Below are 55,533 nucleotides of genomic sequence, written 5' to 3' on the forward strand. Positions count from 1 at the left end.
GGTCGCACTCTGCGCGGTGACGCTGGCCGAGCCTCTGGTGGTCTTGCAGCCGGGCTTCTGGCTGTCGTTCGGTGCGGTCGGGCTGCTGATCCTGGCCTTCGCCGGCCGCCTGGGCGCCTGGCGCTGGTGGTGGACCTGGTGGCGCGCCCAGTGGGTCATGGGCCTGGGGCTGGCGCCATTGCTGCTGGCCCTGGCCTTGCCGATCAGCCTCAGCGGGCCCCTGGCCAATCTGCTGGCGGTGCCCTGGGTCAGCCTGGTGGTGCTGCCGCTCGGCCTGCTGGGTACCTTGTCGCTGCCTGTTCCCATGCTCGGCGAAACCCTGCTCTGGCTGGGCGGAGGTGCCCTGGAGCTGCTGTTCCAGGTGCTGGCCTGGGCGGCGGCACGCCTGCCGGCCTGGATACCGGCCGAGGTGCCCTTTTGGGCCTGGTTGCTGGGTGCCCTGGGAACCCTGCTGCTGGTCGCGCCGGCCGGCTTGCCGTTGCGCACCCTGGGCCTGGCGCTGCTGCTGCCGATGCTGTTCCCACCCCTGCAGCGTCCCGCACCCGGCCAGGCGGAAATCCGCGTGCTGGATGTGGGGCAGGGCCTGTCCATCCTGGTGCGCACCCGCGAGCACGCGCTGCTCTACGATGCCGGGCCGCGCCAGGGCGACTTCGATATCGGCGAACGGGTGGTGGTGCCGGTCCTGCGTGGCCTGGGGGTGACACGACTGGACCTGATGCTGATCAGCCATGCCCATGCCGATCATGCCGGTGGCGCCCTGGCGGTCAGCCGGGGGCTGGAGGTCGAACGGGTACTCGGCGGCGAGCCCGACAGTCTGGCGGGAGCGCTGGGCGCGGCGCCGTGCACGGCCGGAGAGGCCTGGACCTGGGACGGGGTGAAGTTTCTCGTCTGGCACCGGCCCTGGCCCGGCGACAGCAATGAGAGCTCCTGCGCGCTGGCCGTCGAGGCCAATGGCGAACGTATCCTGCTCAGTGGGGACCTGGGCGCCCGTGGCGAAGCGGCCTGGATCGCCAGTGGCCAGCCGCTGGCGGCACGCTGGCTGGTGGCGGGGCACCATGGCAGTCGCACCTCCACCACCGGCTTCTTCCTCCGTGCCGTGGCGCCGCAGCAGGTGCTGATATCGCGTGGCCACCAGAATGCCTTCGGGCATCCGCATCCGTTGGTCGTTTCGCGCATCCGCGCCGTGCCGGCGGAGATTCACGATACGGCCCGGGAGGGGGCCCTGCTGGTGCGTCTCGGTGCCCATGGCGAGGTTGAAAAAGAACGGGAAAAGTCCGTGTTCTGGAGGGAAAAATGAGAACGGCGCCGGTCGGCGCGGGTCTGACCCTGTGCTAGAGTGGCGCCACTTTTTTGAAGGGGATTTCCTACCGTGTGGGAGTTGGTCAAAGCCGGTGGCTGGATGATGCTGCCGATCATTCTGTGTTCCATCGCCGCCACTGCGATCATTGCCGAGCGCCTCTGGACCTTGCGTATCAGCCGGGTCTCGCCGCCCCACCTGCTGGGTCAGGTCTGGCGCCAGATCAAGGACAAGCAGCTGAGCGGCCAGAAGCTCAAGGAGCTGCGTGCTTCGTCGCCCCTGGGAGAGGTGCTTGCCGCTGGCCTGGCCAACTCCAAGCATGGCCGCGACATCATGAAGGAATGCATCGAGGAAGCCGCCAGCCGGGTCATCCATGAGCTGGAGCGTTATCTCAACGCCCTCGGCACCATCGCCGCCATGGCGCCGTTGCTGGGCCTGCTGGGCACCGTGTTCGGCATGATCGACATCTTCGGCGGCTTCATGGAAAACGGCATGGCCAATGCGCCGATACTCGCCGGCGGTATCGCCAAGGCGCTGGTGACCACTGCGGCCGGCCTGATCGTGGCCATTCCGGCGGTGTTCTTCCATCGCTATCTGCTGCGTCGCGTCGACGAGCTGGTGGTGGCCATGGAGCAGGAGGCGATCAAGCTGGTGGAAGTGGTCCAGGGTGATCGCGAAGTCGACTTCGTAGAGGAAGGCAAAGCGTGAAGTTCCGCCGCCGGGCGGGCAATGTCGCCCGCGAAGAGGTGTTCCTCAACCTCACATCGTTGATCGACGTGATCTTCGTGTTGCTGCTGTTCTTCGTGGTGACCACCACCTTCAGCAAGCCCAGCCAGCTGAAGATCGAGCTGCCCGAGGCCGTGAGCGGTACCCCGCCCGAGGAAACCCAGCTCAAGAGCCTGGAGCTCGCCATCGCCGCCGACGGCCAGTACTCGCTCAATGGCCAGAGCCTGGTGAAGAGCGACCTGGCGACCCTGATCGCCGCCCTGGGCCGCGAGTCGGAAGGCGACAACAGCCTGCCGCTGGTCATCACCGCCGACGCCCGTACCACCCACCAGTCGGTGGTCACCGCCATGGATGCCGCCGGCAAGCTGGGCTTCAGCCATCTGCGCATGACGACCGTCGAGGCCGACGCGGCCAAGCAACCCTGATGGCCTTCTCCGACCGCCTGCTGGATGCCTGGTACCGGGGCCACCCGGCCCTCGGCCTGCTGGGGCCGCTGGAATGGCTCTACCGGCGGGTGGCCGAGCGCAAGCGCGCCGCCTTCCTGGCGGGGCAGGGCGACAGCTTCCGCCCGCCGGTTCCCTTGATCGTGGTCGGCAATATCACCGTCGGCGGCACCGGCAAGACACCCATGATTCTCTGGCTGATCGAGCATTGCCGCGCGCGCGGATTGCGCGTGGGGGTGGTCAGCCGCGGCTACGGCGCCAAGCCGCCGCAGCTACCCTGGCGGGTGCGTGCCGAACAGCCCGCCGAACAGGCCGGCGACGAGCCACTGCTGATCGTCCAGCGCAGCGGCGTGCCGCTGATGATCGACCCGGACCGTTCCCGCGCGGTGCAGGCCCTGCTGGCGCAGGAGGAGCTGGACCTGATCCTCAGCGACGACGGCCTGCAGCATTACCGCCTGGGGCGTGACCTGGAGCTGGTGCTGATCGACGCCGCCCGCGGCCTGGGCAATCGCCGCTGCCTGCCGGCCGGCCCGCTGCGCGAGCCGCCGGAGCGCCTGGACTCGGTGGATGCGGTCCTGCGCAACGGCGCTGAAAGCGATTCCGACGAAGGCTTCGCCTTCACCCTGCGACCGAGCGCGCTGGTCAACCTGCAGAGCGGCGAGCGCGCCGGCTTGCAGCGTTTCCCGGCGGGGCAGGAGATCCACGCGGTGGCCGGCATCGGCAACCCGCAACGTTTCTTCAGAACCCTGGAGGCGCTAAACTGGCGGCCGATTCCGCACCCCTTCGCCGATCACGCGGTATACGACCGGGAGGCTCTCAGCTTCACGCCGCAGCTGCCGGTGGTCATGACCGAGAAGGACGCGGTGAAGTGCCGGGCCTTCGCGGCTGCTGACTGGTGGTACCTGGCGGTGGATGCCGTGCCGTCGTCGGCCTTCGTCGCCTGGTTCGACGGGCAGCTGGCCCGCCTGCTGCCTGACCGCTTCTAACCTACGTGGCCCCCGGGCCGACGTCCCAAGGATTTCCCATGGACCCGAAACTCCTCGATATTCTCGCCTGTCCCCTGTGCAAGGGCCCGCTGAAGCTGGCCGATGACAAGAGCGAACTCATCTGCCGGGCCGATGCCCTGGCCTTCCCGGTGCGCGACGGCATCCCGGTGATGCTGGAAGGCGAGGCCCGTACCCTGAACGTCGACGAGCGCCTGGACAAATGACCCAGGCCTTCACCGTCGTCATTCCTGCCCGATACGCCTCCACCCGCCTGCCGGGCAAGCCCCTGCAGGACATCGCCGGCAAGCCGATGGTCCAGCACGTCTGGGAGCAGGCGCGCCGCAGCGCCGCCCAGCGTGTGGTGGTGGCCACCGACGATGCGCGCATAGTCGAGGCCTGCCAGGCGTTCGGCGCCGAGGTGCTGCTGACCCGCGCGGATCACAACTCCGGTACCGACCGCCTGGCCGAGGTGGCCAGCCAGCTGGGCCTGGCCAGTGACGCCATAGTGGTCAACGTGCAGGGCGACGAGCCGCTGATCCCGCCGGCCATCATCGACCAGGTGGCGGTGAACCTCGCGACCCATCCGGAAGCCGGCATCGCCACCCTGGCCGAGCCGATCCGGGAGGTCCAGGCGCTGTTCAACCCCAACGTGGTGAAAGTGGCCGCCGATCGGAATGGCCTGGCCCTGACCTTCAGCCGCGCACCCTTGCCCTGGGCCCGCGATGCGTTTGCGGTCAGCCGCGAACAGCTCCCGGCGGACGTGCCCTATCGCCGCCATATCGGCATCTATGCCTACCGCGCCGGCTTCCTCCACGACTTCGTCGCCTGGGGCCCATGCTGGCTGGAGAATACCGAGTGCCTGGAGCAGCTGCGCGCGCTCTGGCATGGCGTGCGCATCCATGTGGCCGACGCCCTGGAAGCGCCGCCTGCCGGTGTCGATACCCCGGAAGATCTCGAGCGCGTCCGGCGCCTGCTGGGGGCCTGATGCGAGTCCTTTTCGTTTGCCTCGGCAACATCTGCCGTTCGCCCACCGCCGAAGGCGTGCTGCGGCACAAGCTGCGTGACGCGGGCCTGGAAGGGGCGGTGCTGGTGGATTCCGCCGGCACCGGCGACTGGCACGTGGGCAAGGCCCCGGACGCCCGTACCCGGGTGGCTGCCCAGCGCCGTGGCTACGACCTTTCGCAGCTGCGGGCGCGCCAGGTGGCCGTCGACGACTTCGGCCGTTTCGACCTGATCCTGGCGATGGACGAAAGCAACCTGGCCCACCTGCGCCGGCTGCGCCCTGCCGTGGCCGCCGCCGAGCTGGACCTGTTCCTGCGCCGCTACCAACTGGCCCTGGATGAGGTGCCCGATCCCTACTACGGTGGTGAACAGGGCTTCGAGGCGGTGCTCGACCTGGTGGAGCAGGCCTGTGATGCGCTGATCCTGGAAATCAAGGGGCGGTTGTGAGTCTGGTCCTGCAGGAAAACCTGTCCCTCAAGCCCTACAACACCTTCGGCGTGGACGTGAAGGCGCGGCTGTTCGCCGAAGCCCGGGATGACGTCGAGGTGCGCGAGGCACTTGTCCTGGCCGCCGATCGTAGCCTGCCGCTGCTGGTGATAGGCGGTGGCAGCAACCTGCTGCTGACCCGTGATGTGGACGCCCTGGTGCTGCGCATGGCCAGCCGCGGCATTCGTCTGCTGGCCGACGATGGCGTGAAGGTCGTGCTGGAGGCCGAAGCGGGCGAACCCTGGCATCCCCTGGTGCTCTGGACCCTGGAGCAGGGGCTGGGCGGCCTGGAGAACCTCAGCCTGATCCCCGGCACCGTGGGTGCCGCGCCCATGCAGAACATCGGCGCCTATGGCGTCGAGCTCAAGGACGTGTTCGCGGGCCTCACCGCCCTCGACCGGGAAACCGGCGAGCTGCGCGAGTTCGGCCTGGAGGACTGCCGGTTCGCCTACCGCGACAGCCTGTTCAAGCGCGATGCCGGTCGCTGGCTGATCCTGCGGGTGCGCTTCAATCTCAGCCGCGCCGCACAGCTGCATCTGGACTATGGCCCGGTGCGTCAGCGTCTGCGCGACGAAGGTATCGAGGCGCCTACGCCGAAGGACGTCAGCCGCGCCGTCTGCTCCATCCGCAGCGAGAAACTGCCGGACCCGATGGAGCTGGGCAACGCCGGCAGCTTCTTCAAGAACCCCCTGGTCAGCGTCGCGCTGGCGGAGCGGCTCAAGTCCCAATATCCCGATCTGGTGGCCTATCCCCAGGGCGATGGCCTGGTGAAGCTGGCCGCCGGCTGGCTGATCGAGCGCGCAGGCTGGAAGGGCTTCCGTGACGGCGATGCCGGCGTGCATCGGCTGCAGGCCCTGGTGCTGGTGAACTACGGCGCCGCCACCGGCAGCCAGCTCCATGAGCTGGCCCAGCGCATCCGTGCGGATATCGTGGCGAAGTTCGGGGTTGAGCTGGAGATGGAGCCGAATCTGATTTGATCGGGATTCGTCAGAGGAAGCGAGAACCGGCCTGATGGCCGGTTTTTGGTGATGGCCGGTTGGGGGCGAGGCCTTCGTTGTAGGGGCGAATTCATTCGCCAAGGGCGGCGAAGCTGCCCCCTGCAATCTCCCGATGGCAGACCTTCGGCCTGCTTGGCGAATGAATTGGCTATGTCTGCGTTAAGTGTTGCTAGAACCGCCCGGGCCAAGCTGATTATCGAGCGGTCGGTGAGTCTCTGTTTCGCCTCCCGGCGAGTTTCTTTTGGCAGTCGCCCCAAAAGAAACCAAAAGGGCTTGCCCCGGCATCCGGGTCCGGCTTCGCCGGACTCCCCTCGCTCCATCGTTGCGCCGGGGGCCCGGCGTGAGGGGCCATCCCTGGCCCCGCACGCCTCTCGCGGCATCCATGCCGCTCGTCCCCCTCTGCAACGATTCCGCTCGGCCTCCTGACGGGGCGGAGTCGTGGCCCCACCGCTGCGGCACAGGTTCAGGCAATGATCAGGCATCAGGATTGCTGCGTCCTGTCAGGCGCGAGTCACCCCTCTCCACTTCAGGGGTGAAGAGGCACGCTTTCGGAAGCACCGCTTCCGGTGCCGATGAACGCCTGAGCGCGAAGCGATCAGGCAGGGGCGCAGGGCGGGGGCCGGGGGAGAGGGAGGCGTCAGGCGGATACGAAGACCTGAAAGCCCCGTACTAGAGGCTTCTGTTAAGTCCTGCAACAGCTAATGCAGACATAGCCAATGAATTCGCCCCTACAGAAAAGCAGTTCGCCCCTTTCCCACAAAAAAGCCCCGCATCGCGGGGCTTCTCCAGAGCTGCCGAACCTCAGCGGTATTCGCAGAGGTAAGCGGTGTCCTGAGCCACCTTCAGCTGGAACTTGCTGTTGGCCGGAACGGTGAACTTGCTACCGGCGGCAAAGGTTTCCCAGCTGTCGCTGCCCGGCAGTTTCACGGTCAGGGCGCCGGCGATGACGTGCATCACTTCCAGCTGGCTGGTGCCGAATTCGTATTCGCCAGCGGCCATGACACCGATGGTGGCCGGGCCTTCGGTCATGCCGAAGGCGATGGATTTGACGGTGCCGTCGAAGTATTCGTTGACCTTGAACATGCTGGGCTCCTGGATGGGGTTGGAAAGGGGCCGACAGTATGCCCAAGGCGGGTTGCAGCGTCACTAGCTCCCGCTCAATCAGGCTGGCAGCACCAGGGGCAGCAGGCGCGCAGTGTTGCGAGCGTCCTCCAGGGCGCGGTGCTGCTGGCCCTGGAAGTTCAGGCCGGCCAGCTGCAGGGCGGTGTGCAGGCCCACGGCGCGCTTGAGTTGGCGCACCTCGGCGAAGCGTTGCTTGAGATTGAGGTGGGGGACGGCGGCCAGCAGGCTGTCCAGGCCGTGGAGCTGCCATTCCTGTTCCAGCTGGCGGCGGTCGTAGTCGCCCCAACTGGCCCAGCCCGCCAGGCGCGGGCGGTGGTGGCCGAGCCAGCGTTCGAAGGCCGGCCAGACCTGGGGCAGGCCGGCGGCTGCGTCCACGTCGGACTGGCTGATGTGGGTGAGCTGGCGGCAGAAACCGGTCAGGCAGGGGCGTCGCGCCGGGCGCACGAAACGCTGGAAGTGGTCCACCTCATGGCCGTCGGCGCGGACCAGGCTGGCGCCGATTTCGATGATTTCCATTTCTTCCAGCGGCCAGCCACCCTCTTCGGTAGTGGCTTCCAGGTCGATGACCAGCCAGTGCGGCATTTTGTTCTCCTTGGCAGGGGGAGCCGGTCGGGCCAGCCTGGAGCGAGTATGGAGGTGCTTTCGCAGGGCGGCAAACTGCGTGTTAGGCTTTTCCGCAGGTCGACGAAGGAGAACAACAATGGCTGAAGTAGCGTTCATCGGTTTGGGGGTGATGGGCTTCAACATGGCCGGGCACCTGGCCTGCGAAGGACATTCGGTGCGGGTCTACAACCGTTCGCCGGCAAGGGCCGAGCTCTGGTGCGACGAGTTCGGTGGCGACGCGTTTCCCACGCCGCGGCAAGCGGCGGAAGGGGCGGAGTTCGTGATGGTCTGCGTCGGCAACGACGACGACCTGCGTGCCGTGCTGCTGGGGCCGGACGGCGCCTTCGCCGGCATGGCACCCGGCTCGGTCCTGGTGGACCACACCACGGCCTCGGCGGACGTGGCGCGGGAGATGGCGACCCTCGCCGCCGAGCGCGAGCTGGGCTTTCTCGACGCGCCGGTTTCCGGCGGCCAGGCCGGTGCCGAGGCGGGCATGCTGTCGGTGATGGTGGGGGGCGAACAGGCGTTCTACGACCGGGCTGCGCCGGTGATCGACAGCTACGCCAAGATGATTCGCCGCATGGGGCCGGTGGGCAGCGGCCAATTGACCAAGATGGTCAACCAGATCTGCGTCGGCGGCCTGTTGCAGGGCCTGGCCGAGGCGCTGCACTTCGCCCAGTGCGCCGGGCTGGATGCCCAGGGCGCCATGGAGGTGATCAGCAAGGGCGCCGCCCAGTCCTGGCAGCTGGAACACCGCCACCAGACCATGCTTGAGGGTTCCTTCGATTTCGGCTTCGCCGTGGACTGGATGCGCAAGGACCTGTCCATCGTGCTGGACGAGGCGGCGCGCAATGGCGCGCAGCTGCCGGTGACGGCGCTGGTGGATCAGTTCTACGCCGAGGTCCAGGCCATGGGCGGCGGCCGTTGGGACACTTCGAGCCTGATCGCTCGGCTGAAAAAGCCTGCGGAAAAGGAAGGCTAGGCCGCCGAGCAAAGGCCAGGCTAGGAAGAAATCGGCGAAGACGCGGAGTTAACGACTGTTAATGAGCACTACTCGCTTCGCTCGCCCTTCGGGCCGCGCTGAAGCGCGTTAGCCGCAAGCGGCTTTCTGAGCCGATTTCTGACGACGCATGGTCGAAGCGCAGGCGAGCCTAGCTGCGGAAGATGAAGTAGACGGCGCCCAGCAGGCACAGCCCCGCCCACAGGTAGTCCAGCTTCAGCGGCTGCTGCATGTACAGCACGCTGAAGGGGACGAAGATGGCCAGGGTGATCACTTCCTGCATGATCTTCAGCTGGCTGACCGAGAGTTCGGTGTAGCCGATGCGGTTGGCCGGCACCATGATCATGTACTCGAACAGGGCGATGCCCCAGCTGATCAGCGCCGCAATCATCCAGGGCTTGGTATTGAGCGTCTTGAGATGGCCATACCAGGCGAAGGTCATGAACACGTTGGACAGGGACAGCAAGGCTAGGGTTTGCAGCCAGACGGGCATGATCGGGAAGGCTCTGGGTTTTGCGGAGCGCGAAGCCTAATGGGTGCCGCTACGCGAGGGAAGGGGGGAACCATGGCGTTCTGGCGGGTACTGGGATTTCTGCTGCTGGTGCTGCTCGGGGTGGCCATCGCGACGTTGCGTGGCGTCGAGCACTGGCGCAAGCAGCCGGTGGGCGCGCAGCTGCGCCTGCCGCCCGCATTCGCGGTAGCGCGGGATTTCGACTTCGGCCGCTATCGCCTGGCCTGGCGTGGCCAGGGATTCGTGGTGCATCCGCAGGGGCGGCCGGAGAAGGTGCTCTGGGGGGCCGAGGGCGGTTTTCTGGCCGCGGGCAGGGGGCGTGCCGAAGGCGAGCGGCGCCAGCGAAGCGGGGTGCTTCGCGACAGGCGCGAGCTGCTCTGCCGGGAGCAGAGCCTGGAGGCCTTCGAGCGCCTGGGCGCCCGACTGCTGCTGAAGGGGCGTCTGCGTTGTGCCGACGGTAGCCTGAGTGGCTATGTGCTGGCGCTGGAGGACGATGGCGAACGGGGCCTGGTGCTGTCCCTGGCCCTGGAGTCGCCGCAACTCAACCGCCTTTACCTGGCCTGGCGTCGGGAGCCGGATGAGCGGATCTTCGGTTTCGGCGAGGTTTCCGGTGGTGTCCACGACATGTCCGGTCGCCTGCTGGCGGTACCGCCGGCTGGCAGTCGCGCGGCGGAGGAAGGCGGCGTCCCGGAGCCCCAGCCGTTCTACGTCACCTCCCGTATGCGCGCGTTCCACAGCCGGTCCGGTGCCTACCAGCTATTCGACCTGCGCGACCCGCGGCGGGTGGGGCTGGAGGTCCACGAGGGCCGGCTCAGCGCGAATATCTACAAGGGCGACAGCCTGGAGGAGCTGCGTGCGCGCCAGGCTTCGGTGGTCGGGGTCGTGCCAAGGGTGCCTCCCGCCAAGTAAAATGCGCATTCCTGCCGTCGTCCCTGTCCTTCGAGGTCCTTCGCCATGCTTTGCCGTCCGGGCTGTGGCGCCTGCTGCATAGCGCCGTCCATCAGTTCTCCCTTGCCAGGCATGCCTGGAGGCAAGCCTGCGGGGGTGCGTTGCCTGCATCTTTCCGTGGAGAACCTCTGCCAGCTGTTCGGCGACCCGCGGCGGCCAGCGGTGTGTGGCGACTTCGAAGCCGATCCCGAGGTTTGTGGCGAAACCCGGGAAGACGCCATTCGCCTGATCGGTTGGCTGGAGCAGGCGACATCGGCGGCCTGAACCCTGTGCCGGCGCCGGCCGGCACTGTCTGAACAAGGAGAGATCATGAGAATCAAGGTGGTGGCGCTCTGCGCGCTGGGTCTGCTGGCGACGTCCGCCGTCCATGCCGAGGAGTGGAAGCTGGCCAAGGACGAGGACGGCATCAAGGTGTTCCTGAGCGACGTGCCGGGCTCCAGGTACAAGGCCTACCGCGGCGTCACTACCATGAAGACCGATATCGCCACCTTGCGCGCCTTGCAGGAGGATGTCGCCGGTTCCTGTGCCTGGATCCACGAGTGCAAGGAGCAGAAGCTGGTGAAGCTCGACGGGCCGCAAAGCTGGACCTACACCCGTTTCAATACGCCCTGGCCGGTGACGCCGCGGGATTCGGTGATCCATGTCACTTCCCAGGTGGGGGCGGACGGCAGCGTGACGCGCGTTCTCGAAGGGGTGGCGAACTATCTGCCCGAAGCCGATGGCTATGTACGGGTGACCCAGGTGGACGGTTTCTGGAAGCTGGTGCCGAGGGGGAGCGGGGAGGTCGAGGTCACCTATCAGGTGCATACCGAGCCGGGTGGCAGCGTGCCGTCCTGGCTGGCGAACAGTTTCGTCGTCGATGCCCCCTTCAACACCCTGAAAGCGATGCGCCAGCGGGCGGAAAAACACTGAAGCGCTAGACCGAGTCGAAATAAAAAAGGCTGCCGATCGGCAGCCTTTTCATTGGGCGGTCAGCCTTACTCGCGGCCTTCCAGCGGGACGAAGTCACGCTTTTCGTGGCCGGTGTACAGCTGGCGCGGACGGCCGATCTTGTACGGGCCGGAGAGCATTTCCTTCCAGTGGGAGATCCAGCCCACGGTCCGCGCCAGGGCGAAGATCACGGTGAACATGCTGGTCGGGATGCCGATGGCCTTGAGGATGATGCCCGAATAGAAGTCCACGTTCGGGTAGAGGTTGCGCTCCTTGAAGTAAGGATCGTTGCGCGCGATCTCTTCCAGCTTCATGGCCAGCTCGAGTTGCGGGTCGTTGATGCCCAGTTCGGCCAGAACCTCGTCGCAGGTCTGTTTCATGACCTTGGCGCGCGGGTCGAAGTTCTTGTAGACGCGGTGGCCGAAGCCCATCAGCTTGAACGAATCGTTCTTGTCCTTGGCCTTGGCCACGAACTTGTCGATGTTCGACACGTCGCCGATCTCGTCCAGCATGGTCAGCACGGCTTCGTTGGCGCCGCCGTGGGCCGGGCCCCAGAGGGCCGCGATGCCGGCAGCGATACAGGCGAAGGGGTTGGCGCCGGAGGAGCCGGCCAGGCGCACGGTGGAGGTGGAGGCGTTCTGCTCGTGGTCCGCATGCAGGATGAAGATGCGATCCATGGCCTTGGCCAGCACCGGGCTGATCGGTTTGATCTCGGCCGGGGTGTTGAACATCATGTGCAGGAAGTTTTCCGCGTAGTTCAGGTCGTTACGCGGGTACATCATGGGCTGGCCCATGGAGTACTTGTAGGCCATGGCCGCGATGGTCGGCATCTTGGCGACCAGGCGCATCGCCGAGACTTCGCGGTGCTGCGGGTTATTGATGTCCAGGGAGTCGTGGTAGAAGGCGGAGAGAGCGCCCACCACGCCGCACATGATGGCCATCGGGTGCGCATCGCGGCGGAAGCCGTTGAAGAAGCTCTTCAGCTGCTCGTGAACCATGGTGTGGTTCTTGATGGTGCCAACGAACTTGGCCTTCTCTTCAGCGTTCGGCAGCTCGCCGTTCAACAGCAGGTAGCAGGTTTCCAGGTAGTCGGATTTCTCTGCCAGCTGCTCGATCGGATAGCCACGGTGCAGCAGTACGCCCTTGTCGCCGTCGATGTAGGTGATCTTCGACTCACAAGAGGCGGTCGACATAAAGCCAGGATCAAAGGTGAAGCAGCCCGTGGAGGTCAGGCCCCGCACATCGACTACATCGGGTCCCATGGTTCCGGACAGAACGGGCAGCTCTACGGGGGCTGCGCCCTCGATGATCAACTGCGCTTTTTTGTCAGCCATAGCGGCCTCCTAGTTATGCTTGAAATCATCAGACAGCCCCCCACGCAGGGCCCGGGACACTATAGAGCTATAAATTCGAAAGTCAATTTGAAGAAACCCATGCGCCAGTGGGGTTTGCGTGGGGTTTTCGACGAAAAAAAGCGGGCTGTTTACGCCTTTTATATAGGCAGCGCAATCCACCGTTAGGGGCAGGGGTTCGCATTGTCATTAGTCAGCTAACTGTCTATACTCAGCGCCCGATCGCCAAGGGCCCCAGGCCCGCATTTCTGGTGGTCGGCACTCCCTTTGGTGAGGGGTACCTGATCAGTGCACTTCCCGACAACTTGCCCTGTTTGTTAGGGGCCTCAGTGTGAAAAAAAAGCCGTGAATAGCCAACGACCTGTAAACCTAGATCTCAGGACCATCAAACTCCCCATCACTGCTTACACGTCCATCCTGCATCGTATCTCCGGCGTCATCCTCTTCTTCGGCATTGCCGTGCTGCTGTTCGCGCTCGACAAGTCGCTGAGCTCCGAGGAAGGCTTCGAGCAGGTCAAGGCGTACCTGACCAGTCCGCTGGCCAAGCTGGTGATTTGGGGCCTCCTGTCCGCACTGCTTTACCACCTGGTTGCCGGCGTGCGCCACCTGGTAATGGATGCGGGCGTCGGCGAGACGCTCGAGGGCGGCAAGCTGGGCTCGAAAATTGTCATCGCAGTTTCTGCGGTGCTGATCGTGCTTCTGGGGGTGTGGGTATGGTAACCAACGTCACGAACTTCTCGCGTTCGGGCCTCTACGACTGGATGGCCCAGCGTGTTTCTGCGGTCGTTCTCGCGGCTTATTTCCTCTTCCTGCTGGGCTACCTGCTGTTCAACCCGGGTCTGACCTATGCCGAGTGGCACGGTCTGTTCTCCCACACCGCGATGCGCATCTTCAGCCTGCTGGCCCTGGTCGCCCTGAGCGTCCATGCCTGGGTCGGCATGTGGACCATCTCCACCGACTACCTGACGCCCATGGCGCTGGGCAAGTCGGCGACTGTGGTGCGTTTCCTGTTCCAGGCGGTATGCGGCATTGCGATGTTCGCGTTCTTCGTCTGGGGCGTGCAGATTCTCTGGGGTGTGTGATCCATGTCTAGCATTCGTACTCTTTCTTTCGACGCCATCATCGTAGGTGGCGGCGGCGCCGGCATGCGCGCCGCGCTGCAACTGGCCCAGGGTGGCCACAAGACCGCCGTGGTGACCAAGGTCTTCCCGACCCGTTCCCACACCGTTTCCGCCCAGGGCGGCATCACCTGCGCCATCGCTTCGGCCGACCCGAACGACGATTGGCGCTGGCACATGTACGACACCGTCAAGGGCTCCGACTACATCGGTGACCAGGACGCCATCGAATACATGTGCTCCGTAGGTCCGGAAGCCGTGTTCGAGCTGGAACACATGGGCCTGCCGTTCTCCCGTACCGAGCAGGGCCGCATCTACCAGCGTCCGTTCGGTGGCCAGTCCAAGGACTTCGGCAAGGGTGGCCAGGCTGCCCGTACCTGTGCCGCCGCCGACCGTACCGGTCACGCCCTGCTGCACACCCTGTACCAGGCGAACCTGAAGAGCGGTACCTCGTTCCTCAACGAGTGGTACGCGGTCGACCTGGTGAAGAACCAGGACGGCGCGGTGGTCGGCATCATCGCCATCTGCATCGAGACCGGCGAGACCGTCTACATCCGCTCCAAGGCCGTGGTCCTGGCCACTGGCGGTGCCGGCCGTATCTACGCCTCCACCACCAACGCCCTGATCAACACCGGTGACGGCGTGGGCATGGCCCTGCGCGCCGGCGTACCGGTGCAGGACATCGAAATGTGGCAGTTCCACCCGACCGGCATCGCCGGCGCCGGTGTGCTGGTCACCGAAGGCTGCCGTGGTGAGGGTGGTTACCTGATCAACGCCCATGGTGAGCGCTTCATGGAGCGTTACGCTCCGAACGCCAAGGACCTGGCCGGCCGCGACGTGGTCGCCCGTTCCATGGTCAAGGAAGTGATCGCCGGCAACGGCGTGGGCCCGAACAAGGACCACGTACTGCTGAAGCTCGACCACCTGGGCGAGGAAGTCCTGCACAGCCGCCTGCCCGGCATCTGCGAACTGTCCAAGACCTTCGCGCACGTCGACCCGGTCGTCGCGCCGATCCCGGTCATCCCGACCTGCCACTACATGATGGGCGGCGTTGCCACCAACATCCATGGCCAGGCCATCACCCAGGACGCCAACGGCAACGACACCATCGTCGAAGGCCTGTTCGCCGTGGGCGAAGTGGCTTGCGTGTCGGTTCACGGCGCCAACCGCCTGGGCGGCAACTCGCTGCTCGACCTGGTGGTGTTCGGCCGTGCCGCCGGTCTGCACCTGGAGAAGGCGCTCAAGGAAGGCATCGAGGCGCGTGGCGCCAGCGAGACCGACATCGAGCAGTCCCTCAAGCGTCTGGCCGGTGTCAACGAGCGCAGCAGCGGCGAAGAAGTCGCCCCGCTGAAGCGCGAACTGCAAAGCTGCATGCAGAACTACTTCGGTGTGTTCCGTACCGGCGAATACATGCAGAAGGGTATCGCCCAGCTGGCCGAGCTGCGCGAGCGCATCGCCAACGTCAAGATCAACGACAAGTCCCAGGCCTTCAACACCGCGCGCATCGAAGCGCTGGAGCTGCAGAACCTGCTGGAAGTCGCCGAAGCCACCGCAATCGCCGCGGAAGTCCGTAAAGAGTCCCGTGGCGCCCACGCCCGCGAAGACTTCGAAGACCGCGACGACGAGAACTGGCTGTGCCACACCCTGTACTTCCCGGGTGAGAAGCGCGTAACCAAGCGCGCTGTCAATTTCGCGCCGAAGACCGTTCCGGCGTTCGAACCCAAAGTACGTACTTATTAAGGGTGGCCGACATGTCCAACACTCTCACTGTCAGCGTCTATCGCTACAACCCGGAGCGCGACAGCGCTCCGACCATGCAGGATTTCCAGATCGACACCGGCGGCAAGGACGTGATGGTCCTCGACGTGCTGGCGCTGATCAAGGAGCAGGACGAGGGCTTCTCCTACCGTCGCTCCTGCCGTGAAGGCGTCTGCGGTTCCGACGGCATGAACATCAACGGCAAGAACGGCCTGGCGTGCATCACTCCGCTGTCGGCTGCCGGTCTGAAGGGCGGCAAGCTGGTGATCCGCCCGCTGCCGGGCCTGCCGGTCATCCGTGACCTGGTGGTCGATATGAGCATCTTCTACAAGCAGTACGAGAAGGTGAAACCCTTCCTGCAGAACGATACTCCGGCCCCGGCCATCGAGCGTCTGCAGTCCCCGGAAGAGCGCGAGAAGCTCGACGGTCTGTACGAGTGCATCCTGTGCGCCTGCTGCTCGACCTCCTGCCCGTCCTTCTGGTGGAACCCGGACAAGTTCCTCGGTCCCGCTGCACTGCTGCAGGCCTACCGCTTCCTGGCCGACAGCCGTGACACCAAGACCGAAGAGCGACTGGCAGCGCTGGATGACCCGTTCAGCGTGTTCCGTTGCCGCGGCATCATGAACTGCGTGAACGTCTGCCCGAAGGGTCTGAACCCGACCAAGGCTATCGGTCACGTACGCAACATGCTGCTGCAGAGCGGTACCTGATTCGATTGCTGTACCCGTGACACCTGCGGCGCCGGCTTTGCCGGTGCCGCAGTACAACCAGGAACGCAGCTCACAAAGTCGTGTTCCTTATTTGAAAAATATATAGATGACCAGCAGGGGCAACCGGGCTGGTGCCCGGACTATCTGCGGGATCCTTGGTGGCTTTGCCGAAGTCGCTGTGCCAGGACTTCTTAGCCCTAGTGGTTTCCATGCCGATGGTGTCCCCTTATCGAGGGTGACAAAGCATGCAAGAAAGCGAAATGCAGCGCATGTGGAACAGTGCCCACCTATCCGGTGGTAACGCTGCCTATGTGGAGGAGCTCTATGAGCTCTACCTGCACGATCCCAACGCTGTGCCCGAAGAGTGGCGCACCTACTTCCAGAAGCTGCCGACCGACGGCAATCTTGCCACCGACGTTTCGCACTCCACCGTCCGCGATCATTTTGTCCTGCTCGCCAAGAACCAGCGCCGCGCCCAGCCTGTATCCGCTGGCGCCGTAAGCAGTGAACACGAGAAAAAGCAGGTTGAAGTCCTGCGCCTGGTCCAGGCTTTCCGCATGCGCGGCCACCAGGCCTCCAAGCTCGACCCGCTTGGTCTGTGGCAGCGTCCGGTTCCTGCCGATCTGTCGATCCGCCATTACGGCCTGACCGACGCCGACCTCGACACCACCTTCCGCACCGGTGAGCTGTATATCGGCAAGGAGGAGGCGACCCTACGCGAGATCCAGCAGACTCTCAACGAGACGTATTGCCGCACCATCGGTGCCGAGTTCACCCACATCGTCGATTCCGAGCAACGCAAGTGGTTCCAGCAGCGCCTGGAAAGCGTGCGCGGCCGTCCCGCATTCTCGCCGGAAGTGCAGAGCCACCTGCTCGAGCGCCTGACCGCTGCCGAGGGCCTGGAAAAGTACCTGGGCACCAAGTACCCGGGCACCAAGCGTTTCGGCCTGGAAGGCGGCGAGAGCCTGATCCCGCTGCTGGACGAGATCATCCAGCGCTCCGGCTCCTACGGCCTCAAGGAAATCGTCATCGGCATGGCCCACCGTGGCCGCCTGAACGTCCTGGTCAACACCTTCGGCAAGAACCCGCGCGACCTGTTCGACGAGTTCGAAGGCAAGAAGACCGAGGGCCTGTCCTCCGGTGACGTGAAGTACCACCAGGGCTTCTCCTCCAACGTCATGACCCCCGGTGGCGAAGTGCACCTGGCACTGGCGTTCAACCCGTCCCACCTGGAAATCGTGTCCCCGGTGGTCGAGGGTTCCGTGCGTGCCCGCCAGGACCGCCGCCAGGACAAGACCGGCGACAAGGTACTGCCGATCTCCATCCACGGCGACGCGGCCTTCGCCGGCCAGGGCGTGGTCATGGAAACTTTCCAGATGTCGCAGACCCGTGGCTACAAGACGGGCGGCACCATCCACATCGTGATCAACAACCAGGTGGGCTTCACCACCAGCCGTCCGGAAGACTCGCGCTCCACCGAGTACTGCACCGACGTCGCCAAGATGATCCAGGCGCCGATCCTGCACGTGAACGGCGACGATCCGGAAGCCGTGCTGTTCGTCACCCAGCTGGCCGTCGACTACCGCATGCAGTTCAAGCGTGACGTGGTCATCGACCTGGTCTGCTACCGCCGCCGCGGCCACAACGAGGCCGACGAGCCGAGCGGCACCCAGCCGCTGATGTACCAGCAGATCACCAAGCAGCGCACCACCCGTGAGCTGTATGCCGATGCCCTGAGCTCGTCCAGCGTCCTCGACACCGCCGGCATCCAGGCCAAGGTGGACGACTACCGCGCCGCCCTGGACAACGGCCAGCACGTGGTCAAGAGCCTGGTCAAGGAGCCCAACAAGGAGCTCTTCGTGGACTGGCGCCCCTACCTGGGCCACGCCTGGACCGCTCGCCACGACACCCGTTTCGAGCTGAAGACCCTGCAGGAGCTTTCCACCAAGCTGCAGGAGATCCCGGAAGGCTTCGTGGTCCAGCGCCAGGTCGCCAAGATCCTCGAAGACCGCCAGAAGATGGGCGCCGGCGCCATGCCGATCAACTGGGGCTACGCCGAGACCATGGCCTACGCCACCCTGCTGTTCGAAGGCCATCCGGTACGCATCACCGGCCAGGACGTCGGCCGCGGCACCTTCTCGCACCGCCACGCGGCGCTGCACAGCCAGAAGGACGCCAGCGTCTATCTGCCGCTGCAGCACCTGTTCGCCGACCAGCCGAAGTTCGAGCTGTACGACTCCTACCTGTCGGAAGAGGCGGTACTGGCCTTCGAATACGGTTATTCCACCACCACGCCGAACGCGCTGGTGATCTGGGAGGCCCAGTTCGGTGACTTCGCCAACGGCGCCCAGGTGGTGATCGACCAGTTCATCACCAGCGGCGAGCACAAGTGGGGCCGTCTCTGCGGCCTGACCATGCTGCTGCCGCACGGCTACGAAGGCCAGGGTCCGGAGCACTCCTCCGCGCGTCTGGAGCGCTACCTGCAGCTGTGCGCCGAGCACAACATCCAGGTCTGCGTGCCGACCACCCCGGCGCAGGTCTACCACATGCTGCGCCGCCAGGTGATCCGCCCGCTGCGCAAGCCGCTGGTGGCCCTGACGCCGAAGTCCCTGCTGCGTCACAAGCTGGCCATCTCGACCCTGGAAGATCTGGCCGAAGGCTCCTTCCAGACCGTCATCGGCGAGATCGATGCGATCGATCCGAAGAAGGTGGACCGCATGGTCCTGTGCAGCGGCAAGGTCTACTACGACCTGCTGGAGAAGCGTCGCGCCGAAGGCCGCGAAGACATCGCCATCGTGCGTATCGAGCAGCTGTATCCGTTCCCCGAGGACGACCTGGCCGAGGTCCTGGCTCCGTACAAGAACCTCAAGCACATCGTCTGGTGCCAGGAAGAGCCGATGAACCAGGGCGCCTGGTACTGCAGCCAGCACCACATGCGTCGCGTCGCGGCAGCCCACAAGAAGGGCCTGTTCCTCGAGTACGCCGGTCGTGAAGGTTCGGCGGCGCCGGCTTGCGGCTACGCCTCCATGCACGCCGAGCAGCAGGAAAAACTGCTGCAAGACGCCTTCACTGTTTAACGCCTTCGCGCAGAAGAAACCGAATTAGATAGGAACCCTGAACAATGGCTATCGAGATCAAAGCCCCCACTTTCCCGGAATCGGTTGCCGACGGCACCGTGGCCACCTGGCACAAGAAGCCGGGCGATGCGGTCAAGCGCGACGAACTGATCGTCGACATCGAAACCGACAAAGTGGTCATGGAAGTCCTGGCGGAAGCCGACGGCGTCCTGGCTGAAATCGTCAAGAACGAAGGCGACACCGTGCTCAGCGGCGAACTGCTGGGCAAGCTGAACGCCGGTGCTGCGGCTGCTGCCGCTCCTGCCGCGGCTGCCCCGGCTGCTGCTCAGGTCGCTGCCCCGGCCGCTGCCGCTGCTGCCGACGAAGCCATCCTCTCTCCGGCCGCCCGCAAGCTGGCCGAAGAGAACGGCATCGACCCGAACAGCATCGCCGGCACCGGCAAGGGCGGTCGTGTGACCAAGGAAGACGTGGTTGCCGCCGTTGAAGCCAAGAAATCGGCCCCGGCTGCCGCTCCTGCCGCCGCCAAGCCGGCCGCTCCGGCTGGCGAAGCGCCGATCTTCGGTGCCGGCGACCGCATCGAGAAGCGCGTGCCGATGACCCGCCTGCGTGCCAAGGTTGCCGAGCGCCTGGTCGAAGCCCAGTCCACCATGGCCATGCTGACTACCTACAACGAAGTCAACATGAAGCCGGTCATGGACCTGCGCGCCAAGTACAAGGACCTGTTCGAGAAGCGCCACAACGGCGTTCGCCTGGGCTTCATGTCCTTCTTCGTCAAGGCCGCCACCGAGGCGCTGAAGCGCTTCCCGGGCGTCAACGCTTCCATCGATGGCAACGACATCGTCTACCACGGTTACCAGGACATCGGCGTGGCCGTATCCAGCGACCGTGGCCTGGTGGTACCGGTGCTGCGCAACGCCGAGTTCATGAGCCTGGCGGAAATCGAAGGCGGCATCGCTGACTTCGGCAAGAAGGCCAAGGCCGGCAAGCTGACCATCGAAGAGATGACTGGCGGCACCTTCACCATCTCCAACGGTGGCGTGTTCGGCTCGCTGCTCTCCAGCCCCATCGTCAACCCGCCGCAGACCGCCATCCTCGGTATGCACAAGATCCAGGAGCGCCCGATGGCCGTGAACGGCCAGGTGGTGATCCTGCCGATGATGTACCTGGCGCTGTCCTACGACCACCGCCTGATCGATGGCAAGGAGGCTGTAAGCTTCCTGGTCACCATCAAGGACCTGCTGGAAGACCCGGCTCGTCTGCTGCTCGACATCTGATCGGCAGTCTCTCTTAACGGCGGCCCCCCTTACAGGGGCCGTCCGGTTTCATACGAGAAGGAATGAGTTATGACCCAGAAATTCGACGTGGTAGTGATTGGTGCGGGCCCCGGCGGCTACGTTGCCGCCATCAAGGCCGCTCAGCTCGGCCTGAAGACCGCCTGCATCGAGAAGTACCAGGACAAGGAAGGCAAGACCGCTCTGGGCGGCACCTGCCTGAACGTCGGTTGCATTCCGTCGAAGGCGCTGCTGGACAGCTCCTACAAGTACCATGAGGCCCACGAGGCCTTCAAAATCCATGGTATCGAAGCCAAGGGCGTCAGCATCGACGTGCCGACCATGGTGGGTCGCAAGAACACCATCGTGAAGAACCTGACCGGCGGCGTCGCCACCCTGTTCAAGGCCAACGGCGTGACCCTGCTGGAAGGCCACGGCAAGCTGCTGGCCAACAAGCAGGTGGAAGTCACCGGCTCCGATGGCAAGGTACAGATCGTAGAAGCCGAGAACGTGATCCTGGCCTCCGGCTCCAAGCCGGTGGACATCCCGCCGGCCCCGGTGGACCAGGACGTGATCGTCGACTCCACCGGCGCCCTGGACTTCCAGGCCGTGCCGAAGAAGCTGGGCGTGATCGGCGCCGGCGTCATCGGCCTCGAACTGGGTTCCGTCTGGGCCCGCCTGGGTGCTGAAGTGACCGTGCTGGAAGCCCTGGAGAAATTCCTCCCGGCCGCCGACGAGCAGGTTTCCAAGGAAGCGATGAAGATCCTCACCAAGCAGGGTCTGAACATTCGCCTGGGCGCCCGTGTGACCGGCTCCGAAGTGAAGAAGAAGCAGGTCACCGTGAGCTTCACCGACGCCCAAGGCGAGCAGAAGCTGGTGTTCGACAAGCTGATCGTGGCTGTCGGCCGTCGCCCTGTGACCACCGACCTGCTGGCTGCCGACAGCGGCGTGACCCTGGACGAGCGCGGTTTCATCTTCGTCGACGACTACTGCGCGACCAGCGTTCCGGGCGTCTACGCCATCGGTGACGTGGTACGTGGCGCCATGCTGGCCCACAAGGCGTCGGAAGAGGGCATCATGGTCGCCGAGCGCATCGCCGGCCACAAAGCCCAGATGAACTACGACCTGATCCCGTCGGTCATCTACACCCACCCGGAAATCGCCTGGGTCGGCAAGACCGAGCAGGCCCTGAAGGCCGAAGGCGTCGAAGTCAACGTCGGCACCTTCCCCTTCGCCGCCAGCGGCCGTGCCATGGCTGCCAACGATACCGCCGGTTTCGTCAAGGTGGTCGCCGACGCCAAGACCGACCGCGTGCTGGGCGTCCATGTGATCGGCCCGAGCGCCGCCGAACTGGTGCAGCAGGGTGCCATCGGCATGGAATTCGGCACCAGCGCCGAAGACCTGGGCATGATGGTCTTCTCGCACCCGACCCTGTCCGAAGCGCTGCATGAAGCGGCCCTCGCGGTGAATGGCCACGCCATCCACATCGCCAACCGCAAGAAGCGCTGAGTGACACCCCCTGCACAGGTCGCGCGCGTGGCCTGTGCAGGATGCAGAACCACGGCGGGCGGCCCGTCGTGAGCACCGGCGAACAGGTCGGGACTCACCGCGGAAAACCCGCCGGACTGCCTTCAACAGCAGTCACAGGTGGCGCGGCACCACGAATGCAGCGCCGAATGCGCAATACCTAAACGAAGACGGTAGACAAGCATGAATCTCCACGAGTATCAGGGTAAGCAGCTGTTCGCTGAATACGGCCTGCCCGTATCCAAGGGCTTTGCCGTAGACACCCCGGAAGAAGCCGCAGAAGCCTGCGAAAAAATCGGTGGCAGCGAATGGGTTGTGAAAGCCCAGGTCCACGCCGGCGGCCGCGGTAAAGCGGGCGGCGTGAAGCTGGTCAAGAGCAAGGAAGATGCCAAGGCCTTCGCCGCCAACTGGCTGGGCAAGCGCCTGGTGACCTATCAGACTGACGCCAATGGTCAGCCGGTCAGCAAAATCCTGGTCGAATCCTGCACCGACATCGCCAAGGAACTGTACCTGGGCGCCGTGGTAGATCGTTCCAGCCGCCGTATCGTGTTCATGGCCTCCACCGAAGGTGGCGTGGACATCGAGAAGGTCGCCCACGACACTCCCGAGAAAATCCTCAAGGCCACCATCGACCCGCTGGTCGGCGCGCAGCCCTACCAGGGCCGTGAGCTGGCGTTCCAGCTGGGCCTGGAAGGCGACCAGATCAAGCAGTTCACCCACATCTTCGTTGGCCTGGCCAAGCTGTTCCAGGACTACGACCTGGCCCTGCTGGAAGTGAACCCGCTGGTGATCAAGGCCGATGGCAACCTGCACTGCCTGGACGCCAAGATCAACATCGACAGCAACGCCCTGTACCGTCAGCCCAAGCTGCGCGCCATGCACGACCCGTCCCAGGACGACGCACGTGAAGCCCATGCGCAGAAGTGGGAACTGAACTACGTGGCCCTGGAAGGCAACATCGGCTGCATGGTCAACGGTGCCGGCCTGGCCATGGGTACCATGGACATCGTCAACCTCCACGGCGGCAAGCCGGCCAACTTCCTCGACGTTGGCGGCGGTGCGACCAAGGAGCGCGTGACCGAAGCGTTCAAGATCATCCTCTCCGACAGCAACGTGCAAGCCGTTCTGGTGAACATCTTCGGCGGCATCGTCCGCTGCGACATGATCGCCGAAGGCATCATCGGTGCCGTGAAGGAAGTGGGCGTGAAGGTTCCGGTCGTGGTTCGTCTGGAAGGCAACAACGCTGACCTCGGCGCCAAGGTACTGGCCGAGAGCGGTCTGAACATCATCGCGGCGACCAGCCTGACCGACGCTGCACAGCAAGTCGTCAAGGCCGCGGAGGGCAAGTAATGAGCGTCCTGATCAACAAAGACACCAAAGTCATCTGCCAGGGCTTCACCGGTAGCCAGGGTACCTTCCACTCCGAACAGGCCATCGCCTACGGCACCAAGATGGTCGGCGGCGTGACCCCCGGCAAGGGCGGCACCACCCACCTGGGCCTGCCGGTGTTCAACACCGTCAAGGAAGCCGTCGAAGCCACCGGCGCCGAAGCTTCGGTGATCTACGTTCCGGCTCCCTTCTGCAAGGACTCCATCCTGGAAGCGGCCAACGGCGGCATCAAGCTGATCGTCTGCATCACCGAAGGCATCCCGACCCTCGACATGCTGGACGCCAAGGTCAAGTGCGACGAGCTGGGCGTACGCCTGATCGGCCCGAACTGCCCGGGCGTGATCACTCCCGGCGAGTGCAAGATCGGCATCATGCCGGGTCACATCCACCTGCCGGGCAAGGTAGGCATCGTGTCGCGTTCCGGCACCCTGACCTATGAAGCCGTGAAGCAGACCACCGACGCCGGCTTCGGCCAGTCCACCTGCGTGGGCATCGGCGGTGACCCGATCCCGGGCTCCAACTTCATCGACATCCTGAAGCTGTTCCAGGAAGACCCGCAGACCGAAGCCATCGTGATGATCGGCGAGATCGGCGGTTCCGCTGAAGAAGAAGCCGCGGCCTTCATCAAGGCCAACGTGACCAAGCCGGTGGTGTCCTACATCGCTGGCGTGACCGCACCGCCCGGCAAGCGCATGGGCCACGCCGGCGCCATCATCTCCGGTGGCAAGGGCACTGCGGACGAGAAGTTCGCCGCCCTGCAGGACGCTGGTGTGAAAACCGTGCGTTCCCTGGCCGACATCGGCAAGGCCCTGGCCGAGCTGACCGGCTGGGAAGTCAAGAACGCCTAAGGCGCCTTGATTGCCAAAGGAAGGCCACCCCTCGGGGTGGCCTTCTGCTTTTCTGGTGCAACCGTCTCTCGGGAAATGGGCAACCGCCTGTCGGGCAAGCGACAGAAATGGTTGCTACTCCGACAACCTGATCCACGTCAGGAGCAACCACCGGTAGAATCGGTAGGGTTGCAATCATGCCGCTCGCCATGCCCCAAAAGGGCGAAGGTCGGGCACCAGCGATCGATCCCAAACGGATGGATGACGTTTCCCCCGACCCAATCGGGAAACCCCTTCGGTAAACCCTGTTTCAGCGATGTGGTAATTCCCCAATGAAATCCTTGAAAGGCCAGGACATCCTGGCGCTCGGCTTCATGACGTTCGCGTTGTTCGTCGGAGCCGGCAACATCATTTTCCCGCCCATTGTCGGCCTGCAGTCCGGCCCCCATGTCTGGATGGCCGCCCTGGGCTTCCTGATCACCGCCGTCGGCCTGCCGGTAGTGACCGTCATCGCCCTGGCCAAGGTCGGCGGCGCCATGGACGCCCTCAGCAGTCCCATCGGCAAGGCCGCCGGCGTGCTGCTGGCCGCCGTCTGCTACCTCTCGGTGGGCCCGCTGTTCGCCACCCCGCGTACGGCTACCGTGTCCTTCGAAGTGGGCCTGGCGCCGCTGACCGGCGATACCCCGCTCGCCCTGTTCGCCTACAGCCTGGTGTATTTCCTCGTGGTGCTGGCGGTGTCCCTCTATCCGGGGCGCCTGCTGGACACCGTCGGCCGCGTGCTGGCGCCGATGAAGATAGTCGCCCTGGCCATTCTCGGCATCGCCGCCTTCATGCTGCCGCTGGGCGAGATCGGCGACGCCACCCCGGCCTACCAGGCCGCGCCGTTCTCCCAGGGCTTCATCAATGGCTACCTGACCATGGATACCCTCGGCGCCCTGGTGTTCGGCATCGTCATCGTCAACGCCATCCGCTCCCGCGGTGTCGAGTCGCCGCGCCTGATCACCCGCTACGCCATCATTGCCGGCCTGATCGCCGGTGTCGGCCTGGCGCTGGTCTACATCAGCCTGTTCCGCCTCGGCGCCAACAGCCATGACATCGCCGGCGAGGCCACCAATGGCGCCGCGGTGTTGCATGCCTACGTCCAGCACACCTTCGGCAACCTGGGCAGCGCGTTCCTCGCTGCGCTGATTTCCCTGGCCTGCCTGGTCACCGCCGTCGGCCTGACCTGCGCCTGCGCCGAGTACTTCAGCCGCCTGCTGCCGCTGTCCTATCGCAGCCTGGTGATCATCCTCGCCGCGTTCAGCCTGGTGGTGTCGAACCTGGGCCTGACCAAGCTGATCCAGGTCTCGGTGCCGGTACTCACCGCCATCTATCCGCCCTGCATCGTGCTGGTGGCCCTGAGCTTCTGCTGGAGCCTCTGGCATTCACCGGGCCGGGTAGTGGCGCCGGTAATGCTGGTGTCCCTGCTGTTCGGCCTGGTGGATGCCCTGAAGGGCGCCGGGCTGGCCGGCTGGATGCCGCAGTGGCTTTCGCACCTGCCGCTCTCGGAGCAGGGTCTCGCCTGGTTGCTGCCGGCCGTCGCCGCCCTGGCCGTGGCGAGCCTCTGCGACCGCCTGCTGGGCAAACCGGTGGAAGTGACGGCCTGAGGTCGAGTCCCGCCAAGCAAGGCCGCCTTCGGGCGGCCTTTTGCATTGGGCTACAAGGTGATGCCAACCTCGGACGCTGTTGTAGGGTGGACCAGGCTTCACCGGTCCACCGTCGGCGTGCAGCCGGGCCGCGAATGGTGGAAAGGAAGAGCGCTTTCCACCCTACAGGGCTGCCGGCGCGAGTGCCCCGGATTTCACCTGGGCCACATCCACGCCTGAACACAGCACCGGCAAGTGCCTCCCGCTATAATTCGCGGCGTTCTTACAAGGAATTCGCATGTCCACCATTCTGCGCAACTGGCCGCACCTGCTGGCCATCCTCTGGTTCATCAGCTGCTGGGTGGGCTACACCCGCTACGCCATCTGGAAGGGCAGGGATACCGCCTGCCTGGCGTCGGTCCTGCACCTCTATCGCGAGGACTGGATGCGCCGACTGCTGCTGCGCGACAACCGCATCGCCGACGCCAGCGTGATCGGCAACCTGGAGCGTAACGCCTCGTTCTTCGCCTCCAGCACCCTGATCATCCTGGCCGGTATCCTCACCGTGCTCGGTTCCACCGATCGCGCGGTTTCGGTGCTGGAGGACCTGCCATTCGTGCAGCCCGCCAGTACGGGCGTCTCCGAGCTGAAGCTGCTGGGACTGGCGGTGGTCTTCGTCTATGCCTTCTTCACCTTCAGCTGGTGCATGCGCCAGTACAACTTCGCCGCCATCCTGGTGGGCTCGGCACCGATGATCGGTGAGAAGCACGTCAGCGAGCAGGAACGGAAGGCCTTCGCCGAGCGTACCGCGCGGGTGATCTCGCTGGCGGCCAACCAGTTCAACTTCGGCCTGCGCAGTTACTACTTCGGCCTGGCCATGCTGGCCTGGTTCATCAACCCCTGGTTCTTCATGCTCGTGACCATGGGGGTGGTGCTGGTGCTTTACCGCCGCGAATTCCATTCCGATGTGCTGGATGTGATGGTCTACACCCCGACCCAGGCGCCGGAAGCGCCCAAGGAGAAAGTCGAATGAGTATCCCGTTCTGGTGCCTGTTCTTCTCGGCCTTGCTCATCTACCTGGCCAAGGCCCCGGTGGCCAAGGCCATGAGCGAGGAGGGCGGGGGCTACGACAACCGCAATCCGCGGGCGCAGCAGGCACGGCTGACCGGCTTCGGCGCCCGGGCGGTCGCGGCACACCAGAACAGCATCGAGATCTTTCCGTTGTTCGCCGCAGGTGTGCTGGTGGCCCAGGTCACCCAGACCCAGGGCTGGTTCGTCGACCTGCTGGCGATCCTCTTCATCGTCTCGCGGGTCCTTTACTTGTTCCTTTACTGGAACGACAAGGCCAGCTTGCGCAGCCTGGTCTGGGTCATCGGGCTGGTCTGTTGCCTGCTGCTGATGCTCAGCCCGGCGCTCTGACCGCTCCGGAAACGACAAGGCCCGCAAGAATGCGGGCCTTGTTGTTCCTGCTACCGGGAGCTTACTGGCTCTGCTCCTCGGTAGGTGCGGTTTCCGGAGCGGCCGGGGCGGGCGCGCTCGGAGCCGGGGCGGCCTCCGGAGCCGGAGTCGGGGTCGGCTCGGTAGCGGGTGCGCTCGGCTGGGTTTCGGTTGCCGGTGCAGCCGGGGCCTGGGCCTCTTCCTTCTTGTCGCAGGCAGCGAGACCAAGGCTTGCGGCCAGCAGCAGGGCGAGAGACAGGGTTTTCTTCATCATTGAGCCTCCATGTGTGGCTTTCCTCATCGTTAGCCGTTGGAGTTTGTGACCGCTTTCTAAGTTCCACATTAATTGCAAAAAGCCTTACCTGAGTGCTCGACCACGGCGCGGTAGCGTCCGGCAGGGTATGATTCGCTACTTTGCCCACCTTCCGCCAAGGTCGCAGTCATGACGGACAACTCCCTTATCGAACGGGCCCAGCGCTTCCTCGCCGCGCTGCGCCACTGCCAGGTGCTCGGCCTCAGCGTGCACGACGCCACTTCCGGCGGCCTGACCCTGCGCCTGCCCTACAGCGCGCAGATCGTCGGCAACCCGGAGACCGGCGTGATCCACGGCGGCGCCATCACCACGCTGATGGACACCACCTGTGGCATTTCCACCATCTGTGTGCTGCCGGAATTCGAGATCTGCCCCACCCTGGACCTGCGCATCGACTACATGCATCCCGCCGAGCCGCACAAGGACGTCTTCGGTTTCGCCGAATGCTATCGGGTAACCCCCAACGTCATCTTCACCCGCGGCTACGCCTACCAGGACGACCCGGCGCAGCCCATCGCCCACGTGGTGGGCACCTTCATGCGCATGGGCAAGCCCGGCCAGCTGAAGCAGGGAGGTGCGGCATGAGCCTCGACCTCAACGCCCTGGTGCGCGAAGCCCACGAGAAGAACGACTACAACTCGCTGGTGTGCCTGATCCCCTATGCCAGGCTGATCGGCATGGAATGCCTGCGCCTGGGGGACGACATGGTCTTCCGCCTGCCGGCGAACAAGGACAACATCGGCAACCCGACCCTGCCGGCCATTCATGGCGGCGTGATCGCCGGCTTCATGGAACACGCCGCCATGCTTCACCTGCTGATGTTCATGGGCACGCCGCATATGCCCAAAATCATCGATTTCTCGATAGATTACCTGCGCGCCGGACACTATCGTGACACCTACGTCCAGTGCCAGGTCTGGCGGCAGGGCCGCCGTGTCGCCAACGTCGCCATCACCGCCTGGCAGACCACCCAGACCGAGCCCATAGCCACTGCCCGCGCCCACTTCAAGGTCGACGAACCCTGAGGCGCGGCGCCTGGCGCCGCCGGTCGCTCACAAGGAAAGTTAGATGGTTGCGTTACTGATACTCGGCGGCCTGTTGCTGATTGTCGCCGGCCTGGTCTGGCTGCTGATGCTCGCCTTCGGCACCAGTCTGCTGTGGGGCTTCGGCAGCCTGCTGCCGCCCGTCGCCCTGGCTTACCTGCTGTACCACTGGCGCACCGCGCGCAAGGCCGTGGCCCTCGGTGCCATGGGTTTCATTCCGCTGGTGGTGGGCCTGACCATGCTGGCCGCCCAGGATCCGGAACGCCTGCAGGCGATTCTCAGCCTGCGCTGGCTGGGTGAGGAACAGAAAGCCGCTTCCGAACTGGACATCCGCCTCAAGGGCGAGCTCAACGGCCAGCGTTTCTCGCCGCTGCAGGCCGAACTGGTGGACGGCATACTCAGCCTGCGCGAGGGACAGGATTTCTACGCCCGCCGTGAACTGACCATCCGCATCGGCAACCAGCCCGAGGGGGCCCTGCGCCTGGATGTGCTGCCCCAGGACCCCGGCCCGCAACCGGAAATCGAAATCAGCTGGCTGTTGCCGGAGCAGGAATTGCCCGAGGCGAGGCGCATCCCCCGTGGCTACACCCTGCACCTGGACCTCCAGCCGGTGGCGCCGAACCGCCTGGCGGGTGATTTCCACCTGGTGCTGCCGCCGAAGTTCGCGACCACGCTGTCCGGTCACCTGGAGCTTTACGCCAACCAGTTGCGCTACCGCGATGGCCAGGTCGACACCGCCTACGATTCGCGGGACACGCTGGCCTACGTGATTCGCGACTACCTGCAGCGCCGCTTCGCCACTCGTGAGGTGGAGCTCGCTGCGCTGCCCGTCCTCAGCCTGCCGGCACAAGAACTCGAACTCGAGGTGGAGGCCCGTGTAGCGGGCCAGGTCCAGCGCCTGCCGCTGCAACTGGTCAAGAGCGACCTGCGCGGTTGGCGCGTCCAGCCCGACAGCTTTGCGCCCCTGCCCGTGCCTGGCGCCAGCCCCGAGGCCTCGGCTGCGGGGAGTGAGCAGGCCCCGTCCGCGACTGCGGAGTCCGCGCCGCCGGCTGATCGCCGCGAGCAGTTTTCCCTGCAGCGCCTGCTGAGCAACCCGGGCCAGTACCAGGAACTCGGCATGCGTGTGTACAGGGTGCGCGGCGGTACCGCCGAAGGCCGTTTCGCTGGCCTGGATGGCGACGGGCGCATCCTGATCCGCCGCAACCTCGGCGGGGCAGGGGCCGCGAGCTTCAGCCTGGCGGTGGATGAGATCGAGCGGGTCGAATTGCTTGAACCCTGAGGCCGATTCCGTACGGGCCTTGCCACGAATTCGCTAAGCACTTGAAATCCTTGTCGAAGACCCCATCTGGATGACATCCGCCGCCGTACGCGGTCCAAACCATCCATGTGGAGTCAGACGACCATGAGTGTGGAAACTCAAAAAGAAACCCTGGGCTTCCAGACCGAGGTGAAGCAGTTGCTTCACCTGATGATCCATTCCCTGTATTCCAACAAGGAAATCTTCCTCCGCGAGCTGATTTCCAACGCCTCGGACGCCGCCGACAAGCTGCGTTTCGAAGCCCTGGCGACGCCCGCGCTGCTGGAAGGCGGTGCCGAGCTGAAGATCCGCGTCAGCTTCGACAAGGACGCCCGCACCATCACCATCGACGACAACGGCATCGGCATGAGCCGTGACGAGGTGATCGCGCACCTGGGCACCATCGCCAAGTCCGGCACCGCCGACTTCCTGAAGAACCTCTCCGGCGACCAGAAGAAGGATTCCCACCTGATCGGCCAGTTCGGCGTGGGCTTCTATTCGGCCTTCATCGTCGCCGACAAGGTCGACGTCTTCACCCGCCGCGCCGGCCTGGCGGCCAGCGAGGGCGTGCACTGGTCGTCGAAAGGCGAGGGCGAGTTCGACATCGCCAATGTCGACAAGGCCGAGCGTGGCACCCGCATCGTCCTGCACCTGAAGAGCGGCGAAGAAGAGTTCGCCGACGGCTGGCGCCTGCGCAACATCATCAAGAAATACTCCGACCACATCGCCCTGCCCATCGAGCTGCCGAAGGAGCACCACGGCGAAGATGCGCCGGCCGAGCAGGAGTGGGAAACCGTCAACCGCGCCAGCGCGCTGTGGACCCGCCCGCGCACCGAGGTGAAGGACGAGGAGTACCAGGAGTTCTACAAGCACGTCGCCCACGACTTCGAGAATCCGCTGTCCTGGAGCCACAACAAGGTCGAAGGCAAGCTGGAATACACATCCTTGCTCTACGTGCCGGCCCGCGCGCCGTTCGACCTGTACCACCGCGAGGCCCCGCGTGGCCTGAAGCTGTACGTGCAGCGCGTGTTCATCATGGACCAGGCCGACCAGTTCCTGCCGCTGTACCTGCGTTTCATCAAGGGGGTGGTGGACTCCAACGACCTGTCGCTGAACGTCTCCCGCGAGATCCTGCAATCGGGCCCGGTGATCGACTCCATGAAGTCGGCCCTGACCAAGCGCGTGCTGGACATGCTGGAGAAACTGGCCAAGAGCGAACCCGAGCAATACAAGGGCTTCTGGAAGAACTTCGGCCAGGTGCTGAAGGAAGGCCCGGCCGAAGACTTCGCCAACAAGGAGAAGATCGCCGGCCTGCTGCGCTTCGCCGCCACCAGCGACGAGAGCGGCGAGCAGAGCGTGTCCCTGGCCGACTACATCGGCCGCATGAAGGAAGGCCAGGACAAGATCTACTACCTCACCGGCGAGAGCTATTCGCAGGTGAAGAACAGCCCGCACCTGGAGGTCTTCCGCAAGAAAGGCATCGAAGTGCTGCTGCTCACCGACCGCATCGACGAGTGGCTGATGAGCTACCTGTCCGACTTCGACGGCAAGGGTTTCGTCGACGTCGCCCGTGGCGACCTCGACCTTGGCAAGCTGGACTCGGAAGAGGACAAGAAGGCCCAGGAAGAAGTGGCCAAGGCCAAGGAAGGGCTGATCGAGCGCCTGAAGAAGGTGCTGGACGAGCAGGTCGCCGAAGTGCGGGTTTCCCACCGCCTGACCGACTCTCCGGCCATCCTCGCCATCGGCGAACAGGACCTGGGCCTGCAGATGCGCCAGATCCTCGAAGCCAGCGGCCAGAAGGTGCCGGACTCCAAGCCGATCTTCGAGATCAACCCGGCCCACCCGCTGATCGAGAAGCTGGACCACGAGCAGGACGAGGACCGCTTCGGCGAACTGTCCCACATCCTCTTCGACCAGGCCGCCCTGGCCGCCGGCGACAGCCTGAAGGACCCGGCCGCCTACGTGCGCCGCCTGAACAAGCTGCTGGTGGAACTGTCCGCCTGATAGCCGCTTGGAACCGAAAACAGGCCCGCGATGCGGGCCTTTTTCATTGGAGCTGCGGATACCCTGTGGGGGCGAATGAATTCGCCCCCACAAGGCCTGCTGACCGCCGTGAAACCCTCTGCAAAGAGATTGGGAAGTCCGCTCCGCTGGAGGGTCTAACCTTGGTCATTCCCCTGGCACAGGAGAGCACTCCATGAACAGATCGCTGCTTCCTTCCCTGCTGTTCGTCCTCGCCAGCCCGGCCTGGGCGGCCATGGTCAGCCAGGCCGTTCCCTACGAGATCGACGGCAAGGCCTTCGAGGGCGCCCTGGTATACGACGACTCGGTGAAGACCCCGCGCCCGGGCCTGCTCATGGTGCCGAACTGGCTGGGCGTCTCGCCTGCCGCTGTCGAGCAGGCCAAGGAGATCGCCGGCCAGCGCTATGTGATCTTCATCGCCGACATGTACGGCAAGGACATCCGTCCCGCCAACCCGGACGAAGCCAAGGCCGCCGCCACAGCGGTGCGCAGCGACCGGCCGCTGATGCGCAAGCGCGCCCAGGCCGGGGTGGATGTGCTGAAGACGCAGGGCGAGAAGGTGCCGCTGGACCTGGCCAGCCTGGGCGCCATCGGTTTCTGCTTCGGCGGCGGCAGCGTGCTGGAGCTGGCGCGTTCGGGGGCACCGCTGAAAGGTTTCGTGTCCTTCCACGGCAACCTGGATACGCCAAACCCGGCCGATGCACGCAATATCCGTGCGCCGGTGCTGGTGCTGCACGGCGCCGACGACCCGGCGGTGCCCAAGGCCCAGGTGGATGCCTTCACCGCCGAAATGACCGCCGCCAACGTCGATTGGCAGTTGGTCAACTATGGCGGCGCGGTGCATTCCTTCACCGAGCGGGGGGCCAACGTGCCTGGGCGTAACGAATACCATCCCAAGGTTGCCGCACGGGCCTACCGGGCCATGAACCATCTGTTCGATGAAGTCTTCACCGGCGCGAAGCAATAGATGCCCGGGCTCGATCCGTAGGGTGGACCACGCTTTACCGGTCCACCGTTCGACCTTGAACCTATGCGCAAGTGGTGGAAATCGCGTTGCGATTTCCACCCAACGACCGACCCGCCCTGTGGGAGCGATTTCAATCGCGAATGAATAGGGGGCGACAGACCGGGAAACCGATCAGCGCGGCAGCTCGATGCGGCTGGTTTCCCCCGGCACCACCGGCCAGTCGCCTGCCGCCCAGCGGCTGCGTGCCCGTTCGATCAGCTCCGGGCTGCTGGAGACGAAGTTCCAGTTCATCCGCCGCGGGCCGTCCAGGGGCGAGCCGCCGATCATCACCACCTGGCTGCCGCTGCAGGCCGACAGCACGTATTCCACGCCCTCCGGCAGCACCAGCAGGCTGCGCGGTTCGATCGGCTGGTCGTCCAGCAAGGCTTCGCCGTCCACCAGGTAGAGCGCCCGCTGCGGGTGTTCGCAGGGAATGGTCAGGGTAGCGCCGGCCTCCAGTTGCAGGTCGGCGTAGAGGGTAGGGGAGAGTACCGGCACCGGCGACTCCAGGCAGAAGCCGCTGCCGGCGATCAGGCGGATGCGCACGCCGAGGGACTCCTGCCGGGGCAAACTGGCTGCCGGGAAATGGCTGTAGCTGGGCTCGCAGTCCTCGAGTTCCGTCGGCAGGGCCAGCCACACCTGCAGGCCATGGGCGCGGGAGCCGCTGGCCATCAGGTCCGCCGGGGTGCGTTCGACATGGGCGACACCGCGGCCCGCGGTCATCCAGCTGACGTCGCCAGGCTTCACCCGCTGGTCCGAGCCCAGGCTGTCCTTGTGCTGCAGCTCGCCTTCGAACAGGTAGGTGAGGGTGGACAGGCCGATATGCGGGTGCTGGCGCACGTCCATGCCGGTGCCGGGGGCGTAATCGGCCTCCAGCATATGGTCGAAGAACACGAAGGGCCCGACGCTGCGGCACTGGGCCGAGGGCAGCGGACGGAGGATGGGTTGCCCGGCGACTTCTTCGGCGCGCGGGCGGATGGTGAGGATGTTCATGTCGGCTTCCCGATTGGTCACTGGCTGAAGTCGCCTTCGGCCAGGCGCGTTTCGATGCTCGTTTCCACCTGGGTCATCAGCTTGTGCACCGGGCATTTGTCGGCGATGCGCAGCAGGGTGGCGCGTTGTTCGTCGGTCAGGGCCCCGCGCAGGGTCAGCTTCACGTCCAGGCGGTAGTGGCCCTTGCGCTCCTCGCTGTCGTCGCGGGTGACTTCCACGTCTATGCCGGTCAGCGGGATGCCGTTCTTCTGGGCGTAATAGCTGACCGTCAGGGCCTTGCAGCTGCCCAGTGCGGCATCGTAGTAGTCATGGGGCTCAGGGTCCGCGCCGGCCCCGCCCAGGTCGGTCGGCAGATCGGTGAACAGCGGTGGCTTGCCTGCCAGTTCGATGCGCTGGCGGGTGCCGTGGGCGGAATCACGGGTGAGACGGATGGTCATGGAAGGCCTCCTGGCCGGTGAGCGGATCGGGACCCAGCAAGGCTAGCGCAAAGGGCGGCGGCCGGGCAGCGGGATGCCGGTTTGAACGCTGCCGGGCGGATGCCGGTCTATAGTCGCTGGCACACCCGGGAGGACCAGCCTTGTACCGACTGAGGACCAGCCTCGCCGCACTGCTGCTGGCGGCGACCATGTCCGGCGAAGCGCGGGGCTACCGCTACAGCGACGCCCACCTGCATTACGTGGACTTCTTCCAGGAAAGCGACGGCATGCAAGCCCTGCTGGCGTCGATGGACAGGGGCCGCATCGACCACGTGATGATTTCCGGCATCCCGGTGGCCAAGAAATGGCACGAGGACGAGCCCAAGCGGCCGCGCTACTACGCAGGCGACGATGCCGGCGCCTACTGGTACAGCGCCACCGACGTGCTGGTCGCCGCCGCGGTGAAGCAACTGCCGGCCGAGCAGCGCAAGCGCTTCCATCCCTTCCTCAGCGGCTTCAACCCCAACGACAAGAACGCCGATGCCCACATCCGCCGCATGCTGGAGCTGGACCCGGGGCTCTGGCAGGGCATAGGCGAGGTATTCACCCGCCACGACGACCTCACCGCGCTGATCGATGGCGACACGCCCCGGGCCAACAACGAGGCCATGGGCCGCATCTACCACCTGGCCGCCGAATATGACCTGCCGGTGCTGCTGCATTCCAACATCACCTCCCAGCGCGAGCGCAACCCGCTCTACCTGGAGGAAGTGGAAGAGCCGCTGCGCAACCACCCCCATGTGCGCTTCATCTGGGCCCATGCCGGTTCCAGCATGGAAATCCACCGCCACCAGACGAAGATGGACTTCCTGCTTCCCACCCTGCAACGGCTGCTGGAGGCCTACCCGAACCTCTACATCGACCTGTCCTGGAGTGTGCTGAAACCCTACCTGCTGGATGCCGACGGCAAGCCCGACCGTCGTTGGCTGGCACTGGTGGAGCGGTATCCGGAGCGCTTCATGCTGGGTTCGGACGTGGTGGGGCGTTTCGACGGGCTGGGCGATTACCTTTCGGCCTACGATCCCTTCCTCGACGCCCTGCCCGAAGCGGTGGCGCGCAAGCTGGCGCGGGACAACTTCCTCGCCGTGCTGCCGCGCAAGCACCGGGGCGGGACGGCGCAGTGAGTCTGTCATGCGCTTGTCATGGCCGCGTCATAACCTCGCGCCACCGCAAACAAGGAGCGCGACATGATCCCCTTTCGAATGACAGCACTCATGGCCCTGGGCCTGGCTTCCGGCATGGCCCTGGCGGATGTGCGGGTGGATGGGCCGGTGGAGTACGGCATCTTCGAATCCCAGTACCAGGACTACCAGCCGGGCGAACGCGTGCTGACCCGCAGCAACCAGAGCATCCAGCAGACCGACGAGATCCCGGCGAAGCTGGGCACCAAGTTCGGCATGCGCTACCCCCTGGCCGGCAAGCAGGAAAAGGACACCCCGCTGACCCTGCTCTACCTCACCCCGGGGGTGGTCACGCCGGACGGCAAGCGTCACGACAAGTTCGTGGTGGAGCAGAAGATGGCCCCCGGCGCGCCGCTGGATGTGATGGCCTTCGAGTTCACCGAGCACTATGAAGTGGTGCCGGGGGAGTGGCATTTCATGGTCTTCCAGGGCGATCGCCTGCTGGCCGAGCAGCGCTTCACCGTCCGCTGATCCCGCGCGCTTCGCCACGGCGCGCTATAGTCGCTGGGTCTGAAGCAGGCGCGAGGCGCGGGCCCATGGCCGAACAGATCAGCATCCTGGTGGTGGACGACGACGAGGCCATCCGCGAGCTGCTGCTGGATTACCTCGGCGGCCAGGGCTATCAGGTCCATGCCGTGGGCGACAGCGGCCAGCTGCGCGCGCGGCTGGCCGAGGCGCTGCCCGACCTGGTGCTGCTGGATGTGGGGCTGCCCGGCGAGGACGGCCTGAGCCTGGCGCGCTATCTCCGTGAACACCACGACCTGCCGGTGATCATGGTCTCCGGTGCGGGCACGCCGCTGGATCGCATCGTCGGTCTGGAGGTGGGCGCCGACGACTACCTGGCCAAACCCTTCGATCCCCGCGAGCTGCTGGCGCGGGTCAAGACCGTGCTGCGGCGCTATCGCCGTGCTCCGGCGGCGGCCGCGCAACTGGTGGCGGAGAGCGAGAGCCCCTTCCTCCAGCTGGGCCTCTGCCGCCTCGACCTGCAGAGCCGCCAGCTGTTCGACGCGACCGGTGCGGAAATCCCCCTTACCGCGATGGAGTTCGACCTGCTCCAGGCCTTCGCCCAGCGCCCCAACCGGCCGCTGTCCCGCGACCAGTTGCTGAACCTCACCCAGCACCGCGACTGGAATCCCTTCGACCGTTCCATCGATATCCGCATCGCCCGCCTGCGCCGCAAGCTGGAGCAGGACCCGGACAAGCCGCAGATCATCCGTACCGTGCGCGGCGTGGGCTATATGTTCGTGCCGGGCTGAGTAGGGGCGAATTCATTCGCCAAGCAGGCCGGAGGTCTGCCCTGCCTGCCATCAGGGGGCAGTTGGCGCCGCTCTTGGCGAATGACTTCGCGGTAATTCCGCCCAAGCCGGTACGACGTGTTTGTTTCAATTGTTTCAATGGCCGCCGGGCCCCTCCGGCCGTGGTGTAGCGCTCTTATACTCAGGCTGTCCACCCCGCCCCGGAGGGCCTCCCGGTGAGCCAGCCCCTGTCCAGCCGCTTCGAGATCCGTGCCGAAGAGCATCACTTGCGGCAGATCGTCGACAACAGCAGCGCGGTGATCTACGTGAAGGACCTCGACGGCCGCCTGGTACTGGTCAACCGGGCCTTCGAGCGCTTGTTCAAGGTGCGCGCCGAACGGGTGCTTGGCCACACCGACCACGAGTTCTTCCCCAAGGAGGTGGCCGACGTACTGCGGGCCAACGACCTGCGCGTGATCCAGCTCGGCCATGAGCTGGAGTTCGAGGAGCAGGTGCCCATGGGCGGGGGCATGCGCACCTACCTGTCGAACAAGTTCCCGCTCTTCGACGGCGAGGGACGGGTCAGTGCCATCTGCGGCATATCCACCGACATCAGCTCGCGCAAGGGCCTGGAAGAGGTGCTGCGCTTCGTCGCCCTCGGGGTTTCGGCCGCCACCGGCAACGAGGTGTTCGAGGCCATCGCGCGCTACATGGTGCGTTCGCTGAACGCCGATTTCGCCTTCGTCAGCCGCATCAGCGACCAGGGGCCGCAGTGCCTGACCACCCTGGCGCTCTATTACGGGGGGCAGCTGCACGAGAACGCCACCTACGACCTCAAGGGCACGCCCTGCGCCGAAGTGTTCGGTCGCAGTTTCCATTTCGTGCCGCGGGACCTGCGCTGTTCCTATCCCACTGACGAGGTGCTGGCCGCCTTCGGTGTCGACAGCTATGCCGGCTACCCGCTGTTCGCCAGCGACGGCCGGCCCCTGGGCCTGATCGCTGCCGGGCGGCTCGGGCCCATGAGCGACCGCGACAAGGTGGAGTCCGTGCTGCGCATCTTCTCGGTGCGGGCCGCGGCCGAAATCGAGCGGCTGGAGGCGGAGGCCAGCTACAGGGCGATCTTCGACACATCGGAGGACGCCATCTTCGTCCACGACATCGACAGTGGCGCCCTGGTGGACGTCAATCCCAAGGCCTGTAGGACCTATGGCTACAGCTATGAGGAAATGCTCAAGCTGGACATCGATGCCTTCAGCGCCGGCTATGCGCCCTACACCGGCAAGGAGGCGGCCGGCTACCTGGCCCGCGCCGCCGCCGGCGAGGTGCAGCGCTTCGAATGGCACAGGCGCAATCGGGACGGCAGCCTGCATTGGGACGACGTGCTGCTCAAGCGCGTGACCATCGGCGGCATCGACCGCATCCTCGGCATCGCCTGCGAGATCACCCAGCGCAAGGAGGCTGAGCAGGCCCTGCGTGCCAGCGAGCTGCAGTACCGCACCATCACCAACACCGCCCTGGATTGCTTCATCAGCATGGACGAGGCGGGCCGGGTTCTGGCCTTCAACCCGGCGGCCGAGCGCTGTTTCGGCATCAGCCGCGAGCAGGCCATGGGCCATTCGCTGCTGAAACTGATCATTCCGCCGCGGTTTCGCGAGTCCTACGAGCGCGCCCTGGAACATCACGTGGAGACCGGCGAGGGCGCTTTCCTCGGCAAGCGCATGGAAGTGGTGGCGCAGCGTGCCGATGGCCGCGAATTTCCCGCCGAGCTGGCCCTGACCCAGGTTCCCGGCGACGAGGGGCCGCGCTTCATCTGCTACCTGCGCGATATCACCGAGCGCACCCAGGCCGAAGAAGAACGTGCCCGCCTGGAACAGCAACTGCGCCAGGCCCAGCGCATGGAGGCCATAGGTCACCTCACCGGCGGCATCGCCCACGATTTCAACAATCTGCTGACCAGCATGCTGGGTTATACGGTGATGGCCCAGGAGCTGGCGGAGCAGGGGCGCGACGAGCGCCTGGGCAAGTACCTGGCGCGGGTGCAGCGATCGGCGGAAAAGGCCCGTGACCTGATCCAGCAGATGCTCACCTTCAGCCGCGGCAGCCGTGGCAAGCCGCAATTGGTGGCGCTGGATCGGCTATTGGGGGACTTCATCCGCCTGGTGGACTCCACCCTGCCGGCCACGGTCGAGCTGGACGTGCAGCTGGACCACGATCTGCCGCGCGTCCTGGCCGATCCGGTGCAACTGGAGCAAGTGCTGATGAACCTCTGCATCAACGCCCGCGACGCCATGGGCAGTGTCGGGCAGTTGCGCGTCAGCCTGGGCCAGGAGGAGCTGGAGGGCGTCTGCGCGTCCTGCCAGCAGCGGATCAGGGGCGATTTCGTCGCGCTCACCGTCAGCGACAGCGGGCCGGGCATCGATCCGACGTTGCGGGCGCAGATCTTCGAGCCGTTCTTTTCCACCAAGGCCAGCGGGCAGGGCAGTGGCATGGGGCTGTCCATGGTGCACGGCATCGTCCACGAGTACGGCGGCCACATCCAGCTGGACAGCGCGCCGGGTTGCGGTGCCACCTTCCGCGTGCTGATGCCCGCCCATAGCCTGACGGCCGGCGCGGAAGAGGGCGGTGTGCCGGCTGACGAGCGCCTGCCGCAGCGTTCGGCCCTCGATGGGCGGGTGGCGGTAGTGGACGACGACGCCACGGTTGCCGAATTCATGGGCGAGCTGCTGGAAGGCTGGGGCCTCACGCCCGGCATTTTCTGCGACGCCGAGCAGGCCAGCCAGCAGCTCTGCGCCGACCCCTATGCCTGGGACTTCGTCATCCTCGACCAGAGCATGCCGCGCCTTTCCGGCCTGCAACTGGCGCGGCGCCTGCTGGCCTCCCGTGCCGACCTGCCCATCGTGCTCTACACCGGCTTCAGCGATTCGCTGCTGGAGAGCGATGTGCAGCAGCAGGGGGTCAAGGCCCTGCTGACCAAGCCCCTGAACCAGCAGCGCCTGCACCAGTTGTTGCAGGCCTGGCTGGGCGGCCCGGGGCGCGGATACAAAGCGGAAACAAACTGAGCGCTGCCAGCCATAGGGCTGATACAGGCCGGGGCCACTCTGGAGTCCAGGGCGGAGCGATGCCGCCGACCAGAACCCCAGGCAGGAGCGCATCATGTTCACCTACTTCAAGCGCGTATCGATCTTTCTCTACGGCCTGATCAGCTATCTGATCTTCTTCGCCACCTTCGTCTATTCCATCGGCTTCGTCGCCAACCTGCCATTCGCGCCGCGAACCCTGGACGGCGAGCCGCGCCTGCCGTTCTGGACCGCCCTCGGGATCGACGTACTGCTGCTGGGGCTCTTCGCCGTCCAGCACAGCCTGATGGCCCGCCCGGCCTTCAAGGCCTGGTGGGCCCAGTGGATACCGCCGGCGGCCGAACGCAGCACCTACGTGCTGTTCTCCAGCCTGGCGCTGATCCTGCTGTACAGCTACTGGCAACCCCTGGGTGGCGAGATCTGGAACATCGAGAACCGCTCCGGCCGGCTGGTGCTGGGCGCCACCTTCGGTTTCGGCTGGGCCCTGGTGTTCTACGCCACGCTGCTGATCAACCACTTCGACCTGTTCGGCGTGCGCCAGGTGTGGCTCAACCTGCTGGGCAAGCCCTACACCGGCTTGGCGTTCAAGACCCCGGGCGCCTATAAGCTGGTGCGTCACCCGCTCTATCTGGGCTGGTTCCTGTGCTTCTGGGCGACCCCGACCATGAGCGCGGCCCACCTGCTGTTCGCAGTGCTGACCAGCCTCTACATCCTTGCCGCCATCCAGCTGGAAGAGCGCGACCTGCTGCGGGAACACCCCGAATACGCCGAGTACCGGCGCCAGGTGCCCATGCTGCTGCCGCGCATCGGTGGCGGCGCCAAGGCCGAGAACGATCGCGAAGCGGCCTGATCGCCGGGAAACGAGAAGGGCGCCGTACTGGTGCCCTTTTTCGTTCGTGCTGGGCAGCGAAGCTGCCCCGTAAGTTGGTGCGGGCCACGCTGGTCCGAGCCTGCGAGGCCCAACGAAACCCAGGTGGCTCGTTGTTGGGCCTCGTTCCGCTACCCAACCTACGGCAGGTCTGCGACCTGCTTCAGACCACGAAGCGGGCGATCATAGTGTTCAGCTCGACGGCCAGGCGCGACAGCTCGTGGCTGGCGGCGGAGGTCTGGTCGGCGCCCGCCGAGGTTTGCACCGAGATATCGCGGATGTTCACCAGGTTGCGGTCCACTTCCCGGGCGACCTGGGCCTGCTGCTCCGACGCCGTGGCGATGAGCAGGGTGCGTTCATTGATCTCGCCGGCCTGCCGGGCAATCTCGTGCAGCGCCTGGCCGGCCCCCTCGGCTACTTCGAGCATCTGCCGCGCGTGCTGGTCGCTCTGGTTCATGGCATCGACCGCCGCGCCGGAGCCGACCTGAATCCTGGTGATCATCTGCTCGATCTCCCGGGTCGACTCCTGGGTGCGATGGGCCAGGGCACGCACTTCGTCCGCCACCACCGCGAATCCGCGGCCCTGCTCGCCGGCCCGGGCCGCCTCGATGGCGGCGTTGAGGGCCAGCAGGTTGGTCTGCTCGGCAATGGCGCGGATCACATCGAGCACCTTGGCGATGCCCTGGGCCTGCTCGGCGAGGTCCGCCACCAATTGCGTGGTGTCGGCGACTTCCCGGCTCATGTCGCGAATGGCCCGGACGGTTTCCTCGACCTTCACGCGGCCGGCCTGCGCGACCCCCTCTGAGGCGGTGGCGGCTTCCGAGGTGGAGGTGGCGTTGCGCGCCACTTCCTCGACAGCCGTGCTCATCTGGTTCACGGCCGTTGCGGCCATCTCGATCTCGTCGTGCTGGCGGTGCAGCGAATGGTTGCCTTCCTCGGTCACTGCATTCAGCTGTTCGGCGGCGGAGGCGAGCTGGGTGGCCGAGTGGCCGATACGCTCGATGGTGTCGTGCAGGTTCTGCCGCATGGCCTGCAAGGCCTGCATCAATCGGGCGGGCTCGTCGCGCCCGGCGGTGTCCAGCTGGCCGGTGAGATCGCCGCCGGCCACCTGCTCGGCGGCGCGCATGGCGTCGCGGATGGGCCGGACGATACTGCGGGTCAGCAGCCAGGCGACGGTGACGCTGGCCAGCACCGCGAGCAGCATCACCAGCACCACGGAACGGGTGGCGTCGTTGACGACTTCGTCGCCCAGCCGGCTGGAGCTCTGTGCCTGCCGGCGGTCCAGGTCGATCAGTGCGGCGAGGTTGCGCGAGAGGTCCTCGTAGCGCTCGTTCCGCTCGCCGCGAATCAGCGCGTAGGCGCGCTCGGTGTCGTTGCGCCGCGACAGCTGCAGCAGGGCCTTGTGGCTGTCCATGTAGTCGCGGCTGGCGGTGACTATCGCCTCGAACAGCCGCTTCTCCTCCGGGAGCTCCAGCAGTGGGCGGTAAGCCTGCTGGACCTTCGCCAGTTCGGCGAGCAGCTCCTCCATGCGCCGCTCCTGGGCGTCCATGCCGGCATCGTCCCGGGCCAGCACGTGGTTCATTTCGCTGAGGTGGAACTCGGACAGGAGCAGGCCCATCTGCCCGGAGAGTTGGACACTGGGCAGCCAGAGTTCGCTGATCCGGGCGGAGGCCTGGTTGATGGCGGCCATGCGGTTGTGGGCGAAGCCGCCGAGGCCGACCAGCATCAGGGTGATGATGGCGAACCCGATGGCCGCACGGTATGCGATGGGCAGTTGGCGAAGGAACATGCGTCTACTCCGATCCGGGACTGGTGGGATGTTGCTGGTCCCTGTAGCGGAGCCTGGCGGCGGTTCTTGATAGCGGGATGGACGGTTCGGAAAGGCCCTACGGACTTTGGGGAAGGTCGCGTCAGGCCCAGAAACGACAACGCCCGTATCCAGGGGATACGGGCGTTGCGGGTGCTACGGAGCGGATCAGCCCTGGTAGCGCTTCAGTACCAGGGTGGCGTTGGTGCCGCCGAAGCCGAAGCTGTTGGACATGACGGTGTCGATCTTGGCGTTCTCGCGGGTCTCGCGCAGGATCGGCAGGTCGGCCACTTCCGGGTCCAGCTCCTCGATGTTGGCGGAACCGGCCATGAAGTTGCCTTCCATCATCAGCAGGCAGTAGATGGCTTCCTGCACGCCAGCGGCGCCCAGGGAGTGGCCGGACAGGCTCTTGGTGGAGCTGATGGCCGGGGCCTTGTCACCGAACACGGTGCGTACGCCACGGATTTCCGCCACGTCGCCCACCGGAGTGGAGGTGCCGTGGGTATTCAGGTAGTCGATCGGGGTGTCGACGGTGGACAGCGCCTGCTGCATGCAGCGAATCGCGCCTTCGCCGCTCGGGGCCACCATGTCGTAGCCGTCGGAGGTGGCGCCGTAGCCGACGATCTCGGCATAGATCTTGGCACCGCGCTTGAGCGCGTGCTCCAGCTCCTCGACCACCACCATGCCGCCGCCGCCGGCGATGACGAAGCCGTCACGCTTGGCGTCGTAGGCGCGGGAGGCCTTCTCGGGGGTTTCGTTGTACTGGGTGGACAGGGCGCCCATGGCGTCGAACAGGCAGCTCTGGCTCCAATGCTCTTCTTCACCGCCGCCGGCGAAGACCATGTCCTGCTTGCCCAGCTGGATCTGTTCCATGGCCTGGCCGATGCAATGGGCGCTGGTGGCGCAGGCCGAGGAGATGGAGAAGTTCACGCCCTTGATCTGGAAGGGGGTGGCCAGGCAGGCGGAAACGGTGCTGCCCATGGTGCGGGTCACGCGGTATGGGCCGATGCGCTTGACGCCCTTTTCGCGCAGGGTGTCGATGGCTTCCATCTGGTTGACGGTGGAAGCACCGCCGGAGCCGGCGATCAGGCCCACGCGCGGGTTGGAGATCTGCTCGGCGGTCAGGCCGGCGTCCTCGATGGCCTGCTGCATGGCCAGGTAGGCGTAGGCAGCGGCATCGCCCATGAAGCGGAAGATCTTGCGATCGATCAGCTCTTCCAGGTTCAGATCAACGGAACCGGAAACCTGGCTGCGCAGACCCATTTCCGCGTAGGACGGGTTGTGGCGGATACCGGCCTTGCCGGCGCGCAGGTTGGCGGAAACAGTGGCTTTGTCATTGCCCAGGCAGGAGACGATGCCCAGGCCAGTGATCACGACGCGACGCATGCGGATGTCCTTCAGAAGCTGTCGGTAGAGGTGAACAGGCCGACGCGCAGGCCTTCGGCGCTGTAGATCTCGCGGCCGTCGACGGCAACGGTGCCATCGGCGATGCCGAGGATCAGCGAACGGTTAATAGTGCGCTTGATATGGATGTTGTAGGTGATCTTTTTCGCGGACGGCAGGACCTGGCCGAAGAATTTGACTTCGCCGGAGCCGAGCGCGCGGCCACGGCCGGGATTGCCCTGCCAGCCGAGGAAGAAACCGACCAGCTGCCACATGGCGTCGAGGCCGAGGCAGCCGGGCATGACCGGGTCGCCTTCGAAATGGCAGGCGAAGAACCACAGGTCAGGATTGATATCGAGCTCGGCGACGATCTCGCCTTTGCCGTACTTCCCGCCGGTCTCGCTGATATGCACGATGCGGTCGATCATCAGCATGTTGGGGGCGGGCAGTTGCGCATTACCAGGGCCGAACAGCTCGCCGCGGCTGCAGCGCAGCAGGTCTTCCCGGGTATAGGCGTTTTGTTTTGTCATGCGAGCTCCTCAATGGTCCCCGTGTGGCACAGGGCTTTGCATTCATCCTTCTGCCGTGGCCACAGGGGCGTCAGGCGGCAGACTAGTCATAGACTGTTGCGTTGCGGTGAAAGTCACAGAGCGACGAGCACAGTCGTTCACCCACGTGGCATTGGCCAGCCGCACGGAGCGCACCGAAGGGCGCCCGCTCGCAAAGTGTGGTGCACTTTAACATCCCCGGGCCCTCGACGAATGTCTGGAAACGGCAGCAAGGGGGTCAGTCCGACGGCTTGTTCATCCAGCGCTGCATCACCCGCTGCAGGTCGGCGCGCTTGAACGGCTTGGCCAGGTAGTCGTTCATGCCCGCGGCCAGACAGGCTTCGCGGTCGCCCTGCAGGGCGTTGGCGGTGAGGGCGATGATCGGCAATGTGGCGCCATCATTCATCTGGCGAATCTGCCGGGTGGCTTCGTAGCCATCCAGCACCGGCAGGCGACAGTCCATGAGGATCGCCGCATAGCGGTGGCGCGACGCCTGGTGCACCGCCTGGGCGCCGTCGCCCACCAGGCTGACCTGGTAGCCGAGGCTGCGCAGCATCGCTTCGATCACGGTCTGGTTGACCGGATTGTCCTCGACCAGCAGCACCTGCTGGCCGCTGGCCGTTTCCGGGCTCTGCGCCCGATCGCGGACCACGTCCGAATCCTGGGTGCGGAACGGCAGGGGGATCTCCAGAGTGAAGACCGAGCCGGAGCCCTCGTGGCTTTCCGCCTGCAGGGTGCCGCCCATGCGCTCGGCCAGGGTGCGGGCAATGGGCAGGCCGAGGCCGGTGCCGCCGTAGCGACGGGAAATCGAATGATCGGCCTGCTGGAAGGCGTCGAACATGTGCTCGAGTCGATCCGGCGGGATGCCGATGCCGCTGTCGTGCACCGCGCAGGTGAACCAGAGCACTTCGCTGTCCAGGGCCTGCCAGCGGGTTTTCACCCTGATGCCGCCTTCTTCGGTGAATTTCAGGGCATTGCCCACCAGGTTGACCAGGATCTGCCGCAGGCGCGTCGGGTCGCCCTGAACTTCCACGCGCTCCAGGCCGCCCTGGGTATCCAGGGTCAGGTCCAGGCCGCGTTGCTGGGCGCTGTGCTGGAACACCTGCACCGAACCCTGGATCAGTTCCAGCAGGTTGAAGGGAATGCGCTCCAGTTCCAGGGCGCCGCGCTCGATACGGGAAAAGTCGAGGATGTCGTTGATCACCTTCAAGAGGTGCTCGGTGGATTCCGTGGCCAGCGCCGCGTACTCCGTCTGCTCCTCGTTCATCTCGGTGGTTTCCAGCAGCTGCAGCATGCCCAGCACGCCATTCATGGGAGTTCGCAGCTCGTGACTCATCATCGCCAGGAAGTCGGACTTGGCCCGGTTCGCCATCTCGGCCTCCTCGCGGGCCTTGATCAGCTGGTCCATCGCCCGCTGCTGTTCGTGGCTGGCCTGTTCGAGGCCGCTGGCGAGGTTGTTGAGGTGGCGGCCGAGGTCGCCCAGTTCGCTGTCGTCCACCACGGGCAGGCTGGCGTTGTAGTTTCCGTCCTGAATCGCCTTGACCGCCTCGCCCATGGCGCTGATGGGCTGTGACAGGCGGGTTGCCAGGCGACGGGCCAGGAGGAAGGTGAGGAGCAGGGCGATCAGCGCCAGCACCGTGGCCTTGAGGAGGATTTCCTGCTGGCGGCTGCTGAAGGCGTCATTGGACATGCCCACCACCACGCGACCCAGGTAGTTGCCGTTGTCGCTACGGCTATTTGTCCCGGTGCGGGTCTGACGTGCCTGCAGGTGCACCTGCTGCAGGACGATGGGGGCGTGGAACACTTCCACCTGGGTGCCGCTTTTCTCCAGGCTTTCCTGCTGCTCCAGGTAGACCAGGATGTTGTCGGCGCGATCGCGAACTTCGAGAAAACGCACATGGGGTGTGCCCAGGCTCGCCTGGAGCAGGCCTTCGAGGACCTCCAGCTTGCCGCTCACCACACCGTACTCCGCAGCCGGGGCGAGCTGGCTGGCGATCAGCTGGCCGGTGTGGTTCAGCTCCTGGCGCAGGTCCTGCAAGCGCGCGAAGGTGAAGAAGCCGGTGAGCAGCAGGGTGAGCAGCAGCGCCGGGCCGAGACTGATCAATTGGGTGCGGGTATGGATATCCCAGCGGTGTCCCAGGGTCATGGCCGCGATTCCCCTTCGGCGGCAGTCGCGGCCGGGCGGGTACGGTCGTGGCCCGGCGCGGGCCGGAATGCCGGGAAGCGGTGGGAGGGGCGGCGCATCATCCTTCGGCCTCGGTACGGGGGCGTCCTTGGGGAGCAGTCTATGCTGGAACTCTAGTCCCCTTATGCCCCGATGCTGGGGAAATTCGAGACCTGGGGCTTGCCGAATGGAGAAAAACGCTCCTGCGGCGCCGGCATCGGTCGAACTTGCGGCATCTTAACCGAGGCCAGTCGCTTTGCCAGCGCAAAGGCTCTGGATTGAGACTGGCCGGTCGGCGGCGGCGCCGTATAATGCGCGGATTCGCCATACCTTTGGCCTACATGGACTTGTCATGACTGAACAGCAACCCGTCGCGGTGCTCGGTGGCGGCAGCTTCGGCACTGCCATCGCCAACCTGCTGGCCGAGAATGGCCAGCGCGTGCGCCAGTGGATGCGCGACCCGGAGCAGGCCGAGGCGATCCGTACCCAGCGCGAGAACCCGCGCTACCTCAAGGGCGTGAAGATCCACCCCGGCGTGGAGCCGGACAACGACCTGGCCGCCGTCCTCGGCGATTGCGAGCTGGTGTTCGTCGCCGTGCCGTCCAGCGCATTGCGCAAGGTACTGGAGCCGGTGGCGGGCCAGCTGGCCGGCAAGCTGCTGATCAGCACCACCAAGGGTATCGAGGCGCAGAGCTTCAAGCTGATGAGCCAGATACTCGAGGAAGTGGCTCCGGACGCCCGTATCGGGGTGATTTCCGGCCCCAACCTGGCCAAGGAAATCGCCGACCATGCCCTCACCGCCACCGTTGTCGCCAGCGAGGACGCCGAGCTGTGCAGGCGCGTGCAGGACGCCCTGCACGGGCGCACCTTCCGCGTCTATGCCAGCCAGGACCGCTTCGGCGTCGAACTGGGTGGGGCGCTGAAGAACGTCTACGCCATCATGTCCGGCATGGCCGCCGCCCTGGGCATGGGCGAGAACACCAAGAGCATGCTGATCACCCGCGCCCTGGCCGAGATGACCCGCTTCGCCGTCAAGCTCGGTGCCAACCCCATGACCTTCCTGGGGCTGGCCGGCGTCGGCGACCTGATCGTCACCTGCTCCTCGCCCAAGAGCCGCAACTACCAGGTGGGCTTCGCCCTGGGCGAGGGCCTGTCCCTGGAGGACGCCGTGGCGCGCCTGGGCGAGGTGGCGGAAGGGGTCAACACCCTCAAGGTGTTGAAGGCCCGCGCCGAAGAGATGCAGGTCTACATGCCGCTGGTCGCGGGGCTGCATGCCATTCTTTTCGAGGGACGTACGCTGGCCCAGGTGATCGAGGCGCTGATGCGCGGCGAGCCCAAGACAGACGTAGACTTCATACCAACCACCGGCTTCTGAGCCACGCTTTCGGACAAGGAGACCCCCATGAGTGAAGAGCGTGAAGACCTGCAGCGCGAGCACATCCTGCTGCGCGTCATGTGGATGCTGATTTTCGTCATCGTCTGGCAACTGGCCGAGATCGTGCTCGGCGCCGTGGTCCTGCTGCAGCTGGGCTACCGCGCCTTCTATGGCGCGCCCAACGCCGGCCTGCTGGCCTTCGGCGACAGCCTGAGCCAGTACCTGGCACAGATCGGTCGCTTCGGTACCTTCAATACCGAAGAAAAACCCTGGCCCTTCGCCGACTGGCCCGAGGCTCGCGCCGCCGAGGGCGAGGCGCCCCACGAAGTGCCGCCGGCCGCCCACCCAGTGCGCGACGAAGAACCCAAGCTATGAGGCTCTGGCTGCTGCGTCACGGCGAGGCCGAGCCGCGTGCCCGCACCGACGCGGAGCGCGAGCTGACTCGCCACGGCCGCAAGGAAGTGCTGCACAGCGCCGCCCAGCTCGCCGGGCGGCCGCTGGGCGCGATACTCGCCAGCCCCTACGTGCGGGCGCAGCAGAGCGCCGAACTGGTTCGCGATGCCCTGGGATTCAGCGGTGCCGTCGGCACCGCGCCCTGGCTGACCCCGGACAGCGACCCGCGCGAGGCCCTGAACTACCTGGCCGAGCGCAGCGAGCAGGAACTCCTGCTGGTGACCCACAACCCCTTCGTCAGCGAGCTGGCCGGCCTGCTGATCCATGGCCATCGCCAGGAGCCGCTGCCCATGAGCACGGCCAGCCTGGCGGAGCTGGATGGCGACCTGCTGATCCCCGGCCTGATGTCCCTGCGCGCCTTGCATCACGTTCGCCATCACTGACGAATCGCAACATTTCTTAACTTGCGCCTCCTCCGGGTGCGTGGAATAGTCGGCCGAGCAAGTGCTTGGTTGTCCCCCACAAAAAGAATAAAGGAGGAGGCCCTGTGGCTGATGCAGTCCGTTTGCCGCTTGAAATTTTCTTCGAACGCGAAGCCCGTCACCCGAACAAACGCTACCTGGTCCAGCCGCTCGGCGGCGGCAGGATCGAAGAGCTGACCTGGGCCGACGTGGGCGAGCAGGCCCGCAGGGCCGCCAGCTGGTTACGGGGGCGCGACCTGCCGCAAGGCAGCCGCATCGCCATCATCTCCAAGAACTGTGCCCACTGGATCATCGCCGACCTCGCCATCTGGATGGCCGGTCACGTTTCCGTCCCGCTCTATCCCAACCTCAACGCCGAATCCGTCCGCCAGGTCCTGGCGCATTCCGAGTCGGCCCTGGCCTTCATCGGCAAGCTCGACGACTGGCCGGCGATGGCCGACGGCATTCCCCCTGGCGTGCCGACCATCGCCTTGCCGATTCACCCCGCCGGTTCGTTCGACTTCGGCTGGGCCGACCTGCAGGCCGCCAACCCGATCCAGGACCGCCCCCGGAGCGCTCCCGACCAGCTCGCCACCATCATCTACACCTCCGGCACAACCGGCACGCCCAAGGGCGTGATGCACAACTTCAGCAACTTCGCCTTCGCCGCCAGCCAGGGCGTGCAACTGTTCCAGACCGGCGAAGAGGACCGCCTGCTCTCCTATCTGCCGCTGTGCCACGTGGCCGAGCGCATGTTCGTCGAAATGGGTTCGCTCTACGCCGGGCAGACGGTGTTTTTCGCCGAGAGCCTGGACACTTTCCTCGACGACCTGCGCCGGGCCCGGCCCACCGCCATCTTCGGCGTGCCGCGGATCTGGACCAAGTTCCAGATGGGGGTCTACGCGAAAATGCCGGCGCACAAGCTCGATCGCTTGCTCGGCATACCCATCCTCGGCCGCATGGTCGGGCGCAAGGTGCTCGCCGGCCTCGGCCTGGATGCCGTGCGCAACGCCCTGTGCGGCGCCGCACCGGTGCCCGGGGCGCTGCTGGACTGGTACAAGCGACTCGGCCTGGAAGTGCGGGAGGTCTACGGCATGACCGAGAACTGCGGTTACTCCCACCTGTGCCGCACGGGTGAGCTGAAGCCCGGCTGGATCGGCCGCAACAGCCCCGGCGTGGAAGTGCGCATCAGCGAGGAGGGCGAGGTGCAGGTGCGCAGCGGCGCCACCATGCAGGGCTACTACAAGGACCTGGAGAAGACCGCCGAAACCGTCACCGAGGACGGCTACCTGCGCACCGGCGACAAGGGCGAGCAGGACGCCGAGGGCAACCTGCGCCTGACCGGCCGCATCAAGGAAATCTTCAAGACCAGCAAGGGCAAGTACGTGGCCCCTGCGCCCATCGAGAACCGCCTGGCGGTGCATCCGCGCATCGAGCAGGTCTGTGTGGTGGGCGATGGCCTGCCGCAACCCATGGCGCTCTGCGTGCTGTCCGAAGTGGGGCGGCAGGAAGCGGCCAACGGTGCCCGCTCGGACCTGGAGATCAGCCTGCGCAGCCTGCTGGACGAGGTCAACGGCGCCCTGGACAAGCACGAGCGCCTGCAGGGACTGGTGCTGGTCAAGGATGTCTGGGCGGTGGACAACGGCTTTCTCACGCCCACCCTGAAGATCAAGCGCAACAAAGTCGAGGATGCCTACGGCAAGCGTTTCCCCGAGTGGCTCGAGCGCCAGGAAGCGGTGCTCTGGCACGAATGAACCCGACCGGCCGGGACGCGCCGTCCCGGCCCTCAGCCAGGAGTGATCCATGGGCCTGTGGCAACGAATCCCCGACCTCGCGCACCTCAACGAATCCCTGAAGAACACCATCGGCGAAGGCCTGGGCATCCGCTTCGAAGCCTTCGACGACCAGTCCCTGACCGCCAGCATGGTGGTGGACCAGCGCACCCACCAGCCCTACGGCCTGCTCCATGGCGGCGCTTCGGTGGTGCTGGCGGAAACCCTGGGCTCCACCGCCAGCTACCTGTGCATCGATACCAGCCGCTTCTATTGCGTCGGCCTGGAGGTCAACGCCAACCACCTGCGCGGCCTGCGCAGCGGACGGGTCACCGCTGTTGCCCGCCCGGTGCACCTGGGGCGTACCACCCATGTCTGGGACATCCGCCTGGCTGGCGACGATGGCAAGCCCAGCTGCATCTCGCGGCTCACCATGGCCATAGTGCCCCTCGGCGCCGAGCCGCCGCGGACCTGATGCTGCAGCCAGGGGGTCGCGGTCTGTCGATGGCGGCTCGCGGCGATCGCGGGCGCAATGCCCGCACGTCCTCCGCCGCGGCAGGGCCTCAGCCCGCCATCGACAGCCGATTGCGGCCTTCGCGCTTGGCGACGTAGAGGGCGTTGTCCGCGCGGCGCAGGAGGCTGTCCACCGATTCCGTCGGCAGCAGGGTGGCGCAGCCGAGGCTGATGGACAGGTCCAGGGCGTGCCCCTGGACCAGGTACTGCAGTTCGAGGATACCCAGGCGCAGCCGCTCGCCCACCAGCGCGGCCGCCTCGCGGCAGGTGCCGGACAGCAGGACGAGGAACTCTTCGCCGCCGAAGCGGAACACCATGTCGACATTGCGCAGGCGCGCCTTGAGGGTGGTGGCGACCGCCTTCAGGACTTCGTCGCCCGTGCTGTGGCCGTACTGGTCATTGATCTGCTTGAAGTGATCGATATCCAGCATCAGCACCGACAGCGGCTGCAGGTTGCGGCGCGCCAGGTCCACCTCGCGCTGCAGGGTCTGTTCCATTGCGATGCGGTTGCCGGTATCGGTCAGCGGGTCGCGCAGGGCGCTCTGGATGGCGGCGCGGTAGAGCAGGGCGTTGCGCAGTGGGAAGAGCAGGCTGGCGAGCAGCGACTCCAGCTGGTTCAGTTCCTGGTCGTCGAAGCGCTGGTTGCGGCGGAAGATCAGCTCGCCCAGGTATTCGCCCTCATGGGTCAGGCGGTAGCCGGCCGAGTGGCTGGAACGGCTGCCGTACTCCAGGCGCAGGTCGCTGCTCTGGTGCAGGTAGGCCAGGGCATCCAGGGGAACCAGACGTTGCACCTCGCTGAAGAACAGGCTGACGATGCGCTCCACATCCAGGCTGGTCTGCAGTTGCAGCGTCAGGTGGCGGCGCAGTTCGATCAGGCTGATGGGACGCAGCTTGGGCTGGCGCTTGCCGGTGTAACCGAGGCGTTGCAGCTTGGCGGCGTCGAAATCGATGGTGTTGGTCAGGGTGGGAGGAACCATTGAGTTGAACCTCTGACGCAAGATGCGACGACGCCAGGCATACAGCCAATTTTGTGCCAGGAGTGCGCATTCCCGTGAAATTGCTTTCTTTTCAATAAGTTGGATCGCTATTGCCAGGTTGGGCGGCAAGCTTTTGCCGGCTTGATGGCAAATTAATGGCAGTGTGATGCCGTTCACAGGGCGGTGCCGCCGTAAATCCGGCGGAGGCTGCGGCGGTCGGATGACCGCCGCGGAGGGAGGTCATTGCGCGTCGAAAGCCTGGCCGTTCACACCTGCGCTGTCCGGCCCCATGAGATACAGGTAGACAGGCATGATGGCCGCGGGTTCCGGGTTGCTTTCAGGGTTTTCACCCGGATAGGCCTGGGCGCGCATGCTGGTGCGCGTGGCGCCGGGGTTGACGCTGTTGGCGCGCACGCTGGCGACGCCGTCCACTTCATCGGCCAGGACCTGCATCAGCCCCTCGGTGGCGAACTTGGAAACCGCGTAGGCGCCCCAGTAGGCGCGGCCCTTGCGGCCGACGCCGCTGGAGGTGAAGACCACCGAGGCGTCTCTGGACAGCTTCAGCAGCGGCAGCAGGGTGCTGGTCAGCATGAACATGGCGTTGACGTTGACCTGCATGACGCGCATGAAGTTTTCCCCGGAGAGCTGCTCGATGGGCGTGCGCGGGCCGAGGATGGAGGCGTTGTGCAGCAGGCCATCGAGGCGGCCGAATTCGGCTTCCAGGGTCGCCGCCAGTTCGTCGTACTGGTGTGGCTGGGCGGTCTCCAGGTTGAAGGGGATCACCGCGGGCTGCGGATGGCCGGCGGCCTCGATCTCGTCGTAGACGGCATTCAGGCTGGCTTCGGTCTTGCCCAGCAGCAGCACGGTGGCGCCGTGGGCGGCGAAGGTCTTCGCGGCGGCGGCGCCAATGCCGCGGCCGGCGCCGGTGATCAGGATGACCCGATCCTTGAGCAGGTCGGGGCGGGCGGAATACTGGAACATCTGTAACTCCTTCGGAGAGCTGGAGGCTTGAAGCTGAAAGCTGGACGCGGGGCCGATTGCTTCCGGCTTCAGGCTTCCAGCTTCCGGCTCAACATGAGCACAGCGCGCGGTCGAGCACGGCGCGCAGTTCGAGTGGGTGGTCGACCACCACGTCGGCGCCCCAGTGCGCCGGGTTGTCGCTGGGATGGATATAGCCGTAGCTGACGGCGGCGGTGCGGGTGCCGGCGGCGCGGCCGGACTCGATATCGCGCAGGTCGTCACCGACGAAGAGTACGCTGGCCGGGTCCAGGTTCAGCTTGCTGCAGGCCAGCAGCAGCATTTCCGGGTCCGGCTTGCTGTTCTTCACATGATCTGGGCAGATCAGCACGGCGGAGCGCTCGGCGAGGCCCAGCTGCTGCATGATGGGTTCGGCGTAGCGCACCGGCTTGTTGGTCACCACGCCCCAGATCAGCTTGGCCTGCTCGATGTCCGCCAGCAGCTCATCGATGCCGTCGAACGGGCGGGTGAGCACCGCGCAGTGATTCTGGTAGCGCTCCAGGAATTCCAGGCGCAGGGGCTCGAACTCCGGGGCTTCCGGGTCCATCTCGAAGGCGGTGGCGACCATGGCGCGGGCGCCGCCGGACACCACGTCGCGAATCGCCTTCTCATCCCTGGGCGGCAGGCCGCGTTCGGCACGCATGGCCTGGCAGATGGCGATGAAGTCCGGCGCCGAGTCAAGCAGGGTACCGTCCATATCGAAAAGAACCGCTTGAAGACGCATGCCGGTCACTCCTCGCGCAGGGTCTGGATCATGTAGTTGACGTCGACGTCGGCTTCCAGCTTGTAGTGCTTGGTCAGCGGGTTGTAGGTCAGGCCGATGATGTCCTTCACCGAAAGGCCCGCGGCGCGGCTCCAGGCGCCGAGCTCGGAGGGGCGGATGAACTTCTTGAAGTCGTGGGTGCCGCGGGGCAGCAGCTTCATGATGTATTCCGCGCCGACGATGGCGAACAGGTAGGCCTTCGGGTTGCGGTTGATGGTGGAGAAGAACACCTGGCCGCCCGGCTTGACCAGGGTGTGGCAGGCGCGGATCACCGAGGCCGGGTCGGGCACGTGTTCGAGCATCTCCATGCAGGTGACCACGTCGAACTGGCCGGGCATCTCGGCGGCCAGGGCTTCGGCGGTGATGCGCCGGTATTCCACCGGTACGCCCGATTCCAGCTGGTGCAGCTGGGCCACCGCCAGCGGAGCCTCGCCCATGTCGATGCCGGTGACCGTGGCGCCGCGCTGGGCCATGGACTCGCTGAGGATGCCGCCGCCGCAGCCGATGTCCAGCACCTTCTTGCCGGCCAGCCTGACGCGCTCGTCGATCCAGTTGACCCGCAGCGGGTTGATGTCGTGCAGGGGCTTGAACTCGCTCTCGCGGTCCCACCAGCGGTGGGCGAGGGCCTCGAACTTGGCGATTTCGACGTGATCGACGTTGGTCATGGGATGTCCTCGAATCAGAATTCAGTGGCCGGCGATGCGCTCGCCCCAGGCGCGGGCGGTGGCGCCCAGGCGCTCTTCGTCCAGGCGGGTCAGGCGGCCGTCGTCCAGCAGTTGCCTGCCGTCGACCCAGAGGTGCCGCACCGCGTCGCGCCCGGTGGCATAGATGAGTTGGGAAACCGGGTCGTAGACCGGCTGCTGGGCCAGCCCGGAGAGGTCGAAGGCCACCAGGTCGGCGGCCTTGCCGACTTCCAGGGAGCCGGTGTCCTGGTCGATCCCCAGGGCCCTTGCGCCGTTCAGGGTGGCCATGCGCAGGGCGCGGTGGGCGTCCAGGGCGCTGGCCGAACCGGCGACCGCCTTGGCCAGGAGGGCGGCGGTGCGGGTTTCGCCGAGCAGGTCCAGGTCATTGTTGCTGGCCGCGCCGTCGGTGCCGATGGCGACGTTCACGCCGGCCTGCCAGAGGCGTTCCACCGGGCAGAAACCGCTGGCCAGCTTGAGGTTGGATTCGGGGCAGTGGATCACGCTGCTGTTGCTTTCCACCAGCATGGCCAGGTCGGCCTCGTCCACCTGGGTCATGTGCACGGCCTGGAAGCGCGGCCCCAGCAGGCCCAGGCGGGCGAGCCGCGCCATCGGCCGCTCGCCGCGCAGCTCCAGGCTCTGCTGGACCTCGAAGGCGGTTTCCTGGACGTGCATATGAATGCCGGCGTCCAGTTCCTCGGCCAGCACGCGGATGTTCTCCAGCTTGTCGTCGCTGACGCTGTAGGGTGCGTGGGGGCCGAAGGCGACCTTGATGCGCGGGTGGTGCTTGAGGTCGCTGAACAGCTCGACGCCGCGGCGGATGGCTTCGGCCGCGTCGGCGGCGCCGGGAATCGGGAAGTCCAGCACCGGGATCGCCAGCTGCGCCTTGATGCCTGCGTTATGGATGACGGCGCTGGCCTGGGCCGGGAAGAAGTACATGTCGGAGAAGCAACTGATGCCGCCCTTGATCTGCTCGGCCACGGCCAGTTCGGTGCCGTCGCGGACGAACGACTCGTCGACCCACTT

The 55,533-nt window shown here is 65.6% G+C and carries 55 protein-coding genes and 1 pseudogene (2 of these 56 cut by a window edge); 39 read left to right on the forward strand and 17 right to left on the reverse strand.

Features of this window, described 5'->3' with window-relative positions; genetic code table 11:
* The 8 genes from ACFPU0_RS23485 to murB form a co-directional block, all read left to right on the forward strand.
* A protein-coding gene (locus tag ACFPU0_RS23485; protein WP_377695929.1) for a DNA internalization-related competence protein ComEC/Rec2 crosses the window boundary here: on the forward strand, positions 1–1,297 show its 3' portion. The gene continues 929 nt to the left of window position 1, outside the view; only the last 1,297 of its 2,226 coding nucleotides appear in the window; its start codon lies beyond the left edge, outside the window; the stop codon is at positions 1,295–1,297.
* Positions 1,298–1,369: 72 nt separating this feature from the next.
* Positions 1,370–2,005 carry a MotA/TolQ/ExbB proton channel family protein gene (locus ACFPU0_RS23490; protein WP_377695697.1) on the forward strand — a complete coding sequence of 212 codons (636 nt, stop codon included), beginning with the start codon at positions 1,370–1,372 and terminating at the stop codon, positions 2,003–2,005.
* Positions 2,002–2,448, forward strand: a complete 447-nt coding sequence (locus ACFPU0_RS23495) for an ExbD/TolR family protein (protein WP_377695698.1) — start codon at positions 2,002–2,004, stop codon at positions 2,446–2,448. The genes ACFPU0_RS23490 and ACFPU0_RS23495 overlap by 4 nt, the downstream gene beginning before the upstream one ends.
* Entirely contained in the window at positions 2,448–3,452 is a 1,005-nt protein-coding gene (lpxK, locus tag ACFPU0_RS23500; protein WP_377695699.1) for a tetraacyldisaccharide 4'-kinase, read from the forward strand. The genes ACFPU0_RS23495 and lpxK overlap by 1 nt, the downstream gene beginning before the upstream one ends.
* 38 nt (positions 3,453–3,490) lie before the next feature.
* Positions 3,491–3,676: a Trm112 family protein gene (locus ACFPU0_RS23505; protein ID WP_377695700.1), complete on the forward strand. Its 186-nt coding sequence runs from the start codon at positions 3,491–3,493 to the stop codon at positions 3,674–3,676.
* Positions 3,673–4,437, forward strand: a complete 765-nt coding sequence (kdsB, locus tag ACFPU0_RS23510) for a 3-deoxy-manno-octulosonate cytidylyltransferase (protein WP_377695701.1) — start codon at positions 3,673–3,675, stop codon at positions 4,435–4,437. The genes ACFPU0_RS23505 and kdsB overlap by 4 nt, the downstream gene beginning before the upstream one ends.
* Positions 4,437–4,901 carry a low molecular weight protein-tyrosine-phosphatase gene (locus tag ACFPU0_RS23515; RefSeq protein WP_377695702.1) on the forward strand — a complete coding sequence of 155 codons (465 nt, stop codon included), beginning with the start codon at positions 4,437–4,439 and terminating at the stop codon, positions 4,899–4,901. Before kdsB ends, ACFPU0_RS23515 begins: the two co-directional genes overlap by 1 nt.
* A complete protein-coding gene (gene murB, locus ACFPU0_RS23520) occupies positions 4,898–5,917 on the forward strand; it encodes a UDP-N-acetylmuramate dehydrogenase (RefSeq protein ID WP_377695703.1) in 1,020 nt (339 codons plus the stop codon). Before ACFPU0_RS23515 ends, murB begins: the two co-directional genes overlap by 4 nt.
* 822 nt (positions 5,918–6,739) lie before the next feature.
* Here the strand turns inward: murB and ACFPU0_RS23525 are convergent.
* Positions 6,740–7,021: a pyrimidine/purine nucleoside phosphorylase gene (locus tag ACFPU0_RS23525; RefSeq protein WP_377695704.1), complete on the reverse strand. Its 282-nt coding sequence runs from the start codon at positions 7,019–7,021 to the stop codon at positions 6,740–6,742.
* A 78-nt stretch (positions 7,022–7,099) separates the two neighbouring features.
* The gene (locus tag ACFPU0_RS23530) at positions 7,100–7,642 is read right to left on the reverse strand and encodes an exonuclease domain-containing protein (RefSeq protein ID WP_377695705.1); all 543 of its coding nucleotides are present in this window, start codon (positions 7,640–7,642) and stop codon (positions 7,100–7,102) included.
* A 118-nt stretch (positions 7,643–7,760) separates the two neighbouring features.
* Between ACFPU0_RS23530 and ACFPU0_RS23535 the strand changes: the two genes are divergently transcribed.
* A complete protein-coding gene (locus ACFPU0_RS23535; RefSeq protein WP_377695706.1) occupies positions 7,761–8,645 on the forward strand; it encodes an NAD(P)-dependent oxidoreductase in 885 nt (294 codons plus the stop codon).
* A 169-nt stretch (positions 8,646–8,814) separates the two neighbouring features.
* On the opposite strand, the gene ACFPU0_RS23540 is transcribed toward ACFPU0_RS23535, so the two are convergent.
* Positions 8,815–9,156 carry a DMT family protein gene (locus ACFPU0_RS23540; RefSeq protein ID WP_377695707.1) on the reverse strand — a complete coding sequence of 114 codons (342 nt, stop codon included), beginning with the start codon at positions 9,154–9,156 and terminating at the stop codon, positions 8,815–8,817.
* A gap of 72 nt (positions 9,157–9,228) precedes the next feature.
* On the opposite strand from ACFPU0_RS23540, the gene ACFPU0_RS23545 reads away from it, so the two are divergent.
* Genes ACFPU0_RS23545 through ACFPU0_RS23555 form a run of 3 tightly spaced genes read left to right on the forward strand, consistent with a single transcriptional unit; the run spans position 9,229 to position 11,034 of the window.
* Positions 9,229–10,083: a hypothetical protein gene (locus ACFPU0_RS23545; RefSeq protein WP_377695708.1), complete on the forward strand. Its 855-nt coding sequence runs from the start codon at positions 9,229–9,231 to the stop codon at positions 10,081–10,083.
* A gap of 45 nt (positions 10,084–10,128) precedes the next feature.
* Positions 10,129–10,386, forward strand: a complete 258-nt coding sequence (locus ACFPU0_RS23550) for a YkgJ family cysteine cluster protein (protein WP_377695709.1) — start codon at positions 10,129–10,131, stop codon at positions 10,384–10,386.
* A 45-nt stretch (positions 10,387–10,431) separates the two neighbouring features.
* The gene (locus ACFPU0_RS23555; protein ID WP_377695710.1) at positions 10,432–11,034 is read left to right on the forward strand and encodes an START domain-containing protein; all 603 of its coding nucleotides are present in this window, start codon (positions 10,432–10,434) and stop codon (positions 11,032–11,034) included.
* A 65-nt stretch (positions 11,035–11,099) separates the two neighbouring features.
* Here the strand turns inward: ACFPU0_RS23555 and gltA are convergent, their stop codons facing one another.
* Positions 11,100–12,386, reverse strand: a complete 1,287-nt coding sequence (gene gltA / locus ACFPU0_RS23560; RefSeq protein WP_377695711.1) for a citrate synthase — start codon at positions 12,384–12,386, stop codon at positions 11,100–11,102.
* 363 nt (positions 12,387–12,749) lie between these two features.
* Between gltA and sdhC the strand changes: the two genes are divergently transcribed.
* From sdhC to ACFPU0_RS23620, 12 genes are all read left to right on the forward strand, one after another.
* A complete protein-coding gene (sdhC, locus tag ACFPU0_RS23565; RefSeq protein WP_377695712.1) occupies positions 12,750–13,124 on the forward strand; it encodes a succinate dehydrogenase, cytochrome b556 subunit in 375 nt (124 codons plus the stop codon).
* Positions 13,118–13,486, forward strand: a complete 369-nt coding sequence (sdhD, locus tag ACFPU0_RS23570; protein ID WP_271411849.1) for a succinate dehydrogenase, hydrophobic membrane anchor protein — start codon at positions 13,118–13,120, stop codon at positions 13,484–13,486. The genes sdhC and sdhD overlap by 7 nt, the downstream gene beginning before the upstream one ends.
* 3 nt (positions 13,487–13,489) lie before the next feature.
* Positions 13,490–15,262, forward strand: coding sequence for a succinate dehydrogenase flavoprotein subunit (gene sdhA, locus ACFPU0_RS23575; protein ID WP_377695713.1), 1,773 nt, complete (start codon positions 13,490–13,492; stop codon positions 15,260–15,262).
* An 11-nt stretch (positions 15,263–15,273) separates the two neighbouring features.
* Entirely contained in the window at positions 15,274–15,990 is a 717-nt protein-coding gene (locus ACFPU0_RS23580) for a succinate dehydrogenase iron-sulfur subunit (RefSeq protein ID WP_377695714.1), read from the forward strand.
* Between the two features lie 245 nt (positions 15,991–16,235).
* Positions 16,236–19,067, forward strand: a complete 2,832-nt coding sequence (locus ACFPU0_RS23585) for a 2-oxoglutarate dehydrogenase E1 component (protein ID WP_377695715.1) — start codon at positions 16,236–16,238, stop codon at positions 19,065–19,067.
* Positions 19,068–19,111: 44 nt separating this feature from the next.
* A complete protein-coding gene (gene odhB, locus ACFPU0_RS23590) occupies positions 19,112–20,341 on the forward strand; it encodes a 2-oxoglutarate dehydrogenase complex dihydrolipoyllysine-residue succinyltransferase (RefSeq protein WP_377695716.1) in 1,230 nt (409 codons plus the stop codon).
* A gap of 69 nt (positions 20,342–20,410) precedes the next feature.
* On the forward strand, positions 20,411–21,847 hold the full coding sequence (gene lpdA, locus ACFPU0_RS23595) for a dihydrolipoyl dehydrogenase (protein WP_377695717.1): 1,437 nt from the start codon (positions 20,411–20,413) through the stop codon (positions 21,845–21,847).
* A gap of 201 nt (positions 21,848–22,048) precedes the next feature.
* On the forward strand, positions 22,049–23,215 hold the full coding sequence (gene sucC / locus ACFPU0_RS23600; protein ID WP_377695718.1) for an ADP-forming succinate--CoA ligase subunit beta: 1,167 nt from the start codon (positions 22,049–22,051) through the stop codon (positions 23,213–23,215).
* The gene (sucD, locus tag ACFPU0_RS23605; protein WP_028629428.1) at positions 23,215–24,102 is read left to right on the forward strand and encodes a succinate--CoA ligase subunit alpha; all 888 of its coding nucleotides are present in this window, start codon (positions 23,215–23,217) and stop codon (positions 24,100–24,102) included. Before sucC ends, sucD begins: the two co-directional genes overlap by 1 nt.
* A 311-nt stretch (positions 24,103–24,413) precedes the next feature.
* The gene (brnQ, locus tag ACFPU0_RS23610) at positions 24,414–25,727 is read left to right on the forward strand and encodes a branched-chain amino acid transport system II carrier protein (protein WP_377695719.1); all 1,314 of its coding nucleotides are present in this window, start codon (positions 24,414–24,416) and stop codon (positions 25,725–25,727) included.
* Positions 25,728–26,004: 277 nt separating this feature from the next.
* Positions 26,005–26,739, forward strand: a complete 735-nt coding sequence (locus ACFPU0_RS23615; protein WP_377695720.1) for a DUF599 domain-containing protein — start codon at positions 26,005–26,007, stop codon at positions 26,737–26,739.
* Positions 26,736–27,125, forward strand: a complete 390-nt coding sequence (locus ACFPU0_RS23620) for an MAPEG family protein (protein WP_377695721.1) — start codon at positions 26,736–26,738, stop codon at positions 27,123–27,125. The genes ACFPU0_RS23615 and ACFPU0_RS23620 overlap by 4 nt, the downstream gene beginning before the upstream one ends.
* A 61-nt stretch (positions 27,126–27,186) precedes the next feature.
* Here the strand turns inward: ACFPU0_RS23620 and ACFPU0_RS23625 are convergent, their stop codons facing one another.
* Entirely contained in the window at positions 27,187–27,414 is a 228-nt protein-coding gene (locus tag ACFPU0_RS23625) for a hypothetical protein (RefSeq protein ID WP_377695930.1), read from the reverse strand.
* A 171-nt stretch (positions 27,415–27,585) separates the two neighbouring features.
* Here ACFPU0_RS23625 and ACFPU0_RS23630 point away from each other — a divergent pair, with 171 nt between their 5' ends.
* From ACFPU0_RS23630 to ACFPU0_RS23650, 5 genes are all read left to right on the forward strand, one after another.
* Positions 27,586–28,041, forward strand: coding sequence for a PaaI family thioesterase (locus ACFPU0_RS23630; protein WP_377695722.1), 456 nt, complete (start codon positions 27,586–27,588; stop codon positions 28,039–28,041).
* Positions 28,038–28,481: a PaaI family thioesterase gene (locus ACFPU0_RS23635; protein ID WP_377695723.1), complete on the forward strand. Its 444-nt coding sequence runs from the start codon at positions 28,038–28,040 to the stop codon at positions 28,479–28,481. Before ACFPU0_RS23630 ends, ACFPU0_RS23635 begins: the two co-directional genes overlap by 4 nt.
* Before the next feature lie 43 nt (positions 28,482–28,524).
* Positions 28,525–29,778: an MFS transporter gene (locus ACFPU0_RS23640; protein ID WP_377695724.1), complete on the forward strand. Its 1,254-nt coding sequence runs from the start codon at positions 28,525–28,527 to the stop codon at positions 29,776–29,778.
* A 123-nt stretch (positions 29,779–29,901) separates the two neighbouring features.
* Positions 29,902–31,800, forward strand: coding sequence for a molecular chaperone HtpG (gene htpG, locus ACFPU0_RS23645; RefSeq protein ID WP_377695725.1), 1,899 nt, complete (start codon positions 29,902–29,904; stop codon positions 31,798–31,800).
* A 193-nt stretch (positions 31,801–31,993) separates the two neighbouring features.
* A complete protein-coding gene (locus ACFPU0_RS23650) occupies positions 31,994–32,785 on the forward strand; it encodes a dienelactone hydrolase family protein (protein WP_377695726.1) in 792 nt (263 codons plus the stop codon).
* Positions 32,786–32,956: 171 nt separating this feature from the next.
* Here the strand turns inward: ACFPU0_RS23650 and ACFPU0_RS23655 are convergent, their stop codons facing one another.
* Complete coding sequence (locus ACFPU0_RS23655; protein WP_377695727.1) at positions 32,957–33,817, reverse strand: pirin family protein; 861 nt, start codon at positions 33,815–33,817, stop codon at positions 32,957–32,959.
* A 17-nt stretch (positions 33,818–33,834) separates the two neighbouring features.
* Positions 33,835–34,254 (reverse strand): OsmC family protein, encoded by a 420-nt coding sequence (locus ACFPU0_RS23660; protein WP_377695728.1) that lies wholly within the window; start codon positions 34,252–34,254, stop codon positions 33,835–33,837.
* A 188-nt stretch (positions 34,255–34,442) separates the two neighbouring features.
* On the opposite strand from ACFPU0_RS23660, the gene ACFPU0_RS23665 reads away from it, so the two are divergent.
* The 5 genes from ACFPU0_RS23665 (at position 34,443) to mddA (ending at position 40,636) form a co-directional block, all read left to right on the forward strand.
* Entirely contained in the window at positions 34,443–35,417 is a 975-nt protein-coding gene (locus ACFPU0_RS23665) for an amidohydrolase family protein (protein WP_377695931.1), read from the forward strand.
* 63 nt (positions 35,418–35,480) lie between these two features.
* Positions 35,481–35,945 carry a DUF3859 domain-containing protein gene (locus tag ACFPU0_RS23670; protein WP_377695729.1) on the forward strand — a complete coding sequence of 155 codons (465 nt, stop codon included), beginning with the start codon at positions 35,481–35,483 and terminating at the stop codon, positions 35,943–35,945.
* 65 nt (positions 35,946–36,010) lie between these two features.
* Positions 36,011–36,730 (forward strand): response regulator, encoded by a 720-nt coding sequence (locus ACFPU0_RS23675; protein ID WP_377695730.1) that lies wholly within the window; start codon positions 36,011–36,013, stop codon positions 36,728–36,730.
* A gap of 215 nt (positions 36,731–36,945) precedes the next feature.
* Positions 36,946–39,768 carry a PAS domain-containing hybrid sensor histidine kinase/response regulator gene (locus ACFPU0_RS23680; protein WP_377695731.1) on the forward strand — a complete coding sequence of 941 codons (2,823 nt, stop codon included), beginning with the start codon at positions 36,946–36,948 and terminating at the stop codon, positions 39,766–39,768.
* A 94-nt stretch (positions 39,769–39,862) separates the two neighbouring features.
* Positions 39,863–40,636: a methanethiol S-methyltransferase gene (gene mddA, locus ACFPU0_RS23685; RefSeq protein ID WP_377695732.1), complete on the forward strand. Its 774-nt coding sequence runs from the start codon at positions 39,863–39,865 to the stop codon at positions 40,634–40,636.
* A gap of 181 nt (positions 40,637–40,817) precedes the next feature.
* Here the strand turns inward: mddA and ACFPU0_RS29455 are convergent, their stop codons facing one another.
* From ACFPU0_RS29455 to ACFPU0_RS23705, 5 genes and pseudogenes are all read right to left on the reverse strand, one after another.
* The gene (locus tag ACFPU0_RS29455; protein WP_417715041.1) at positions 40,818–41,699 is read right to left on the reverse strand and encodes a methyl-accepting chemotaxis protein; all 882 of its coding nucleotides are present in this window, start codon (positions 41,697–41,699) and stop codon (positions 40,818–40,820) included.
* A pseudogene (locus tag ACFPU0_RS29460) lies at positions 41,673–42,443 on the reverse strand (MCP four helix bundle domain-containing protein); the annotation flags it as partial. The gene ACFPU0_RS29455 and the pseudogene ACFPU0_RS29460, both read right to left, overlap by 27 nt.
* A gap of 186 nt (positions 42,444–42,629) precedes the next feature.
* Complete coding sequence (gene fabB / locus ACFPU0_RS23695; RefSeq protein WP_377695734.1) at positions 42,630–43,847, reverse strand: beta-ketoacyl-ACP synthase I; 1,218 nt, start codon at positions 43,845–43,847, stop codon at positions 42,630–42,632.
* Positions 43,848–43,858: 11 nt separating this feature from the next.
* A complete protein-coding gene (gene fabA, locus ACFPU0_RS23700; RefSeq protein ID WP_377695735.1) occupies positions 43,859–44,374 on the reverse strand; it encodes a 3-hydroxyacyl-[acyl-carrier-protein] dehydratase FabA in 516 nt (171 codons plus the stop codon).
* A 256-nt stretch (positions 44,375–44,630) separates the two neighbouring features.
* Complete coding sequence (locus ACFPU0_RS23705; protein WP_377695736.1) at positions 44,631–46,538, reverse strand: ATP-binding protein; 1,908 nt, start codon at positions 46,536–46,538, stop codon at positions 44,631–44,633.
* A gap of 370 nt (positions 46,539–46,908) precedes the next feature.
* On the opposite strand from ACFPU0_RS23705, the gene ACFPU0_RS23710 reads away from it, so the two are divergent.
* From ACFPU0_RS23710 to ACFPU0_RS23730, 5 genes are all read left to right on the forward strand, one after another.
* Complete coding sequence (locus ACFPU0_RS23710; RefSeq protein ID WP_377695737.1) at positions 46,909–47,931, forward strand: NAD(P)H-dependent glycerol-3-phosphate dehydrogenase; 1,023 nt, start codon at positions 46,909–46,911, stop codon at positions 47,929–47,931.
* Positions 47,932–47,958: 27 nt separating this feature from the next.
* Positions 47,959–48,306: a DUF4389 domain-containing protein gene (locus tag ACFPU0_RS23715; RefSeq protein WP_377695738.1), complete on the forward strand. Its 348-nt coding sequence runs from the start codon at positions 47,959–47,961 to the stop codon at positions 48,304–48,306.
* The gene (gene sixA / locus ACFPU0_RS23720) at positions 48,303–48,767 is read left to right on the forward strand and encodes a phosphohistidine phosphatase SixA (RefSeq protein WP_377695739.1); all 465 of its coding nucleotides are present in this window, start codon (positions 48,303–48,305) and stop codon (positions 48,765–48,767) included. Before ACFPU0_RS23715 ends, sixA begins: the two co-directional genes overlap by 4 nt.
* Before the next feature lie 104 nt (positions 48,768–48,871).
* A complete protein-coding gene (locus ACFPU0_RS23725; protein ID WP_377695740.1) occupies positions 48,872–50,539 on the forward strand; it encodes an AMP-binding protein in 1,668 nt (555 codons plus the stop codon).
* Positions 50,540–50,588: 49 nt separating this feature from the next.
* A complete protein-coding gene (locus tag ACFPU0_RS23730; protein WP_377695741.1) occupies positions 50,589–51,032 on the forward strand; it encodes a hotdog fold thioesterase in 444 nt (147 codons plus the stop codon).
* Positions 51,033–51,120: 88 nt separating this feature from the next.
* Here the strand turns inward: ACFPU0_RS23730 and ACFPU0_RS23735 are convergent, their stop codons facing one another.
* From ACFPU0_RS23735 to ACFPU0_RS23755, 5 genes are all read right to left on the reverse strand, one after another.
* Positions 51,121–52,047, reverse strand: coding sequence for a GGDEF domain-containing protein (locus ACFPU0_RS23735; RefSeq protein WP_377695742.1), 927 nt, complete (start codon positions 52,045–52,047; stop codon positions 51,121–51,123).
* 240 nt (positions 52,048–52,287) lie between these two features.
* A complete protein-coding gene (locus ACFPU0_RS23740) occupies positions 52,288–53,028 on the reverse strand; it encodes a YciK family oxidoreductase (RefSeq protein ID WP_377695743.1) in 741 nt (246 codons plus the stop codon).
* 88 nt (positions 53,029–53,116) lie between these two features.
* A complete protein-coding gene (gene mupP, locus ACFPU0_RS23745) occupies positions 53,117–53,797 on the reverse strand; it encodes an N-acetylmuramic acid 6-phosphate phosphatase MupP (RefSeq protein ID WP_377695744.1) in 681 nt (226 codons plus the stop codon).
* Complete coding sequence (gene ubiG / locus ACFPU0_RS23750; RefSeq protein WP_377695745.1) at positions 53,794–54,492, reverse strand: bifunctional 2-polyprenyl-6-hydroxyphenol methylase/3-demethylubiquinol 3-O-methyltransferase UbiG; 699 nt, start codon at positions 54,490–54,492, stop codon at positions 53,794–53,796. Before ubiG ends, mupP begins: the two co-directional genes overlap by 4 nt.
* 21 nt (positions 54,493–54,513) lie before the next feature.
* Positions 54,514–55,533 carry the 3' portion of a TRZ/ATZ family hydrolase gene (locus tag ACFPU0_RS23755; RefSeq protein ID WP_377695746.1) on the reverse strand. The gene runs 306 nt beyond the window's last position, so the window shows 1,020 of its 1,326 coding nt (coding positions 307–1,326); the start codon falls outside the window, past its right edge; its stop codon occupies positions 54,514–54,516.

It is taken from the genome of Pseudomonas sp. GCM10022186 (assembly GCF_042656385.1).
Lineage (GTDB): Bacteria > Pseudomonadota > Gammaproteobacteria > Pseudomonadales > Pseudomonadaceae > Metapseudomonas.

Coding starts and splice junctions, on each gene's coding strand:
- sixA (WP_377695739.1), top strand. CDS start 48,303: ATGAGGCTCTGGCTGCTGCGTCACGGCGAGGCCGAGCCGCGTGCCCGC.
- ACFPU0_RS29455 (WP_417715041.1), bottom strand. CDS start 41,699: ATGCAGGCCTTGCAGGCCATGCGGCAGAACCTGCACGACACCATCGAG.
- ACFPU0_RS23630 (WP_377695722.1), top strand. CDS start 27,586: ATGACGGACAACTCCCTTATCGAACGGGCCCAGCGCTTCCTCGCCGCG.
- lpxK (WP_377695699.1), top strand. CDS start 2,448: ATGGCCTTCTCCGACCGCCTGCTGGATGCCTGGTACCGGGGCCACCCG.
- sucC (WP_377695718.1), top strand. CDS start 22,049: ATGAATCTCCACGAGTATCAGGGTAAGCAGCTGTTCGCTGAATACGGC.
- fabA (WP_377695735.1), bottom strand. CDS start 44,374: ATGACAAAACAAAACGCCTATACCCGGGAAGACCTGCTGCGCTGCAGC.
- ACFPU0_RS23585 (WP_377695715.1), top strand. CDS start 16,236: ATGCAAGAAAGCGAAATGCAGCGCATGTGGAACAGTGCCCACCTATCC.
- ACFPU0_RS23615 (WP_377695720.1), top strand. CDS start 26,005: ATGTCCACCATTCTGCGCAACTGGCCGCACCTGCTGGCCATCCTCTGG.
- ACFPU0_RS23740 (WP_377695743.1), bottom strand. CDS start 53,028: ATGTTCCAGTATTCCGCCCGCCCCGACCTGCTCAAGGATCGGGTCATC.
- fabB (WP_377695734.1), bottom strand. CDS start 43,847: ATGCGTCGCGTCGTGATCACTGGCCTGGGCATCGTCTCCTGCCTGGGC.
- ACFPU0_RS23650 (WP_377695726.1), top strand. CDS start 31,994: ATGAACAGATCGCTGCTTCCTTCCCTGCTGTTCGTCCTCGCCAGCCCG.
- kdsB (WP_377695701.1), top strand. CDS start 3,673: ATGACCCAGGCCTTCACCGTCGTCATTCCTGCCCGATACGCCTCCACC.
- ACFPU0_RS23660 (WP_377695728.1), bottom strand. CDS start 34,254: ATGACCATCCGTCTCACCCGTGATTCCGCCCACGGCACCCGCCAGCGC.
- ACFPU0_RS23715 (WP_377695738.1), top strand. CDS start 47,959: ATGAGTGAAGAGCGTGAAGACCTGCAGCGCGAGCACATCCTGCTGCGC.
- ACFPU0_RS23525 (WP_377695704.1), bottom strand. CDS start 7,021: ATGTTCAAGGTCAACGAATACTTCGACGGCACCGTCAAATCCATCGCC.
- ACFPU0_RS23675 (WP_377695730.1), top strand. CDS start 36,011: ATGGCCGAACAGATCAGCATCCTGGTGGTGGACGACGACGAGGCCATC.
- sucD (WP_028629428.1), top strand. CDS start 23,215: ATGAGCGTCCTGATCAACAAAGACACCAAAGTCATCTGCCAGGGCTTC.
- ACFPU0_RS23620 (WP_377695721.1), top strand. CDS start 26,736: ATGAGTATCCCGTTCTGGTGCCTGTTCTTCTCGGCCTTGCTCATCTAC.
- ACFPU0_RS23730 (WP_377695741.1), top strand. CDS start 50,589: ATGGGCCTGTGGCAACGAATCCCCGACCTCGCGCACCTCAACGAATCC.
- ACFPU0_RS23670 (WP_377695729.1), top strand. CDS start 35,481: ATGATCCCCTTTCGAATGACAGCACTCATGGCCCTGGGCCTGGCTTCC.
- ACFPU0_RS23540 (WP_377695707.1), bottom strand. CDS start 9,156: ATGCCCGTCTGGCTGCAAACCCTAGCCTTGCTGTCCCTGTCCAACGTG.
- ACFPU0_RS23515 (WP_377695702.1), top strand. CDS start 4,437: ATGCGAGTCCTTTTCGTTTGCCTCGGCAACATCTGCCGTTCGCCCACC.
- ACFPU0_RS23545 (WP_377695708.1), top strand. CDS start 9,229: ATGGCGTTCTGGCGGGTACTGGGATTTCTGCTGCTGGTGCTGCTCGGG.
- lpdA (WP_377695717.1), top strand. CDS start 20,411: ATGACCCAGAAATTCGACGTGGTAGTGATTGGTGCGGGCCCCGGCGGC.
- ACFPU0_RS23505 (WP_377695700.1), top strand. CDS start 3,491: ATGGACCCGAAACTCCTCGATATTCTCGCCTGTCCCCTGTGCAAGGGC.
- ACFPU0_RS23635 (WP_377695723.1), top strand. CDS start 28,038: ATGAGCCTCGACCTCAACGCCCTGGTGCGCGAAGCCCACGAGAAGAAC.
- ACFPU0_RS23530 (WP_377695705.1), bottom strand. CDS start 7,642: ATGCCGCACTGGCTGGTCATCGACCTGGAAGCCACTACCGAAGAGGGT.
- ACFPU0_RS23555 (WP_377695710.1), top strand. CDS start 10,432: ATGAGAATCAAGGTGGTGGCGCTCTGCGCGCTGGGTCTGCTGGCGACG.
- odhB (WP_377695716.1), top strand. CDS start 19,112: ATGGCTATCGAGATCAAAGCCCCCACTTTCCCGGAATCGGTTGCCGAC.
- sdhD (WP_271411849.1), top strand. CDS start 13,118: ATGGTAACCAACGTCACGAACTTCTCGCGTTCGGGCCTCTACGACTGG.
- ACFPU0_RS23710 (WP_377695737.1), top strand. CDS start 46,909: ATGACTGAACAGCAACCCGTCGCGGTGCTCGGTGGCGGCAGCTTCGGC.
- ACFPU0_RS23735 (WP_377695742.1), bottom strand. CDS start 52,047: ATGGTTCCTCCCACCCTGACCAACACCATCGATTTCGACGCCGCCAAG.
- ACFPU0_RS23535 (WP_377695706.1), top strand. CDS start 7,761: ATGGCTGAAGTAGCGTTCATCGGTTTGGGGGTGATGGGCTTCAACATG.
- ACFPU0_RS23665 (WP_377695931.1), top strand. CDS start 34,443: ATGTCCGGCGAAGCGCGGGGCTACCGCTACAGCGACGCCCACCTGCAT.
- htpG (WP_377695725.1), top strand. CDS start 29,902: ATGAGTGTGGAAACTCAAAAAGAAACCCTGGGCTTCCAGACCGAGGTG.
- sdhA (WP_377695713.1), top strand. CDS start 13,490: ATGTCTAGCATTCGTACTCTTTCTTTCGACGCCATCATCGTAGGTGGC.
- brnQ (WP_377695719.1), top strand. CDS start 24,414: ATGAAATCCTTGAAAGGCCAGGACATCCTGGCGCTCGGCTTCATGACG.
- ACFPU0_RS23655 (WP_377695727.1), bottom strand. CDS start 33,817: ATGAACATCCTCACCATCCGCCCGCGCGCCGAAGAAGTCGCCGGGCAA.
- gltA (WP_377695711.1), bottom strand. CDS start 12,386: ATGGCTGACAAAAAAGCGCAGTTGATCATCGAGGGCGCAGCCCCCGTA.
- ACFPU0_RS23640 (WP_377695724.1), top strand. CDS start 28,525: ATGGTTGCGTTACTGATACTCGGCGGCCTGTTGCTGATTGTCGCCGGC.
- ACFPU0_RS23705 (WP_377695736.1), bottom strand. CDS start 46,538: ATGACCCTGGGACACCGCTGGGATATCCATACCCGCACCCAATTGATC.
- ACFPU0_RS23550 (WP_377695709.1), top strand. CDS start 10,129: ATGCTTTGCCGTCCGGGCTGTGGCGCCTGCTGCATAGCGCCGTCCATC.
- ACFPU0_RS23625 (WP_377695930.1), bottom strand. CDS start 27,414: ATGAAGAAAACCCTGTCTCTCGCCCTGCTGCTGGCCGCAAGCCTTGGT.
- mddA (WP_377695732.1), top strand. CDS start 39,863: ATGTTCACCTACTTCAAGCGCGTATCGATCTTTCTCTACGGCCTGATC.
- ACFPU0_RS23580 (WP_377695714.1), top strand. CDS start 15,274: ATGTCCAACACTCTCACTGTCAGCGTCTATCGCTACAACCCGGAGCGC.
- ubiG (WP_377695745.1), bottom strand. CDS start 54,492: ATGACCAACGTCGATCACGTCGAAATCGCCAAGTTCGAGGCCCTCGCC.